The 42,970-nt window shown below is 68.2% G+C and carries 60 protein-coding genes and 2 pseudogenes (1 of these 62 running past the window's edge); 58 read left to right on the top strand and 4 right to left on the bottom strand.

Annotated features, from left to right (window positions below; translation table 11 throughout):
- Window positions 1-703 (top strand): type 1 periplasmic-binding domain-containing protein (locus IPJ61_RS18045; RefSeq protein ID WP_297110938.1); only part of this gene is annotated, 703 nt, incomplete at its 5' end.
- 418 nt (window positions 704-1,121) lie between these two features.
- Window positions 1,122-2,255 (top strand): tyrosine-type recombinase/integrase, encoded by a 1,134-nt coding sequence (locus tag IPJ61_RS18040; protein ID WP_297110934.1) that lies wholly within the window; start codon window positions 1,122-1,124, stop codon window positions 2,253-2,255.
- On the opposite strand, the gene IPJ61_RS22365 is transcribed toward IPJ61_RS18040, so the two are convergent.
- Window positions 2,152-3,111, bottom strand: a complete 960-nt coding sequence (locus IPJ61_RS22365) for a helix-turn-helix domain-containing protein (protein ID WP_366505860.1) — start codon at window positions 3,109-3,111, stop codon at window positions 2,152-2,154. The genes IPJ61_RS18040 and IPJ61_RS22365 overlap by 104 nt on opposite strands.
- Window positions 3,112-3,303: 192 nt before the next feature.
- Window positions 3,304-3,558 carry a helix-turn-helix domain-containing protein gene (locus tag IPJ61_RS18035; RefSeq protein WP_297110931.1) on the bottom strand — a complete coding sequence of 85 codons (255 nt, stop codon included), beginning with the start codon at window positions 3,556-3,558 and terminating at the stop codon, window positions 3,304-3,306.
- Window positions 3,559-3,633: 75 nt separating this feature from the next.
- Between IPJ61_RS18035 and IPJ61_RS18030 the strand changes: the two genes are divergently transcribed.
- From IPJ61_RS18030 to IPJ61_RS17840, 39 genes are all read left to right on the top strand, one after another.
- On the top strand, window positions 3,634-3,876 hold the full coding sequence (locus tag IPJ61_RS18030) for a helix-turn-helix domain-containing protein (RefSeq protein ID WP_297110929.1): 243 nt from the start codon (window positions 3,634-3,636) through the stop codon (window positions 3,874-3,876).
- 104 nt (window positions 3,877-3,980) lie between these two features.
- Window positions 3,981-4,244 (top strand): hypothetical protein, encoded by a 264-nt coding sequence (locus IPJ61_RS18025; protein WP_297110925.1) that lies wholly within the window; start codon window positions 3,981-3,983, stop codon window positions 4,242-4,244.
- Window positions 4,241-5,326, top strand: a complete 1,086-nt coding sequence (locus tag IPJ61_RS18020) for a ParB N-terminal domain-containing protein (protein ID WP_297110921.1) — start codon at window positions 4,241-4,243, stop codon at window positions 5,324-5,326. Before IPJ61_RS18025 ends, IPJ61_RS18020 begins: the two co-directional genes overlap by 4 nt.
- Entirely contained in the window at window positions 5,323-5,514 is a 192-nt protein-coding gene (locus tag IPJ61_RS18015; RefSeq protein ID WP_297110918.1) for a helix-turn-helix domain-containing protein, read from the top strand. The genes IPJ61_RS18020 and IPJ61_RS18015 overlap by 4 nt, the downstream gene beginning before the upstream one ends.
- The gene (locus IPJ61_RS18010) at window positions 5,511-5,642 is read left to right on the top strand and encodes a hypothetical protein (RefSeq protein ID WP_297110915.1); all 132 of its coding nucleotides are present in this window, start codon (window positions 5,511-5,513) and stop codon (window positions 5,640-5,642) included. Before IPJ61_RS18015 ends, IPJ61_RS18010 begins: the two co-directional genes overlap by 4 nt.
- A 2-nt stretch (window positions 5,643-5,644) precedes the next feature.
- Complete coding sequence (locus IPJ61_RS18005; RefSeq protein ID WP_297110913.1) at window positions 5,645-6,775, top strand: DUF7666 domain-containing protein; 1,131 nt, start codon at window positions 5,645-5,647, stop codon at window positions 6,773-6,775.
- On the top strand, window positions 6,772-7,056 hold the full coding sequence (locus tag IPJ61_RS18000; protein WP_297110910.1) for a hypothetical protein: 285 nt from the start codon (window positions 6,772-6,774) through the stop codon (window positions 7,054-7,056). Before IPJ61_RS18005 ends, IPJ61_RS18000 begins: the two co-directional genes overlap by 4 nt.
- A 91-nt stretch (window positions 7,057-7,147) precedes the next feature.
- Window positions 7,148-7,822 (top strand): lambda exonuclease family protein, encoded by a 675-nt coding sequence (locus IPJ61_RS17995; protein WP_297110907.1) that lies wholly within the window; start codon window positions 7,148-7,150, stop codon window positions 7,820-7,822.
- On the top strand, window positions 7,819-8,340 hold the full coding sequence (locus IPJ61_RS17990; RefSeq protein ID WP_297110904.1) for a hypothetical protein: 522 nt from the start codon (window positions 7,819-7,821) through the stop codon (window positions 8,338-8,340). Before IPJ61_RS17995 ends, IPJ61_RS17990 begins: the two co-directional genes overlap by 4 nt.
- Window positions 8,337-9,032, top strand: a complete 696-nt coding sequence (locus IPJ61_RS17985; protein WP_297110901.1) for an exonuclease domain-containing protein — start codon at window positions 8,337-8,339, stop codon at window positions 9,030-9,032. The genes IPJ61_RS17990 and IPJ61_RS17985 overlap by 4 nt, the downstream gene beginning before the upstream one ends.
- Window positions 9,029-9,268, top strand: coding sequence for a hypothetical protein (locus IPJ61_RS17980; protein ID WP_297110898.1), 240 nt, complete (start codon window positions 9,029-9,031; stop codon window positions 9,266-9,268). The genes IPJ61_RS17985 and IPJ61_RS17980 overlap by 4 nt, the downstream gene beginning before the upstream one ends.
- Window positions 9,268-9,441 carry a hypothetical protein gene (locus IPJ61_RS17975; RefSeq protein ID WP_297110895.1) on the top strand — a complete coding sequence of 58 codons (174 nt, stop codon included), beginning with the start codon at window positions 9,268-9,270 and terminating at the stop codon, window positions 9,439-9,441. The genes IPJ61_RS17980 and IPJ61_RS17975 overlap by 1 nt, the downstream gene beginning before the upstream one ends.
- A gap of 235 nt (window positions 9,442-9,676) precedes the next feature.
- The gene (locus IPJ61_RS17970) at window positions 9,677-10,057 is read left to right on the top strand and encodes a hypothetical protein (protein ID WP_297110894.1); all 381 of its coding nucleotides are present in this window, start codon (window positions 9,677-9,679) and stop codon (window positions 10,055-10,057) included.
- Window positions 10,051-10,356, top strand: a complete 306-nt coding sequence (locus tag IPJ61_RS17965) for a DUF4406 domain-containing protein (RefSeq protein ID WP_297110893.1) — start codon at window positions 10,051-10,053, stop codon at window positions 10,354-10,356. Before IPJ61_RS17970 ends, IPJ61_RS17965 begins: the two co-directional genes overlap by 7 nt.
- A complete protein-coding gene (locus IPJ61_RS17960; protein WP_297110890.1) occupies window positions 10,353-10,811 on the top strand; it encodes a hypothetical protein in 459 nt (152 codons plus the stop codon). Before IPJ61_RS17965 ends, IPJ61_RS17960 begins: the two co-directional genes overlap by 4 nt.
- The gene (locus tag IPJ61_RS17955; RefSeq protein WP_297110888.1) at window positions 10,808-11,509 is read left to right on the top strand and encodes an HNH endonuclease; all 702 of its coding nucleotides are present in this window, start codon (window positions 10,808-10,810) and stop codon (window positions 11,507-11,509) included. The genes IPJ61_RS17960 and IPJ61_RS17955 overlap by 4 nt, the downstream gene beginning before the upstream one ends.
- Complete coding sequence (locus IPJ61_RS17950) at window positions 11,491-12,135, top strand: hypothetical protein (protein WP_297110885.1); 645 nt, start codon at window positions 11,491-11,493, stop codon at window positions 12,133-12,135. Before IPJ61_RS17955 ends, IPJ61_RS17950 begins: the two co-directional genes overlap by 19 nt.
- 7 nt (window positions 12,136-12,142) lie before the next feature.
- Entirely contained in the window at window positions 12,143-12,529 is a 387-nt protein-coding gene (locus IPJ61_RS17945; protein WP_297110883.1) for a hypothetical protein, read from the top strand.
- Entirely contained in the window at window positions 12,526-13,272 is a 747-nt protein-coding gene (locus tag IPJ61_RS17940) for a DNA-methyltransferase (protein WP_297110881.1), read from the top strand. The genes IPJ61_RS17945 and IPJ61_RS17940 overlap by 4 nt, the downstream gene beginning before the upstream one ends.
- Complete coding sequence (locus IPJ61_RS17935; protein WP_297110879.1) at window positions 13,269-13,601, top strand: hypothetical protein; 333 nt, start codon at window positions 13,269-13,271, stop codon at window positions 13,599-13,601. Before IPJ61_RS17940 ends, IPJ61_RS17935 begins: the two co-directional genes overlap by 4 nt.
- Before the next feature lie 398 nt (window positions 13,602-13,999).
- Complete coding sequence (locus tag IPJ61_RS17930; RefSeq protein ID WP_297110876.1) at window positions 14,000-14,278, top strand: DUF7694 domain-containing protein; 279 nt, start codon at window positions 14,000-14,002, stop codon at window positions 14,276-14,278.
- Window positions 14,279-14,360: 82 nt separating this feature from the next.
- Window positions 14,361-14,501 (top strand): hypothetical protein, encoded by a 141-nt coding sequence (locus IPJ61_RS17925; protein WP_297110873.1) that lies wholly within the window; start codon window positions 14,361-14,363, stop codon window positions 14,499-14,501.
- Window positions 14,498-14,803, top strand: coding sequence for a hypothetical protein (locus IPJ61_RS17920; protein WP_297110871.1), 306 nt, complete (start codon window positions 14,498-14,500; stop codon window positions 14,801-14,803). The genes IPJ61_RS17925 and IPJ61_RS17920 overlap by 4 nt, the downstream gene beginning before the upstream one ends.
- Window positions 14,796-15,359: a hypothetical protein gene (locus IPJ61_RS17915; protein ID WP_297110868.1), complete on the top strand. Its 564-nt coding sequence runs from the start codon at window positions 14,796-14,798 to the stop codon at window positions 15,357-15,359. Before IPJ61_RS17920 ends, IPJ61_RS17915 begins: the two co-directional genes overlap by 8 nt.
- Window positions 15,352-15,801 carry a hypothetical protein gene (locus IPJ61_RS17910; protein ID WP_297110865.1) on the top strand — a complete coding sequence of 150 codons (450 nt, stop codon included), beginning with the start codon at window positions 15,352-15,354 and terminating at the stop codon, window positions 15,799-15,801. Before IPJ61_RS17915 ends, IPJ61_RS17910 begins: the two co-directional genes overlap by 8 nt.
- A gap of 226 nt (window positions 15,802-16,027) precedes the next feature.
- Window positions 16,028-16,381: a hypothetical protein gene (locus IPJ61_RS17905; RefSeq protein WP_297110862.1), complete on the top strand. Its 354-nt coding sequence runs from the start codon at window positions 16,028-16,030 to the stop codon at window positions 16,379-16,381.
- Window positions 16,378-16,692: a hypothetical protein gene (locus tag IPJ61_RS17900; protein ID WP_297110859.1), complete on the top strand. Its 315-nt coding sequence runs from the start codon at window positions 16,378-16,380 to the stop codon at window positions 16,690-16,692. The genes IPJ61_RS17905 and IPJ61_RS17900 overlap by 4 nt, the downstream gene beginning before the upstream one ends.
- An 833-nt stretch (window positions 16,693-17,525) precedes the next feature.
- Window positions 17,526-18,368: a hypothetical protein gene (locus IPJ61_RS17895; RefSeq protein WP_297110857.1), complete on the top strand. Its 843-nt coding sequence runs from the start codon at window positions 17,526-17,528 to the stop codon at window positions 18,366-18,368.
- A gap of 449 nt (window positions 18,369-18,817) precedes the next feature.
- Window positions 18,818-19,072, top strand: a complete 255-nt coding sequence (locus IPJ61_RS17890; protein WP_297110854.1) for an HNH endonuclease — start codon at window positions 18,818-18,820, stop codon at window positions 19,070-19,072.
- Window positions 19,073-19,173: 101 nt separating this feature from the next.
- Window positions 19,174-19,413: a hypothetical protein gene (locus tag IPJ61_RS17885; protein WP_297110850.1), complete on the top strand. Its 240-nt coding sequence runs from the start codon at window positions 19,174-19,176 to the stop codon at window positions 19,411-19,413.
- Window positions 19,367-20,842: a hypothetical protein gene (locus tag IPJ61_RS17880; RefSeq protein WP_297110847.1), complete on the top strand. Its 1,476-nt coding sequence runs from the start codon at window positions 19,367-19,369 to the stop codon at window positions 20,840-20,842. The genes IPJ61_RS17885 and IPJ61_RS17880 overlap by 47 nt, the downstream gene beginning before the upstream one ends.
- Window positions 20,791-22,206 (top strand): phage portal protein, encoded by a 1,416-nt coding sequence (locus tag IPJ61_RS17875; RefSeq protein ID WP_297110843.1) that lies wholly within the window; start codon window positions 20,791-20,793, stop codon window positions 22,204-22,206. Before IPJ61_RS17880 ends, IPJ61_RS17875 begins: the two co-directional genes overlap by 52 nt.
- Entirely contained in the window at window positions 22,203-22,361 is a 159-nt protein-coding gene (locus IPJ61_RS17870; protein WP_297110840.1) for a hypothetical protein, read from the top strand. The genes IPJ61_RS17875 and IPJ61_RS17870 overlap by 4 nt, the downstream gene beginning before the upstream one ends.
- A gap of 3 nt (window positions 22,362-22,364) precedes the next feature.
- Window positions 22,365-23,684, top strand: a complete 1,320-nt coding sequence (locus IPJ61_RS17865) for a VG15 protein (RefSeq protein ID WP_297110837.1) — start codon at window positions 22,365-22,367, stop codon at window positions 23,682-23,684.
- Window positions 23,681-23,914 carry a hypothetical protein gene (locus IPJ61_RS17860; RefSeq protein WP_297110834.1) on the top strand — a complete coding sequence of 78 codons (234 nt, stop codon included), beginning with the start codon at window positions 23,681-23,683 and terminating at the stop codon, window positions 23,912-23,914. The genes IPJ61_RS17865 and IPJ61_RS17860 overlap by 4 nt, the downstream gene beginning before the upstream one ends.
- Window positions 23,915-24,056: 142 nt before the next feature.
- Window positions 24,057-24,683, top strand: a complete 627-nt coding sequence (locus IPJ61_RS17855; protein WP_297110831.1) for a hypothetical protein — start codon at window positions 24,057-24,059, stop codon at window positions 24,681-24,683.
- Between the two features lie 15 nt (window positions 24,684-24,698).
- Window positions 24,699-25,589 (top strand): phage major capsid protein, encoded by an 891-nt coding sequence (locus tag IPJ61_RS17850; RefSeq protein ID WP_297110829.1) that lies wholly within the window; start codon window positions 24,699-24,701, stop codon window positions 25,587-25,589.
- The gene (locus IPJ61_RS17845; RefSeq protein WP_297110826.1) at window positions 25,586-25,756 is read left to right on the top strand and encodes a hypothetical protein; all 171 of its coding nucleotides are present in this window, start codon (window positions 25,586-25,588) and stop codon (window positions 25,754-25,756) included. Before IPJ61_RS17850 ends, IPJ61_RS17845 begins: the two co-directional genes overlap by 4 nt.
- 15 nt (window positions 25,757-25,771) lie before the next feature.
- A complete protein-coding gene (locus IPJ61_RS17840) occupies window positions 25,772-26,227 on the top strand; it encodes a hypothetical protein (protein ID WP_297110823.1) in 456 nt (151 codons plus the stop codon).
- Here IPJ61_RS17840 and IPJ61_RS17835 read toward each other — a convergent pair.
- Window positions 26,224-26,577 carry a hypothetical protein gene (locus IPJ61_RS17835; RefSeq protein WP_297110820.1) on the bottom strand — a complete coding sequence of 118 codons (354 nt, stop codon included), beginning with the start codon at window positions 26,575-26,577 and terminating at the stop codon, window positions 26,224-26,226. The genes IPJ61_RS17840 and IPJ61_RS17835 overlap by 4 nt on opposite strands.
- A 556-nt stretch (window positions 26,578-27,133) precedes the next feature.
- Between IPJ61_RS17835 and IPJ61_RS17830 the strand changes: the two genes are divergently transcribed.
- The 10 genes and pseudogenes from IPJ61_RS17830 to IPJ61_RS17785 all read left to right on the top strand — a co-directional run bounded on the left by IPJ61_RS17830 (window position 27,134) and on the right by IPJ61_RS17785 (window position 38,338).
- Window positions 27,134-27,385 carry a hypothetical protein gene (locus IPJ61_RS17830; RefSeq protein ID WP_297110817.1) on the top strand — a complete coding sequence of 84 codons (252 nt, stop codon included), beginning with the start codon at window positions 27,134-27,136 and terminating at the stop codon, window positions 27,383-27,385.
- Window positions 27,385-27,786 carry a hypothetical protein gene (locus tag IPJ61_RS17825; protein ID WP_297110814.1) on the top strand — a complete coding sequence of 134 codons (402 nt, stop codon included), beginning with the start codon at window positions 27,385-27,387 and terminating at the stop codon, window positions 27,784-27,786. The genes IPJ61_RS17830 and IPJ61_RS17825 overlap by 1 nt, the downstream gene beginning before the upstream one ends.
- Before the next feature lie 2 nt (window positions 27,787-27,788).
- Window positions 27,789-27,968 (top strand): hypothetical protein, encoded by a 180-nt coding sequence (locus IPJ61_RS17820; protein ID WP_297110811.1) that lies wholly within the window; start codon window positions 27,789-27,791, stop codon window positions 27,966-27,968.
- A gap of 3 nt (window positions 27,969-27,971) precedes the next feature.
- Window positions 27,972-28,556, top strand: a complete 585-nt coding sequence (locus tag IPJ61_RS17815; RefSeq protein WP_297110808.1) for a phage tail tube protein — start codon at window positions 27,972-27,974, stop codon at window positions 28,554-28,556.
- 88 nt (window positions 28,557-28,644) lie between these two features.
- The gene (locus IPJ61_RS17810) at window positions 28,645-28,971 is read left to right on the top strand and encodes a hypothetical protein (protein WP_297110805.1); all 327 of its coding nucleotides are present in this window, start codon (window positions 28,645-28,647) and stop codon (window positions 28,969-28,971) included.
- Between the two features lie 119 nt (window positions 28,972-29,090).
- Entirely contained in the window at window positions 29,091-29,363 is a 273-nt protein-coding gene (locus IPJ61_RS17805) for a hypothetical protein (RefSeq protein ID WP_297110802.1), read from the top strand.
- A gap of 154 nt (window positions 29,364-29,517) precedes the next feature.
- A pseudogene (locus IPJ61_RS22360) lies at window positions 29,518-30,159 on the top strand (tape measure protein); the annotation flags it as partial.
- A 574-nt stretch (window positions 30,160-30,733) separates the two neighbouring features.
- The gene (locus IPJ61_RS17795) at window positions 30,734-33,256 is read left to right on the top strand and encodes a phage tail protein (RefSeq protein WP_297110797.1); all 2,523 of its coding nucleotides are present in this window, start codon (window positions 30,734-30,736) and stop codon (window positions 33,254-33,256) included.
- A 313-nt stretch (window positions 33,257-33,569) separates the two neighbouring features.
- Window positions 33,570-37,655: a fibronectin type III domain-containing protein gene (locus IPJ61_RS17790; protein ID WP_297110794.1), complete on the top strand. Its 4,086-nt coding sequence runs from the start codon at window positions 33,570-33,572 to the stop codon at window positions 37,653-37,655.
- On the top strand, window positions 37,655-38,338 hold the full coding sequence (locus IPJ61_RS17785; RefSeq protein WP_297110791.1) for a hypothetical protein: 684 nt from the start codon (window positions 37,655-37,657) through the stop codon (window positions 38,336-38,338). Before IPJ61_RS17790 ends, IPJ61_RS17785 begins: the two co-directional genes overlap by 1 nt.
- Window positions 38,339-38,360: 22 nt before the next feature.
- Here the strand turns inward: IPJ61_RS17785 and IPJ61_RS17780 are convergent.
- Window positions 38,361-39,532, bottom strand: a pseudogene (locus tag IPJ61_RS17780) (IS3 family transposase).
- A gap of 38 nt (window positions 39,533-39,570) precedes the next feature.
- Between IPJ61_RS17780 and IPJ61_RS17775 the strand changes: the two are divergent.
- From IPJ61_RS17775 to IPJ61_RS17745, 7 genes are all read left to right on the top strand, one after another.
- Complete coding sequence (locus tag IPJ61_RS17775; protein WP_297110786.1) at window positions 39,571-40,050, top strand: hypothetical protein; 480 nt, start codon at window positions 39,571-39,573, stop codon at window positions 40,048-40,050.
- Window positions 40,043-40,801, top strand: coding sequence for a hypothetical protein (locus IPJ61_RS17770; protein ID WP_297110783.1), 759 nt, complete (start codon window positions 40,043-40,045; stop codon window positions 40,799-40,801). The genes IPJ61_RS17775 and IPJ61_RS17770 overlap by 8 nt, the downstream gene beginning before the upstream one ends.
- Before the next feature lie 15 nt (window positions 40,802-40,816).
- Complete coding sequence (locus IPJ61_RS17765; protein WP_297110780.1) at window positions 40,817-41,236, top strand: hypothetical protein; 420 nt, start codon at window positions 40,817-40,819, stop codon at window positions 41,234-41,236.
- Window positions 41,237-41,306: 70 nt separating this feature from the next.
- Window positions 41,307-42,047, top strand: coding sequence for an SH3 domain-containing protein (locus IPJ61_RS17760; protein ID WP_297110778.1), 741 nt, complete (start codon window positions 41,307-41,309; stop codon window positions 42,045-42,047).
- On the top strand, window positions 42,047-42,508 hold the full coding sequence (locus tag IPJ61_RS17755) for a hypothetical protein (RefSeq protein WP_297110775.1): 462 nt from the start codon (window positions 42,047-42,049) through the stop codon (window positions 42,506-42,508). The genes IPJ61_RS17760 and IPJ61_RS17755 overlap by 1 nt, the downstream gene beginning before the upstream one ends.
- 2 nt (window positions 42,509-42,510) lie before the next feature.
- A complete protein-coding gene (locus IPJ61_RS17750) occupies window positions 42,511-42,789 on the top strand; it encodes a hypothetical protein (protein WP_297110772.1) in 279 nt (92 codons plus the stop codon).
- On the top strand, window positions 42,789-42,970 hold the 5' end (the start) of the coding sequence (locus IPJ61_RS17745) for a hypothetical protein (protein ID WP_297110770.1). The gene runs 985 nt beyond the window's last position; 182 of the gene's 1,167 nt are visible here — the first part of the coding sequence; the start codon lies at window positions 42,789-42,791; the stop codon falls past the right edge of the window. Before IPJ61_RS17750 ends, IPJ61_RS17745 begins: the two co-directional genes overlap by 1 nt.

The following is a 42,970-nucleotide window of genomic DNA, read 5'->3' as shown; positions in this document are numbered from 1 at the left end:
CCGTCAGTATGATCCTCGTAACGAGCGTCCCGGCTCGCGGCTGTCCTCCGAGGCGACGACGCGGTGCGCGCGCCGCGGGACGCCCCTTCGGCTCGCCCGAACCCCGCAGCGCAGAGCTCCGCTAGGGCAAGACCTGCGACGATCGGCTTCCATCTCCGACAGCGTCACCATCACCCGGCTCGCGACGGGGATGATCCAGCGGCGCGCTTTGACGACCCGCGCGCACCTACGGACACACCGGGTGCTCAGGCGGAGACCGAGGGTAACCCCGCGCAACTCGTCGACGGCGTCGTCTTCCATGCTGCACCAGCGTGTCGACGGCATCGTCGTCGTGCTGATGCAGGGCGCGGTTGATCGCCCTCCCCACATCCCGGCCGACGTGGTGGTGGTGATAGCGAACGGCACGACCGGCGACCACCTGAACGTGCTGCCTGCCGAGTACGCGGGCCGGACGGGGCATGGCCGACACCTGTCCGCGCCGGGCACACGAGGACGGCGTCGTCGGCGGGCTGGTGGAACGCAGATGACCCGCTGCGTTTCGGGACCATCCCCAGCGCTTCGAAGGGATTCACGACACGCGCTGGCGACGCCGGCATCTTCCGGAGCGGACGACGCTGCCTGCCTGGAACCCGGGAAGACGGCGCGCCGCCGCCCTGCGGATGCCGACCACCCCCCGATCCACCGCAATCATCTCCTGCACTGACGGCGTCGCCATCGGGCGTACCTGGTCGCGTACGAACTGGGTCTGGAGATCCCCCGCGATCTCTCCGTGGTGTCGCTCGGACGACGAGGAACTCGCCACCTTCCTGCGTCCTGGCCCCACAACGGCGCGCGGCTGCCGTATATCGACATGGCGCGTGGCCACCGAGATCATCTCGGCCTCCGCGACCTGACCAGAGGCGCTCTCTGTTGATCACCCGCGACCTGTGCGGGAGAACCTTTAGGGCGTTGCGCCTTCAGCTCGAACCCGCGACCCATGGATTAAAAGTCCTAAGATTGGGGTATTCTGGGGAGCACGGAAAACGGCTTATTCCCTAGTCAACTGCATATTGGCCCTATGGCTGCTTGGGCTGCGGTAGGCTACCTATGGCTACACTGATGGCTACACGGAGGAAAAATCCATGGGCGGCACGAGAGGCAAGGGCGAGGGGTCGGTCTACCAGCTCGCGAACGGGCGTTGGAGGGCGTCAATCGAGACCGGCTGGACCTCGAAGGGCAGGCAGCGACGCACCGTGTCCGCCGCGTCGAAGCGCGAATGCCTGGCGAAGCTCGCGAAGCTGCGCGAGGAGGTCGGCGTCGGCATCATCGGCGACAACCCGACGGTCGCGGACTGGCTCGATTACTGGCTCGCCTACATCTGTCCCGAGCGCGGGCTCAAGCCGTCCACGATCCGCGGCTACAGCTCCTACGTCGAGGGCTGGCTCAAGCCCCACCTCGGGCGGCGCCGCGTCCGCGAGCTCACCCCGGACCACGTCCGGCGTCTCCACCGCGCCATGCGCGAGAAGGGCGCGGCAGCGGCGACGATCCGGCAGGCCCACGCCATCCTCGCCCGGGCGCTGAAGGTCGCGGCCCGCGACGGGCTGACAGCCCGAAACGTCGCCTCGCTTGTCGATGTCCCGTCAGCCGGTGATAGCCACCACGCCGCGCTGACGGTAGACGAGGCCAAGCGCGTGCTGCGGGCCGCTGCCGCACACGGTGACCCGCGCACTCTCGCCCGGCTTGCGTGCGCCCTCGTCCTCGGGATGCGACAAGGCGAGGCGCTCGGGCTCCAGTGGTCCGCGATCGACCTGGACGCGCAGACGATCGACGTCGCGTGGGCGCTGACCCGCGGCACCGACGGCCAGCCGGCCCTTGTGCCGCCCAAGTCCGCGTCGTCTCGGCGCATCATCCCCCTCCCGGACGCGCTGGTCCCGATCCTCCGCGTCTACGCCGCTCGACCCGAGGACCCGGTCTGGGTCTTCCCCGGCTCGCAGGGCGGGCCGGAGCGAAACGCAAAGCGGGACTGGCAGGCATGGCGGGCGGCGCTCGCCGACGCGGGCGTGTGCGCGGTTCCGCTGCATGGCGCCCGGGCGTCGGCGGCATCGCTGCTGCGGGACATGGGCTGCTCCGAGCGGATGATCGCCGACATCCTCGGCCATCGTGAAGTCAGGATCACGCAGCAGGCCTACCTGCGCACCACCGACGACCAGCGACGAGCCGCGCTACAGGCAGCAGCGCTCGAGCTGCTCGCACCTGGCGTAGACTCGACTGCCTAGCGCCAGCTAGACCGGCTCTGAGCCAGCCCCCTCGCCTCGTGCGAGGGGGCCTTTTTCGTGTCCACAGGAGCCCGTGGGCGCGGAGTGTGCCGAGGTACTGGTTGAGCCAGATTGCGGCTTGGAGCCTGTCGACGGCCCTCTTTGGTGGTATCCATCCGTCGTGCTCGCGGAGGTCGTTGAGTTGGTCGGCGTCGGCGTGGAGCGTGTGGGCGAGGAGGTCGTCTAGGCCGTAGAGTGCGCCGACGACCCCGTCGGTGTTGCCATCGGCGTGGCGAGCTGCGGCTTGCTGGACGAGCTCGATGGCGTGAGCGCGTTCGTGCGATCGGTACCAGGCCGGGCTGATCGGGTCGGCCTGCTCGGCTCGCTCACTCCCAACGCCCGGCGTTGGGGGAGAATCAGGAAGAGGATCATTCACGCGCATCGGCGTAGCCGGTGCGGGAGTATCAGAGGTGGTTGTAGTTAGGTGGTTATAGTTCTCTGCGCAGTCCGCTGCACTAGGTAGTGCATCTGACTGCACTACCCCCGGCGGCGTGAGCATGACCCTGTAGACGCTCGTGTAGTTCTCGCGCGACCCTGGCTTGCGGCGCCGTTTGATGGATAGCGCCCCTATGTCCCTCAGTTCCCGCAGATATCCGTCGATGCTCCGCACCGAGCGCACGCCCACATCCTTGGCTAGCGTGGCTCTGCTGGGGAAGGCTTGGCCCGTGTCCGCATCCCTGTACTTGGCCAGCACTGCATAGGTTCGCACCGCGTTGCTGCTGGTCGGGGAGAAAAGGATCCAGTGGGGGAGGATCGAGAACGTGCCTTGCTCCCATTCCAGCACCCGCTGGCCGCTGTGTGTATGATCCTCTGTCATCGGGACTCCTGGCTAGGTCTGGTTCCGGTCATGGCCCCGGCTGGTGGTACAGCGCGGGGCCGCTCTCATTCTACCGTCTACGACGTTTTGTCGTACCCGCCTGTCAGGGTTGGGGCATGACGTCGAGACAGGTGGGGGCGGGGGTGGAGGTTATGGGCTAGGGCGGCCCCCGGATGACCGGGGGCCGACTTGTTAACGGCGGGCCTCGCGCGCCCGACGCATCAGCTCTTCCGGCGCCAGGTCGAGCATGGAGGCGATGGCGTCCAGCTCGTCGAGCGTCCACGCCTTGCGGCCGTTGAGTCGAAGCGACGCGTAGGACTGTGCTCGGCCGAGACGCCGCCCCACCTCGCTGCCCGAGATGCCGGCGGCGTCGATCGCCTCCTTGACCACTTGGGCAAAGAGGCTGGCAAACCCGCCTAGCGGGGGCAAATCACTGTTCCGAACCATGGCCCCATGCTATCTCATATGAGCAATACGGCGTCAAGGGTTGCGGAGCTATCTCATATGAGTTAGGATCATGGCATGAAGCAATCAACACAGGCACTCGTGGCGCAGGCCGTCAGGGTGCAGCGAGTCCGGGCGGGCATCAGCTCCGATGCCGAGCTCGCCCGTCGCGCGGACATGGACCCGTCCGCGCTGAATCGGCGGCTCAACGGCACGCTCCGCATGGACCTCGATGATATCGAGACCATCGCGCAGGCCCTCGGGGTCGACCCGTTCGACCTGCTGAGCATGGCGCAGGCCGAGCGCGCCGCTGCCGCCTGACCAAAGACGGCCCGCCGCTTTCGCGACAGGCCGCCCCACACATCCGAAAGCCCCGGCTCTCCCGCCAAGAAGTCGCCGAGGCTCTACAGACAGGAACCATCGTAGTGTCCGACATCCCCGAGTACCAGCGACCCACCACCCGCATTCACGCTCAGGTCACCGGCATGGTCCGCGGCGTGCGCGTCTACCGCGGCGTGACCCTCGACATCGACCCGACCCGCACGGATCACTCCTTCGGCGCACACGCCGAAGTCCCTCAGTCCCGCGTGTTCCACCGGGTCTACAACCGGGCCACCCGTCGCGACGAATACCACGTGGCGCTTGTCGTCACCTCGTCCATCCGCGTCATGGAGGCGAGCACGCGATGACCGCCGTCCTGTTCCAGAGCATGCCCCCACTGTCACCCGAGGAGTACGCCGCGCTTGAGGCGTCGATCCGGCAGCACGGCATCCTCGTCCCGATCACCGTCGACGAGAACGGCGTGGTGATCGACGGTCACCACCGCAAGGCCATCGCCGAGTCGCTGGGCATCCACTGCCCCAGGAAGCACGTCTGCGACCTGACGGAGACCGCGAAGCGGACCATGGCATTGACGCTCAACCTTGACCGTCGGAACCTGACCCGCGAGCAGCGCCGCGCCATCGTGGAGGCGTCCGTGAAGGCCGATCCGCAGCTCTCAAACCGGGAGCACGCGAGGCGCACCGGCGCCGACGACAAGACTGTTGGGTCGGTTCGGCGCGGGCTAGAGAGACGTGCGGAAATTCCGCACGTCTCTGAACGCACCGATTCGTTGGGGCGGATTCAACCCGCGACCAAGCCCCCCACCATCGCGACCCCCGACGTCGTGTTTGTCGCTGAGCGCATCGACCCGGCCACGGGCGAAGTCCTCGACTACCAGCCGTTGACCGATGCCGTGCTCGTCGGACAGTCCCTCGCCATCACCGGACCCAACAGCCTGTCCAGCCCCGGCGCGCAGGTCACCGGCCTCGACGGGAAGACCTACACCCGGCCCGAGCCGAAGCCCACGTCGGACAAGCAGCGCCGTCGTCCGCTCACCGATGCGGCGCGTGACGCCGCCGCCAACCCCGACGACACTTTCTCGCTCGCCTACCGCCACCACATCCGGCCGCGCAACGCCGTGTCCTGGCTCGGTCACACGTTCACCGCCCACATCGAGGTATGGGACGCGATCATGTACCCCGGCTCCCACTTCGCCGTCACCCGCAACCTCCACGGCGACGGCACCAACGACCTCGCCGCCACCGAATGGCAGGCCGACACCGACAAGTGGGCCGACGCGCTCGACGCCGCCACCGCATCCGACACACCCCCGCCGCCGTGGCTCGTGCAGGCGTGGCGGGCCATGCTCGGCGACGACAACGGCGCCGAGCCCGACACCTACTTCCTCCGCGAGCAGGCGTGGCGGCAGATGCTCGGAGGTGACCAGTGACCACCATTGCCATGGGACTCAAGGACGCCGAACGCGCGACCGGAATCTCCGCCGACCAGCTGCGCGACGCATGCAAGCGCGGGGACCTGCCCAGCCGCAAGAACGGCACCCGCTACGTGATCCGGACGGCGGACCTGGAGGCGTGGATCGACTCCCTGCCCGACGGTCGACAGGCGCCCGACGCATGACCCCCGCCAGTTTCCGCCGCCAACTCGCTGCCTGCATCGTCGTCGTCTTGCTGACGTTCGGCATGGTCTGGGCGGGCGATCTCTACGGCCAGACCATCCACACCACCACCACGACACAGGAGCCGTGACCATGACCAACCCCACCGTAATCAGCGCCTACAAGGGCTTCAACCGCGACCTGACCTGCCGCGACTACCAGTACAAGGAGGGCGAGACTCATGAGCATGTGGGCGACTTGTCGATGTGCAACTCTGGCTTCCACGCCTGCGAGCTGCCCCTCGATGTGCTCACCTACTATCCGGTGGCGCACGGCAACCAGTACCGCCACGTGACCCTCGCGGATGCCGCGCCGAAGACCGCGGATGACTCGAAGCGGGTCGCGCGAAAGGTCACGCTCGGCGCGTCCATCAACCTCGTCGGCCTGATCAAGGCCCACGTGGAGGCGATCTGGGACACGGTCAAGCCGGGCAAGGGTGAGGGCGTGTCGGCGACCACGGGCGACTCCGCGAACGCTGCGACCACGGGCGACTCCGCGCACGCTGCGACCACGGGCTTCTACGCGCACGCTGCGACCACGGGCCGCTCCGCGAACGCTGTGACCACGGGCTTCTACGCGCACGCTGCGACCACGGGCGACTCCGCGAACGCTGCGACCACGGGCCGCTACGCGCACGCTGCGACCACGGGCTACTCCGCGCACGCTGCGACCACGGGCTACTCCGCGCACGCTGCGACCACGGGCTTCTACGCGCACGCTGCGACCACGGGCGACTCCGCGAACGCTGCGACCACGGGCGACTCCGCGAACGCTGCGACCACGGGCCGCTACGCGCACGCTGCGACCACGGGCCGCTACGCGCACGCTGCGACCACGGGCGACTACGCGCACGCTGCGACCACGGGCCGCTCCGCGAACGCTGTGACCACGGGCTACTCCGCGAACGTCCGGTCCTCTGTCGAGGACCGTGGCGCAATCGCGGCCCATCCTTGGCGAGGGTGCGGCGAGGGGTGGACTCGGGTCCTGGTTGGTGCTGACCGAACGCGCCGACGACCTGTCGATCATCGAGGTCCGCGCGGTGCAGGTCGACGGGGAGACCGTGCGGGCCGGGCAGTATTACCGACTGGCCGGCGGTGTCCTGGTCGAGGTCGAGTCGTGACCGCCCCCGACCGTGAGCGCACGGTGTTTTGGACGCTCGGCGTGATCCTGCTCGGCTGGCTGGCCGCGATCATCGGCGTCGGCGTGCTGCTGGTGATCCTATGAGTCGCCCGCCACGCTGCTGCGGCTGTGGGCTGCTGATCGACACACCGCAGGACTGGCGCGAGCTGACCGAAACCGACGAGCTGTGCCCGCCGTGCCGGACCCGTCGCGTCCGGGAGCACCTGGCGCTCCTCGACACGGAGGCCGCGGACCTGCTGCGGTCGATGCTGCCGATCACGTCGGCCGGGCTGCTCGACGAACCCTCGCTGACCGACCGAGCGCTCGCCTATGGGCGGGTCGCGGATTCGGGTCTGGTCCGACACGTCGAGGGGGCCCTGCGATGAGCCTCATCCTTTGCGACGGCTCCGGCGAGCTGAAGTACGGCTGGCCCTGCCCCGGCTGCCCCAACTGCGGCCTGAACGACGGGGACGACCGATGACTCTCCGCATCCTCGACGTCGTACAGGGCAGCCCGGAATGGCTGGAGGCTCGGCGCGGCATGATCACGGCATCGGTCGTCGGCAGGCTCGTCACGCCGCGCACGATCCAGCCCGCCAGCAACATGGCCGAGCGTGCCCTGGTCGCCGAGCTTGCGGCCGAGCGAATCGCGGGCTGGATCGACGACAGCTACCAGTCCGGGGACATGATCCGCGGCCACCTCGACGAGCCCTATGCCCGGGAGGCATACACCGCGCACACCGGGATCGGCATCGACGACGTCGGGCTCATGGTCCGCGACTACGACGGATTCTCGCTCGGCTACTCGCCTGACGGGATCGCCGGGGACGGGCTTGTGGAGATCAAGTCCCGTGTCGCGAGGCACCATGTCGCGACCGTCCTCGCCGACGCCGTGCCTGACGAGCACCTCGCGCAGTGTCACGCCGCCCTTGTTGTTAGTGGCCGTCCCTGGCTCGACTACGTGAGCTTCTGTGGCGGGCTCGCGCTGTGGGTCAAGCGCGTCTACCCCAATCCCCGGTGGGCCGCCGCGATCGTCGCCGCCACCCGAGCAGCCGACGCCGCCATCACGGCCACCGTCGCCACCTACACCGAACGAACCGCCGGTCTACCCGTGACCGAGCGCCCGAACCACGAATTGGAGCTATCGCTATGAGGATCACCGCCGAACCTCGCTCGGATCAGATCAACGCCGACGACCTCGTCGGCGGACCGCGCATCGTGACCGTCGCCGGCGTGCGCGTCGGCACGGCCGAGCAGAAGTACGACATCCTCCTCGTTGGCGAGGAGCGCGTGTGGCGCCCGCCGCTGACCGTGCTGCGGCTGCTGATCGCGGCCTGGGGCGACGACGCGACGGCATGGGTCGGCCGCCGTGCCGAGCTGTACCGCGACCCGGCCGTGAGGTTCGGCTCCGACGCCGTCGGCGGGATCCGTGTCTCGCGCCTGTCGCACATCGGCAAGCGGCTGAGCGTCGCGCTGACGGCCACCCGAGGCAAGCGCACCATGCATATGGTCGACCCGTTGCCCGACGAGCCCGCGACCCCCGCCCTGACCGACGCCGAGATCGACGCCGCGACCACGACCGACGGACTGCGGGCGCTGTGGTCGTCGGCGTCGCCCGAGCAGCAGGAGCGCATCAAGGCCCGCGTGGCCGAGCTGGGCGGTGCGGCATGAGCTGGCTTGCTGATCACGTCGCGGCCCTTGACACCGAGACTACCGGGGTGGACGTCGAGTCTGACCGTGTCGTGACGGCATGCCTGGGCTACTCCGGCGGCGTCGGGGCATGGGCGCCGGTCGAGATCCACATCAACCCGGGCGTGCCGATCCCCGCCGAAGCATCCGCCGTCCACGGGATCACCGATTCCGACGTGGCCGACTGGGCGGTCCCCGCTGTCGGCCTGAGCCACCTCTACGGACATCTCCGCCGGTGCGCCGAGGAGGGCACGCCGGTCGTCGGCTTCAACCTCGCCTACGACCTGACCCTGCTGGACCGCGAGTTCCGCCGCCACCTCGGCAAGGAGCTTCCCTATGGGCTGCTCGTCCTGGACGTGCTGGTGCTGTGGCGTCGGCTGGAGCGCGAGACCGGCAGCCGGCGCCTATCCCTGCTGGCTGAACGGCACGGCATCGTCTTCCCCGCGCACGACGCGACGGCCGACGCGCTGGCGTCGCTGCGTCTGCTGCACATCCTCGCCGACCGTCACGACTTCCTGCCGCACATCTCCCTGCCGTCGCTGTACCGGCTCCAGGAAGGCTGGTACGCGCACCAGGTCGACGCGGCCTATCAGGCCCGGCTCGGTCGCGGCGACGTGGCCGAGCCGCCATCGACCGAGTGGCCGATGCGCGCATTCGCGGGCGGTGACACGTGACCCGCGTCACCGCTGCCACGGGTGACCTGGCCGAGACCCGTCGACTGAGGGCCGCCCTCGCTCAGACCTCCCACCTCCAGCGGCGGCTCGCCGTCGTGGTCGACGGGCTGGCCCTGTCCCGGCTCCCCGACCCTGTGGCCGCGATGATCCGCGACCACAACCGCCACTCCCATCTGCTGGCCGCTGCTCTCGACGAGGGCGCCGACCATCTCACTGACTCACTGAGGAGCACCTGATGACCACGATTGATGACGACTTGCTTTCTCGTTGCGCCGCTGCCCTGGCCGCGTGTGACGGGCTGGATCTGGCCACCGCCGGGCCTGTGACGCGGTCCGAGTACGAACTGCGTGCCCGTGCCGTGCTGACCGAGGCGCTCCGGTCGCCGCTCACGACAGGCGACGACCAGTGAAGCGCGAGGGGCTGCTCAAGGTCCGCTCGGAGCGGTCATGGGCGGACGAAATCCTCCTGTGGTGCGCTCAGTGCGAGGCGTGCGCGTGGTGCAGCTGTCGGCACCACGACCTGAGTGACACCGGGGACGTGGCGCGGTGGCACGCCCGCGAGGCCCACGCCTGCCCGTCGTGGCGCGCGTCGGGTGAGCGCTGCACGGATGCCTGTACGGACTGCGGCGGCAGGGGGTGGGTGTGATGACCACTGCCGACTGGATCGCTGAGCGTCGCCGCATCCGCGACCGGGCCGTGCTGGCCGATGAGGCCATGGACGTGTTCGCGCTCACCCCGGACCGCGTCCGCCACATGCACCGCGCCCGGATCGACACCTACCACCAGATGCCGGGAGTGCTGGACGCGATCGAGGCCGTGCTCAACGTCGCCGACAACCTGGCCCGCAACGGCCAGGCCGACATCGACTCCGCGCGCGCACTGCTGGCCGACGGCGACGCGACAGACGAGGGACACGCTGAGCGGCTCCGCATCTACGGCGAGGCCAGCATCGAGGCCGCCCGGCTGATCCGCGTCACCGTCACCGACGCGCTCGGCATCGACCCCGGACCGGTGGCGCCATGCTGAGGGTGTATTTGGCGGGGCCAGTCTCGGGGCCGCTCGCCGAGGGACTCGACTACAAGGCGCCCTTCGCCGCTGCCGTCGACACGCTCCGGGGCCGCGGCGTCGAGCCCGTCAACCCCACCGACCTGGACCTCGGCCCGGATGTGTCGTGGGACGACTACATGCGGGCGACGCAGGATTTGCAGCTGACGTGCTCGGCCATCTATCTGCTGCCCGGCTGGCGCGACTCCCGGGGCGCGACCGTCGAGTACTGGGTCGCGCGGGCGCTCGGTCACCGCATCTACGGATCGGAGCTGCCGTGACCGACCCCAAACTGATCGTGATCGAGGTTCGTGTCCCCGCGGTCGAGGTGCTGTCCGCGAACCGTAAGCGGCACTGGGCCGACACGGCGCGCCGCACGAAGGCGCTCCGGGAACGCGGCGCGTGGGCATGGCGCAAGGCCACCGCTGGGCGCCGTATCCGCTGGGAACGTGCCCGGTGCACCGCCTGGCTCACCTTCTCGACGAAATCCGGCCACCCCCGCCGCGATGGAAATAACTACTCCAGCCTCACCAAGCCGCTAATCGACGGCATCATCACCGGCCCCGCGCGGGCCGAGATGCGCCAGCAGCACGGCGCCAAGCCATGGCCCGGTCTGCTGCCCGACGACTCGTCGGCGTATCTCGACGGGCCTGACCACCGCATCACCGCACTCGCGGACCCGACCCTGCCCCGCGGCTGGGTCCGCGTCCGCCTCGAATTTGAGGAAATCTCATGACCGTCACCATCACCAAGGCCTGCCTCGCCCCAAAATGCGAGCGTGCCGCCAGGTCCCGCGGGCTATGCGGCAAGCACTACCAGCGACTCGTAAAGCGCGGGAGCATCGACGACCCGCCGAAGCCCTTTGAGGTGTGCACCGTGGAGGGTTGCCTTGTCCGGCATCATTCACGCGGCCTGTGCACCACGCATATCTCACGCCTCAAAGCAACGGGCAGCCTGGCCAAGCCGGTGAGGTCGCTGGGGGAACGGTTCTGGCCGAAGGTGAACCGCCGAGCCCCGGATGATTGCTGGCCATGGACTGGCCGCCGCAACGCCTACGGGTACGGGATCATCTCTGCCCCGCCACGCTCTGGGCGCAGGTACTACATCGCTTCCCGAGTGTCGCTGGAGCTCACGGGAGTCGAGATCCCGGACGGCATGGTCGTCCGACATAAGTGCGATAACCCACCCTGCGTGAACCCTGCCCACCTGGAAGTCGGAACCGTAGCCGACAACGCTCGCGACATGGCGGACCGCAGGCGCTCGACCATCGGTGGCAGGAACCCGCAGGCGAAGCTGACAGAGGACGACCTACGCGGCATCCGCGGTCGCCTGGCGCTCGGCGAGTCCCAAGTCTCGGTCGCCTTGGTCTATGGCGTCTCCAAGACAACGATCAACGACATCGCGAGGGGGCGGACATGGGCGCGCGTCGCGTGACCGCCGACATCTGCGCATTCCCCAACTGTGGGCGCCCCCGCCGCGCCAACGGTTGGTGCGGCGCTCACAACAACCAGGCTTCCCGGGGCGGCACACCCCGACCCCTCGGTCAGCGCGCACGGGCTGTCGGTGAGTGCAGCTTCGACGGCTGCGACCGACCCGCCCGCCCCAACGGCCTGTGTCGAACCCACGGCGACCAGCTGCGCCGCGGCGCCGCGTTGTCCCCGATCAGCACGTGTCGCACCTCGGAGCCGTGTGCCGGCCCCGGCTGTGACCGGCCCGGGAACAACAAGGGTCTGTGCTCAGCGCACCGCAAGCAGCAACTCAAGGGGCAGGAGCTGCGGCCGGTCGGCACCCGCGGCGGTGCCCGGATCAGGACCGGGGCCGCGCCGAAACCCAAGCCGAAGCCCAAGCCGAAACGGCCCCCGACTCCCGCCAAACCGGCACCCATCGGCCCGGTCCAGCGCCGCCACGAGCAAACCCCCGCACCCGACGCCGCCTCACACCTCGACGTCTACGCCTCACCCATCATCCCCGTCCCTGCTCGCACACAGGCCGCATACCGCCGCCTCCTCGAAGCGCGCGGAGACCACGACATCGCCGACATCCTCGGCCTCACCGCATAGGAGCAACATGCCACCACTGACACCCGCTGAGCACGCCCGCCGACGCGAGGCGCTCACCAACGCGCGCCGCCCCGGCCTCCCCTTGGCCGAGGCCGCCAGGCACCTCGGCCTCACGCCCACCGCCCTCAAATCGTGGATGCTGACCTACGCCCGTGATCTCATGGGCGTCAACACCCGCGCGGCCGGACCCAGGACCGACTGCCGTGTCGTCGTCTGGCCTGAGCAGGTCACCCGGTCTGGTCTCAGCCTCGGCGGGCTCACGGGCCGGTATCAGCGCCGCACCGTGGCCGTCTGGTCCGTCGACTGCGTCACGTGCCGCCAGGCCTGGGTCGCCGACGACGCCGCCGACGCCGAGCGCATCAAGGCCGCACACCTGGCAGGGGTGGCGTCATGAGCCAGCTCATCCGTGACCACTTCCAGAACCGGAAGCGCTACAACCTCCCCAAGGCGCAGCTCATCATCGCCGACATCCCCTATAACACGGGTACGAACGCCTACGGCTCAAACCCTCAGTGGTACATCGACGGCAAGATCAGCAACGGCCAATCCGAGCACGCCGGAAAACAGTTCTTCGACACCGACAAGGACTTCCGCATCCCCGAGTTCATGCACTTCGCCTCCAAGATGCTCAAGCCCGAGCCGAAGGAGCGAGGCGAGGCCGGGTGCATGGTCGTGTTCTGCGCCTTCGACCAGCAGGTGCCGCTCATCGAGGAGGCGCGCCGCCACGGCTTCGCGCACTACATCAACTTCGTGTTCCGCAAGGACTACAGCCCCCAGGTTCTCAAGGCGAACATGCGCCCCGTCGGCAACGCCGAGTACGCGGTACTGCTCTACCGGGACAAGCTGCCGAAGTTCCGTAACGGCGGCCGGATGGTGTTCACCGTGCAGGACTGGCCGCGAGATGACATGACGCCGAAGGTTCACCCGACGCAGAAGCCAGTGCCCCTGCTCATGCGCCTCATCGAGACGTTCACCGACCCCGGCGACGTTGTGGCCGATCCATGCGCGGGAAGCGGCTCCACCCTGGCCGCGGCCGAATCGGTAGGTCGCCCGTCATGGGGATTCGAGATCAAGCAGGAGTTCGTCGACGCCTACATGTCTCGGGTTCGGCCGAGCGTCCAAGCGGTGCTGATATGAGCACCCTCACCCGCCTGGCCCGCCTGCTCACCGCCTGCACCGTCCTGCGCATCGACCCGCTCGCCGTCCACATCGAGGCCGGAGAGTCGGGCCGCCACGAGGTCCGCCTCGCTTCCTGCACGGACTGGTACGAGCTCGCCAACCACTGGCGCGTGCCGATCCGCAAGCGCGACATCCGCCACCACCGCGTCCGCAACTTCGCCGCCCAGCGTCACCTGTGGGCCGAAGACAGCGACTGGCTCATCCATCACATGTGCATGCCACACATGCCGTGTTGGGAGTCTGATCCAGCGACGCAGCCCGAGCTGATCGGGGGTCAGGCATGCTGACCACCGGCTCTCTGTTCACCGGCTACGGCGGCCTCACGCGCGCGGTCGAGGCCGTTTTCGGTGCCCGGCTCGCGTGGGTGTCCGACATCGAGGCCCGCGACAAGACGGGCGCGCTCGTCGGCAACCCGCCCCCGCGACGCGACCCCTCGCCCGGCCCAAGTGGTCGCCGCGCAGCTTCAACTCAGGCGAGGAGGAGGGCAGCATCTACTGCCCGGCCTGCAACTGGACCACCAGCGGCCACGAGAACCCCTGCGACAACGCGTGGTTTGAGCACGCCGCCGAGGAACACCCCGAGAGGCCGATCCGATGAGCCAGTACCTCCGCACCGGAAAGGTCCACACCCGCTACATGCAGCCGCTCGACCTCCCCGACGAGCGTCCCGACTGCGCTGTCCAGGCGTGGCAGTCCCGCGACTACCTCGCCGTCCTCTACGACACCGACGCCGGGGGCGCCGCCTCAGCATCAACCGCACCGACTACAGCGTCCGGCGCGGGGACTGGCGCGACGGCATCGGCTGGGACGACCTCCAACGCATCAAGACCCAGTGTCTCGGTGAGGACGTGTGGGCCGTCGAAATCTACCCACCGCCCAGCGAGCTGGTCGATGTCGCGAACATGCGACACCTGTGGGTCCTGGACGAGGCGCCCACCTACGGCTGGCAAGGAGAACGCCGATGAGCACGACAAGGGCCGCTGTGACGGTCATTTGCGACTCGTGCGGCAGGTTGGCGCGTCCCAGGACCCGGAGAAGGCCGACCCCATGACTAACCACGGGCAACTCGACTACCCCAAGCCCGGCGACTGGATCATCAAGCGCCGCTACGGCCCGGCCAGCGAGCCCGAGCTGGTCAACCGCGCCCACCACCCAGACCTGCTCCCGAGAAAGCGAATCTGCCCATGACCAACATCGTCCCCGCGTCCGACATCGAGCGGATCGTCGGCACCCGCCGACGCCGCGTCGACCACATCGCCCGCGCCGTCAGCGACGAGCAAACCGTGTACATCCTCCACTCACGCCAGTGCAAGGACAGACGCGACGACCTCCGCGACTGCCCGTTCTCCCGAGCCCTCGACAACGGCATCAACCTCGACGAATGGGCCGAATCCATGGACCGGCCCGTCTCTGTCGGCATCCGCGAACCCGTGATCGGACGCCCGCGGCTAGTGCCCGCAAACAAGACGTTCGGGGGCGACCATGCATGATCTGCCCGACTTCACCCCCGGCTACGAGGTCGACGACTACGGCGACATCACGGGCGAGTTGCTCGCGATCAACATTCACGGCCACGGGATCGACCTCGACCTCATCGAGCAACTCCTCGACTACGAACGCGACGACCTGTACGACCCTGACGACGCCGGGGCCTGGTCGGTTCGTGAGGACTGGCTCCGTGTCGTGCCCATGCGCGACGGCATGCGGCACGTCTACGGCCCGCCAGGACGCGGCGCCCGGCCCGTCACCGTCGTCGAGAGCTGGCACCAGTGGCCGTACTGGTGCCTCAATCACCCCTACGAACCCGCCAAGATCGGCATCCCGGCCGGACAGATCGTCGACGGAGAGGCCATCGTCGCGGCCCGGCTTGCCGAGCTTGCCGAGCAGGACGACCCGCGCCCCGATGTCGAGGACAGCCGCATGGGTGGCTACATCTACATGTGCCGAGACTGCGCTGACGACGTCCATGAGCGGCTACGGACGGCCCGACGAGAGGCGGTCGCCAAGCGCCAAGACGGGCAGGAGGGGGCGATGCACGATGGCTGAAAACGTGCCAAATTTCGACAACAGGCCGGGGATTTTCTTGGCGCACGAGATGCCAGAAAACCTCAAGATTGCGCCCCTGTCTGACGCCGCTTTCCGGACGCTCGTCAAGGCATGGTGCTACTGCTCCCGGGTCCGCTCCGACGGACGCATCCCCTCCTCGGCCTGGGCCACGCTCGGCCCCGCGAAGGCACGCAAGGAACTCCTCGCACCGCCCATCATGGACCCGTCGAAAGCGCCTCTCTTCACAGCGGTGGACGGTGGCGTAATGGCACATGACTACCTACAACACAACCGCAGCGCCGACGAGGTCAAGGCGGTCGTTGCGGCCCGCGCGGACGCCGGATCGTACGGCAGTCATGTCCGCTGGCACGTCGCTCGACGCCAACCCAAGGCCGACTGTGAGCACTGCCAAGAGGAAGGCCTGACCCCACATGCCGCATAGCAAACGCTATAGCAAGTGCTATAGCAAGTGCTATAGCAAGTGTCATAACAAACGGATTGACAAAAACATGGCGATGCCCTGGCAAATCGATGCCACTAGCACTAGCACTAGCACTAGCACTAGTACTTCTACCGTAGCTATACCTGTGGTTGCTCGGTGCATTTCTCGTTGCATGGCATCAGTCTGGAACGTGCGCGGGGCCGATGCCATGCCGGAGGAAGATTCGATGAGAACCCAGCAGCAGCACCGAGCGATCGCCTACCTCGCGCACTCGATCCGCCCCGACTGGGACGAACCCGGCATCCTCCGCGTACTCGACCGCATCGACCCCGCAGTCGACCTCGCCGCCGTCGCCCACGCCGCACTCACCGCAGCCGCCCGACGCCGCGACCAAACCAGCCCCGCGATCATCGCCATGACCGGGGACCACTGGACCCCCTGCATCGCCGACCGCCCCAGCATCGCCCAGCGCACATGGACGCCCGGCCACGTCTCCGACCGCGAACCCCTGACCGCCGCCGAAGTCGCCCACTACGCCGCCCAAGCCCGGGCCGCACGAACCCGAAAGGAACAACCGTGAGCCCGACCCTTCCCGACGCCGAAGCCCAGACCCCTGCATGCGGCTGCTGCTACGGCAGCACCGACTACGACGACGGCGACTTCGTGTGCCAGGACTGCCAGCTCGCCTACGACTCGACGATGACCGCCAGCTACCTCGACCCCGACGCCGAGCCCTGCGGCAAGCCATGCACCAACACCAGCCACACCGACGGTGAGCGCCTGGTCTGGACCTGCCACCCCTGCCAACTGCCCACCACCCACGCCATCGGGGGCCACTGGACCGGCTGCGAGCTGCACATCCAGCCCAGAACGGGGCCTAGCGCGGCCTGACAGCCCGTCCCGCGACTCCGGGTCAGCCCCAACCCTGCTAGGCCCTCAGAGGGCCGGAAACGAGAACGCCATGACCATGTACCGCTGGACCTACGCCGTCGCCCTGATGACGTCTGCAGGCCTCCTGTCGAGACACGAAGCCACCTACGAGATCGACGCCGAGAGCCGCGAGGAAGCCGAACGCGAACTGGTGCGCATCTCCGGATACGACGGACGCCTCATCCGCGTCGAACCCATCGAGACGACCGGGCCGACCATCCTCAGCTACGGCGACGACACCAACATCGCCCGCGCAATCAGCGAGCTCCGACCTCCGGCAAATCCTCCGCGAAGACACCACCGCCGTGGCCATCGGCATCAGCGACGGCCTCGCACCGTGGGACGCCATCGCCATGCTCGCCGCCGCGGGCCGCAGCATCGACGCCATCTACGCCGACGGGGACGACGATGAGTGACCGCGTCCCGGAGGCGGCTCGGGAATACCTCGAGGCCGTGGCCGAGCTGCGGCGCATCGCCGCGCGCGACACGGTGGTCGACGGCAACGTCGTGAGGTTCTACGTCACCAGCGAGCAGTGGCAGGCCCGCATCGCCGAGCAGCGCGCCGAGGCTGCGCTCAAGCAAGCGAAGGCCGACGCCCGGGCCGATGCCGTGCGGAACATCGGGATGCGGGTCGCTGAGCTGGCCGTCGTGCTCAAGCATGCCGAGCACATCCGGGCCGGCATGGGTCAGTGTGAGACTGACCCGCGCGTCCGACACGACACGACGGGCCGGGCGGGTATAGTTCTCCCCGTGCCCGTCGTTGCGCGCGATACTGCCTACCCGACAGGAGCGACGTGCACGACGAGCCAATCTGGTGCCAACGAGGGTGCTACAGCCGAGAAAAGCATCTGCCCTACTGCGAACATCGAGACGACCACACCCCCGGATGCGTCAACGACCAGTGCTACGGCTGCAACCCCGAACGCTGCGACGGCTGCCAACCACGCGAAGCCACAGTCGGCGTCCTCTGCGACAACTGCGGACGGCGCCTCGACGAACTCCTCGGCGATTCGGACGAAGGCGTCGCCGGGGTCTGCACATGGCTCGCAGAGACACTCGTCCACCCGTACCGGTGCAACCTCGGCAAGTCGGGACGCGGCAACGGCGAGAACGACGGATTCGAGCGCCTCCACGACGCCCTCAACGACCTGCAAACCGCGTGGGCCGAACTGGCAGCTGACTTCCTGAGTGCCCGCGATGCTCGGCCCGTCGGCACCAACCCCGACGAGATCGCCCAACGGCTCCGGCCCTTCGCCCGCCAGCTCGCCGAGTGGGAGCCCATCGCCGACACCATCGACCACCTCATCGAGTTGCGCGCCAACGCGCACGCCGTCGCGCCCTGGCGAGGACGCAACCCCGACGAAGCAGACGAAGTCGCCGCCGTGCTCTACCTCGCACCCGCCGAGACCACCCCGGATATCTGCGCAAAGTTCGGCATCCCCGAAAAGCAACTCCACAACGCCCGACACCGCGGCCTCATCCAGCCCGAACGCGACCACGAACGCCCCCTCTCGTGGCGGCCCTGGAGCATCTACGCGTGGCTCCACCCAGACGCCGCGCAACGCTACGAACAGCGCGTCGGAGAACTCGCCCGCCAACACGCCGGCATCGTCCACACCACAGGAGCAGCATCATGAGCAACGAGCCCACCATCGAGCGCACCACCGTCAGGCTTGCGCCGAGCGTGAACGACCGCTATGTTCTCATTTGGGAGTAGAAGTGTCTCTACACCCAGAACCCAAGCCCTGAGCCACGCTCGGGGCTTTCGTGCGTTCTAGACCCCGAAGCTGTAGTCCACCGGCTCGCCCTCCTCACGTGCTACCGCCGGAGCCCCAGATTCGCCAGGAAGACCACGGTGCCATCGTCAGAACCCAAGTAGCCATTCGCTGCACCTCTCTCATGAATACCGGACTCGCGGCCCGGATGCGAAGCACCGTACGCGATCGCGCCGACGCTTGGAGACCGTTGTGAGCAACCCGCGCCGCACCAACGGCAGCCGTCGAGACCGCATCCGCCGCCGAGTCCTCGCCGAAGAGGACAACTGCCACATCTGCGGCCGACCAGTCGACAAAACACTCACCATGCAATGGGGCGAACACGGACCCGCTGCATCGACGACGCCTGCCCCGGCTGCAGCCCGCACATGATGCGCGCCGAAGTCGACGAGATCACCCCCGTAGCCCACGGCGGCAGCCCCTACGACCGCGAAAACTGCGCACTCGCCCACCGCGCCTGCAACCTCGCCAAGAGCGACAACATCACGCTCCCGGACGACGAGCCCACCGCCAGCCCGTACCCACTCAGCGACTGCTGGGACGGGCTGTTCGACAGCCTCGCCTGACCGCCGAAGCAGCAGGGGCAGGGACCCCCGCCGACCTCGGCCAGGCCACCCACCAGCAAAGGGCTGTTCTCTCCCCGCGCTTTTTCCAAGGGGGTCGTCGGATGTTGAGCATCGTGGACGCCGCCGCTGATGGCGACCGGCTCGGTGAACTGCGGGCACTGCGGCTGATCCTCGCCCGGTCGGTGAACTCCGACGAGACTCCCGCCCGTGATCTCGCCTCGCTGTCGCGTCGATTGATGGAGGTCGGGCGCGAGGTCGAGGAGCTTGAGGCGATCTCGAGTCAGGAGGGCGGCGATGGCGGCGTCGTCCCCGACCAGGAGTTCGACCCCTCGGCTCTCTGAGCGTGCGACGCTTGTCTACCCGGAGGGCATTGTCTCGACCGCCTACCCGGAGGTGCAGCGGCGTCTGAGGATGCTGTCGATCACCTTCGACTGGTGGCAAGAGGCCATCGGGAAGCTGGCGCTGGCGAAGCGCGCGGATGGGCTGTATGCGGCTGGTGTTGGCGGGATCGTGATGTCGATCCCTCGACAGGTCGGCAAGACGTTCCTCCTTGGCGGGCTGATCTTCGCGCTGTGCCTGATCAATCCGGGCATGACGGCGTTGTGGACATCGCACCAGCTGCGGACCACGAAGGAAACGCTGCGTGCGATGCAGGGTTTCGCCCGGCGGAAGGCGATCGCGCCGTTCGTGAAGGCGGTGCGGGTCGCCAACGGCGAGGGCGAGATCGTCTTCGCGAACGACTCAAGGATCTTGTTCGGGGCTCGCGAACAGGGTTTCGGGCTCGGCTTCGCGGGCGTCGACCTACTCGTGTTCGACGAGGGCCAGCGCCTCACCGAGAAGGCACTCGACGACATGCTCCCGACGCAGAACCGGGCGCCAAATCCGCTGTTCTTCATCATCGGAACCCCGCCGCGCCCAACGGACTCCGGAGAAGTGTTCCGCCGGCGCCGCGCCGAGGCGCTCAGCGGCACCGCCGAGGACATGTTGTTCGTGGAGTTCTCCGCAGGGCGCGACGCTCCGCGAGACCGGATCGATTGGATGCAGGTCGCCCGAGCGAATCCGTCTTTCCCGACGCATACGACCCGCGCCGCGATCCTTCGGATGTGGAAGAACCTGGGCGCCGCGTCGTTTCGTCGTGAGGGCTACGGGATCTGGGATGAGAATACCGGCCCGGCCCTGGCGATCGACAGCACCGTGTGGGCGTCACGTGTGACACGAACACTTGTCGGCGCTGACGGCCCTGTGGCCCTCGGGGTCAAGTTCTCGCTCGACGGGAAGCGCGTCGCTGCGGCGGCGTGCCGTCGGGACATCAACGACGACCTGCATGTCGAGGCGCTTGGCTGCTGGCCAACTGTTGTCGGCAACGCACTGCTGGTGGACCTGATCGCCGCGCAGTGGCGCAGCTTGGGCGCGGCTGTGATCGACGGCAAGTCGGGCGTCGGGGCCATGGCCGAGGCGCTCACGAAGGCCTGCGTCCCGTCCCGCCGCCTCACGATGCCGACAGTGTCGGACGTGCAGACGGCGCACAGCATGATCGAGGACGCCATCAACGACGGCACCCTCACCCACTCGAACCAGGCGGGCCTGAATGCCGCGGTCGCGGTCGCAACGAAACGAAAGATCGGCACGGCCGGCGGCTGGGGCTGGCAGGCCATAGGCGACGGCGATGTGACCTCCCTGGATGCTGCGACGCTCGCGCTGTGGGCGGCGGCTACGAAGTGCAGGACCAGCAAGAAGTCCGGAAGCGGCTGGAGGGCGGTGACCGGATGATTGTCGGCCTCACCGACACCGAGCAGGCGACCGTCGGCCTGCTCACGAAGACATTGGCGGCACGCAGGCTTAGCAACGAGACCCGCAAGGGTCACATGGACTGCAAGAAGCTGCCGAAGTTGCCGCCGACGGTGCCGCCGTACCTTCGAGAGGTGCGGCTGGTGCTGGGCTGGCCCGCGAAGGCCGTTGAGGCACTCGCGCAGCGGGTTCGGCTCACTGGCTTCGCGATCCCCGGGGGAAAGCTCGAGGCCGTCGGCCTTGACGCGATCCTGGACGACACGGAGTACGTCGCGCAGTCCCGCATTGCGCAACTGTCGGCGCTGGAACTGGGCGTGGCGTGGCTCATCGCACACCGCGGCGGCGCGGGCGAGCCTGACGTGCTGATCACCCGCCAGAACGCGCTGCACGGGACCGGTGATTGGAACACGCGGGCGCGCCGCTTGAACAACTTCCTGTCGGTGTCCGCCTACGACACGTCCGGCGCACCGAAGGACTTCAACCTGTACGTGCCTGGCGAGGCCGTCGTCGTCATCGACAAGCGCGTCGAGGACCGCACGCCGACGATTGACGGCACGGTGCCCGTCGAGCCGCTGGTCTACCGCGAGCGCGATGGGCGCCCGTTCGGGTCGTCGAGGATCTCGCGGCCCATCATGCGGCTCACGCAGTCGGCTATCCGGTCGATGCTTCGCTCCGAAGGCACCGCCGACTTCTACGGCGCGCCACTGCTGGCCCTGTTCGGGCCGGACCAGTCTCTGTTCGACCAGAACCCGGCCATGAAGCTCCTGCTTTCGTCGATGTTCGCGGTCCCCGACAACGACGAAGCCGCCGACAACGCGCGTGCAACGCTGAAGCAGATTGACCAGGGCTCGCAGCAGCCGCACACCTCGCAGCTTGAGGTGTGGGCGCAGCTTTTCGCGGGCGAGGCGAAGATCCCCGTGTCGTCGCTCGGTGTGGGCTCGGTGCAAGCTAACCCGACGTCGGCGGATTCGTACCTGGCGTCCCGCGAGGAGCTGATCTCCGAGGCCGAGGACACGCAAGACGGGTTTGCCCGGGCGCATATCCGTATCCAGCAGCACGCGTGGCGGATCGCGACCGGCGAGACCGAACTCCCCGCGGAGATGCGGCGGCTGGTCCCGGTGTGGCGTGACGCGCGGCATACCTCGAAGGCGCAAGCCGCGGACTGGCTCGCGAAGACCGTCTCCGCGCTGCCGTGGATCGCTGAAACCGATGTCGCGGTCGAGATGCTCGGACTCGACGACGCTCTCGTCGAGCGGCTCCGCGCGGAACGCCCTGCGCCCACCGAGAGCCCAATCGACCGAATGGCCAGGGAACTCAGCCGCCAGGCAGGGGGGGCGACGACGTGAAGGCGAAGGCCGACGCGATGGGCGTCCTGATCCGCTCCGGCGTCGCCCCCGCCTCTGCTGCTGAGAGGGTCGGTCTCGACGGCGTCGAGTTCACCGGCGCCGTGCCCGTGTCCCTACGGCTACCCGAGGCGGACGCAACCAAGCTCGAGGGCTGACCCGTGACCCTCGCCCCGGCAAAGCTCCGGGAACTCCTGGACCGCTACCGCCGCGCGGAACTGTCCGTCGGCGCATCAACCGCCGCCCTCGTCCTCGAACTGGGCCAGGAACTAGCAGCCGGGAACCTCGCGGTCGACGAGTTCGAGCTGGCGCTCATCGCCGCCGAGAAGCTCGGCTTCGACGCATCCAGCGGAGTGGCCGCCCGCCACTTGGCCGAGATCCGGTCCGCGCAGAACGCCGCCGGGATCACCGAACCTGCTCCCTTTCCGCTCGACGCGGCCACCGTCCGAGCTCATGCCACCGCTGAGGCTCTACGTCGCACCGACGACCCCGGGCACCGGCAGGCGATCGTCGAGAAGGCCGCGGTGTGGGCGGATCGTGGCGCGAAGATGGGCGGACGACGCACCGTCGACCGCTCCGCCGCGGCGTCCGGTCGACAGTGGCGCAGAGTCCCCGACGGTGATCCGTGCACGTTCTGCGCGATGCTCGCCACGAGGGGCTTCCTCGATGACGGCTATACCAGCCGGGACTCGGCGCTGTGGACAAAGGCGGGGCGGAAGTACCACGACTTTTGCGGCTGTGTCGCGACGGAGATCGTGGACGGCTGGGAGCCGACGCCGCAGGAGCAGCGCTGGATCGACGCGTACGAGACCGCTGGGGCCGCCGTGAGCGCCCAAGGGCTACCGCTAACGCCGGAGACGGTGTTGCCCCGGATGCGAGAGGCGATGGCCGCTACGGCGCCGCTTGAGTCGCTCACCAGGCAGCAGCTTGAGGACCGGATGCAGGCCGCGATGGACCGCGAGGACTGGCAGGAAGCCGAGCGCGCCGGAGAGCTGCTCGACAGCAGCTTCTACAACGCCGCCGGCCGCCGCCTCGACATGGCAGACCCGTACCGCGACGAGATCTTCGACTGGTACACGACGGCCGATCCCGGCACGCAGGACCGGTTCCTCGACCAGCTCGGCGACGAGCGCTCGTCGGGCTGGCTGGAGGCCCAGTACGCCGCAACCACAGGCAAAGCCACAAAGCAGGTTCCGACAGGCCGCGAGCAGCGCGAGCAGTACGAGGCGCACATCGAAACCGAGTATCTGGCCGCGGAGAACGCCACGAACGGGCACATGCTCACCGCGCAGGCCAGGGCAGCAGGCCGCACCTCCCGCGACCTGTGGAGCGTCAACGAATCGACCGCGAGATCCTGGGCTTCACCCGAGATGCTGGAATACTGGGACCAGCACGGACGCATGACCTGGACCGACTGGCAGGCCATGCACCGCGGCGACACCGATGGTATCCAGAAGCGGAGCGGAACATGGCTGCAATGAGCGAGCGCACTCGCGCCGCCTACGCGACCTTCGCCCCACCCCATGTCATGGCCAAGGCCCGGCAGGCCGGCTACGACGACGCGATGGCCAACCGTGGCCGCGCCCCCGAGCACGACTCCTACCTCGGCAAGGACGCCTACCGGCGCACCGAGTCGATGGCCTACAACCGCGGCTACATCACCGGCATGCAGCAAGCGCTGCAAGACCGCTACGGCAACCCGCCCGACTAGCCGCGCCTATCTGACCTAACCCGCAAGGACTCCTTGCGGGTTTTTTCATGCCCTGAATCGGGCGTCTCACCGCACCTCGGACGGCGACGAGGTGACCCACGGGACACGCCGGCCCACTCCCAACTCACTGGAGGCACCCCTCATGCACGCGCCCTTCTACCGGCCCGCAACCGACCTGGTCGACATGACCGCCCCGGACGCCGTCGCGCAGATCCTCAACATCCACCGTGGCCTCTTCGGAGGCTACCGGATGGAGGGCGAGGACGGCGGAACCGACGGCGACGAGGACGGGAGTGACGCGCCGAAGGACGGTGGCCGGACCTTCACGCAGGCGGAGCTGAACGCGCACATCGCTGAGGCCCGCCGGAAGACGGCCGCGAAGTTCGCCGACTACGACGCCCTCAAGGCCAAGGCCGGCGAGTACGACCAGGCGCAGGAGGCAGCAAAGACCGACCTGCAGAAGGCGCTCGACCGCGCGCTGGCTGCGGAGAAGGAACGCGACGACCTGAAGGCCGCAGAGCAGACCCGCAAGGACCGTGAGGCGCTCGCCGAGCAGGTCAAGGGCTGGGTTGACGCGGCGGCCACGAGGACCGGCGTCCCGGCCGACGCGATCAAGGGCTCCACGGAGGCTGAGATCGACGCCCATGCCGAAACGCTCAAGTCGCTGCTGCCCCGCAAGGGCTACGTGCGCACCGAGGGAACACCCCCCGCCGGAGACGGCAACTCCGAGCTGCGCGCGTTCGCGCACCAGCTCTTCAACAAGGACTAAACGAAGGAGGGCCTCATGCCCACGTTGACCACCGGATCTCTCACGATCCCCAAGCAAATCTTCGACCCGTGGCTAGGCAAGGTCAAGGGCGGCTCGACGATCGCCCAGTTGTCGGGCGCGATCCCGATGAAGTTCGGTCCCGGCGAGTCGATGACGTTCGACATCGGCGAGGCCGAGTACGTCGGTGAGGGCGCCAACAAGGGCGGCTCCACCGTCACCCCGACCATCAAGACGGTCAAGCCGTTCAAGTTCCACAAGACGGTGCGCTGGACCGACGAGGTCATGCACGCCGACGAGGACCACCAGCTCGGCGTCGTCGAGGACATCCTCGCGCTGATCCAGCCCGCGCTGTCCCGCGCCCTGGACTTCGGCGTCTTCCACGCCATCAACCCGACCGGCGGCGCGCCGGTCGCTGCGATGACCGAGGCGCTCACCCAGACCACGAACGTGGTCACGCTCGGCGCGAACAAGGCCTACACCTACCTCGACGCCGCCGACGCGCTCGTGCTGGCCGACTCGTTCGTCCCGAAGGACGTCGCGCTCGATCCGACGTGGGCGTCCGCGTTCTCCTCGGTTCGCGGCACCAACTCCGAGCAGAAGCTCTACCCGAACTTCAAGCTCGACACGGAGGTGTCCGATCTCGACGGCCACCGCGCGTCGGTGTCGAACACCGTCGGCGCCGTGGGTGTCGCCGCAACGGCCACCAAGATCAAGGGCTTCGTCGGCGACTTCGGCGGCATCCGCTGGGGCATCCAGAAGCAGATCGGCCTCAAGGTCATCGAGTATGGCGACCCCGACGGCGGCGGTGACCTCCAGCGTAACAACCAGGTCGCGTTCCGTGCCGAGGTCATCTACGGCTGGGGCATCGCCAGCCTGGATGCCTTCGCCAAGGTCGTGATCGAGTGACCAGGCTCCGCCACCCTGAGTCCGGGGCCATCGTCGAGGTTACCGACGAGAAGGCCGAGCGGCTCGGCTGGCCCCTCGCCGACGAGGCCGAGCCGGGCAACGACGACATCGAGGACGCCGACGAGGCCGAGCCGGTGCGTCCCGCGCGGGCGCGCACCAAGAAGTAAGTGGAGGGGGCGGCGATGGCTGATGTGCCGATGCTGATCATGGCATCCGACCTGACGCCGTTCGCGACCATTGAGTCGGCGAAAGCTGAGGCGATGATCGAAGCGGCCACGGCCCAAGCCGTGCTCGCCGCCCCCTGCCTCGATGGCGAACTCGACGACGTTCAGCGCTCCGCAGCGAAGGCGATCCTGGTCTCCGCGATCGTCCGCTGGGCCGAGGCCGGCACCGGCGCGAAGGTCACCGTCGCCGAGACGGCAGGAGCGTTTAGCCGGTCCGAGACCCTCGACAACTCGGGCTCCCGTCGCGGCCTGTTCTGGCCGTCCGAAATCAAGGCGCTACAGAAGATCTGCAAGCGTCGCCCGGCTCCGTTCACGATCGACATGGGCGGTGGCCGGACGGGGCACCGTGAGACGTGCGCCCGCACGTTCGGCGCGCTCTACTGCGACTGCGGCGCCGAACTTGGCATGCCCTAGGCCGAGGCCTTCTTGGCGGCCTGGGTGACTTTGGCGGCGAAGTCGACGGCGGCCTTGCGGTTCTCGCGGGCGACCTCGATCGACCAGTAGAACCCTGGTCCTTCGATCACGAGGTAGGACTCGCCGCCGGTGGTCTTGCGGGCCTTGTCGGAGAACGCGCCGTGCTTGAGAACGCCGCCGAGCGTCAGATGTGACTCTGCGGCGCTGCCTGACTCGACGCGCGCAGTTGCCCCGGCGAGGGGCTCCTTGCCCTGTGTTGATTCGATGCGGTCGTTGTAGAGCAGCACCTTGTCCATGAGGCCGCCGTAGGTGGCGGCGGGGCCGCTCAGAAGCCAGTCCTTGAATCCCATGCGTCAACGGTACGCGCCGCCGCTGCGTGGCGTGTCCAATCCCTTGATCTTTCGCGGCCCGGGTCAACGCGCGAAACGGCCTGTACCGACATTGGACCGCGCGAAGGAGCACTGGGGGTGCCGTGGCGGGTAACGCCGCGCTGGCCTGCGCACCTTACCGCCCCTGCAGCGGGCTACCTGCCCGGGCCGCGAATCCCAACCAGCGAAAGCGAGGTGGCTCCATGGACCTCCTGTACAAGCTTGAGGTAGAGCCGTACGAGCCGACGACCGACTCCCACAACCGCGCCGTGGACGCGTGGGGAGAGCCCGTCGAGGTCGACGTGTACGGCTGGGGACCCGCGGCGTCCAGCCAGGACGCTGCCGGGAACCGCGAGCCGCTCACCACCCTGGTCGACATCTACGCCCCCGCCTCGACGGCGACCTCGACGAAGGACCGCTGGACCCTCCCCCGATGGAACCTACCTGCAGGACGGGAAGCCGCTCGACTACTCCCACGGCCCGTTCGGCGGCGGTGTCGGGCAGGCAGTGATCCGGCTGAAGCAGATCACGGGCTGACATGGCCCGCATTCCGATCAAGTGGAAGTCCGGACGGTACGGCCTGGACCGCTACGTCGGCGGACAGCTACCCGTGCTTGCTGCCGCAGCGGAGCGTGTCGCCGCCGGCTGCGGCGACGGGTACGAGGTCCGTGGCCTTGGCCAGGGACGCTCGGGCCAGGGTCGTGTCGCGGTCGTCACGGTGACAGCGAAGGCCCAAGCCGCTGAGGCGAAGTACCACAACCTCGCGAGGTACGCGGGCGGTGGTCGCTGATGGGCGGCTGGGCTGACCCGGAGGCGATGGTCATCGCCTACCTGACCGAGCACCTCCCTGAGCGGCTGACCCCCGACCCGTTCGGGCCGCCTATGCAGGTGGCGTTCGCGACCGCCGTGCCCGACCCGAGGCCCGACCGGCTCGTCCGCGTCATGCTGTCCGGCTCCGAACGCCGCACCGTCGTGCACCGACGCTCCAAGATCACCATCGAGGCCTGGTCCGATCACGGCGAGGCCGACGCGTCCGCGCTGATGGAAGCCGTCTACAACACCCTCGACGCATGGCAGCTGGTGCCGCCGTTCGACGGCTGGCCGTCCGGCCCGTACCAGCAGACCGATCCCAAAACCAGCACGTCGCGCTACATCGCTACGTGCATCGTCCAGCACCGAGCACAGGAGTAGCCGTGCACACCCTAACCCATCCCCACACCGGCCGCACCGTGCAGGTTCCCGAGCAGGACGCGCCCCGCTGGCTGGCTGTCGGCTGGCTCGACACCGCCGCCGATGCGGCACCCGACCTCGAAGACGAGACCCCCACCCCTGATCCCGCCGCCGATGCGGCGCCCATCGATCCGAAGGACTGAACCATGGACAAGCAAAACGTGATGGCGGGCATGCCGAACAACGTCGGCGCGATCTTCCGCGCCCCGCTCGGCACCCCGCTCCCGACCGACGCCACCACCGCCCTCGATTCCGCCTACAAGGAACTCGGCTACGCCTCCAGCGATGGCTGGGCACGTCAGGTCAACAAGTCGTACAACGCGCTGAACGCGTGGGGTGGTGACGAGGTCGGCAAGGCTCGCTCCGAGCACTCCGTCGGCTTCAATGTCACCCTCATCGAGGATCTGAACGGCGACGTGCAGACCGCGAAGTGGGGCACCGCGGCGGTGACGGTCACGCCAGCGAACGAGGCCCACGGGAACCTCGTCACCGTCACCTACGAGGGCGAGGAGACCGACCCGGCGGTGTGGGTGTTCGACATGTACGACGAAGGCAGGCTTCACCGCACCGTGTTCCCCAACGCGAAGGATGTCACCGAGTCCTTCGAGCAGACGTTCAGCGACGCCGAGGCTGTCGGGCTGCCGTTCGAGATGACCGCCTACCGCGGCCCGGACGGCGCCTACTTCGTCGACTACCTCGACGACGGCCAGAAGGTCGTCGCCGGGCCGTAAACCCCCCAGTACCCGGCCCGGGTGAGCAGATGGTGCCCTCACCCGGTCCGGCCCCCATCTACGGCACCAAGCACCGAAAGGCACCATCGTGACCGACAAGACCATCCCCTCTGCCGCCCCGAAGTTGCAGGACCACAAGCCCAAGAGCCCCAAGAAGAAGGGCAAGAAGAAGGGCGCGGAACAGTACCGCCGCACCGTCGAGATCGACGGCATCAGCGTCGTCCTGGACCTCGAAGTCACCCTCGACTTCCGGCTGCAGCGCCGCCTCCACAAGGAGGACGGCGAAGCGCTCCACGAGTGGATGGAGCGCCTGTTCCCGGACCTCGACACCGTCGAGACCCAGTTCGGCCTGCGCACCATCGACGACTACGCCGCGTTCGCGCAGCGCGCGCTGGAGGCAGTCCCAAACTCCTGATCCTTGTAGCGCTCAACGAGGAGCACCGCGACCGGCTCGTCGCGGACTTCTGGCGCTACTACGGCATCGGCCTCGACCAGGCCCTCGCCGACGGCGTGCACGTCGTGGACGTGGCGGCGATGGCTGCGCATCTCCCCCGCGACTCGACCGCCTTCCTGGCGGTGCAGCCGATGACCGAGATCGAGCAGTGGGACCCGCAGGCGTGGCTACTCGCGCAGGCGGTCGACCAGCTCGCGGGCGGCAACTGGCAACGTGGCGGCGGTAAGGGCGCACGGCCTAAGCCGACACCGCGGCCGAAGCCGCCGAAGAGCCCCAAGCCTGAACTGGATCACCGCGAGGTGATCCGGCGGTTCAAGGCCTGGTACGCCGCCCAGCCGGGCGGCCGTGGATAACTGAATCGCACAATCGAAACGCACAAACGAACAGCGCGTGAGGCCCGCACCCTGATGGAGGGTGCGGGCCTCGTCGGCATATCTAGGTGGTGACAGTCCTGTGGCCAACGACATCGGCACCGCCTATCTGACGATCCTCGCCTCAACACAAGGCATGGCGAAGGACATCCGCCGCAGCCTCGGGGAGGCCGTGCCCGAGGGCAAGGCCGCCGGGGCTAAGACCGGTAAGGGCTGGGCGAAGGGCCTGGTCAGGGTCCTCGCGAAGGGTGCCGCGATCGTCGGCGCCGGCGCACTCGTTGGTAAGACGATCTCGCTGGGCATGACCCGCGCCATCTCGATCGAGGGCGCGCAGAAGAAGCTTGAGGGTCTCGGGCACTCGTCGAAGTCGATCACGTCGATCATGGGCTCGGCGCTGAAGTCGGTACGCGGCACTGCCTATGGCCTCGGTGACGCCGCCTCTGTCGCGGCGATGATGGCCGCCGCCGGGGTGAAGAACGGCAAGGAGATGACGTCGACGCTGTCGACGGTCGCCGACGTTGCTGCGATCTCTGGCCGGTCCCTCACCGACATCGGCACGATCTTCGGGTCGGTCGCCGCCCGCGGCAAGCTCCAGGGCGACGACATGCTCCAGCTGATGAGCTCCGGCGTGCCGGTACTCCAAATGCTCGGAAAGCAGCTCGGGAAGACCAGCGCCGAAGTGTCGAAGATGGTCTCGAAGGGCGAGATCGATTTCGCAACGTTCGCGAAGGCCATGGATTCCGGGATGGGTGGCGCGGCGAAGCGCACCGGCGAGACGTTCCCGGGCGCGGTGGCGAACGCGAACGCCGCCCTCGGCAGGCTCGGCGCCGCGTTCATGGCGCCCGCGCTGGAGGCCGCGAAGCCTGTCCTGGCGGGCGTGACGTCCGTCATTGACTCGCTCACATCCAAGGTTGGCCCTCTGGCTGACGGGTGGGGTAAAAGGCTTGTCCCGGCAGCGGAGAAGTTCGGGGCGGCGCTCACGTCCCTCGCGGGCGGGAAGTCGCTGGCAGAACTGCTGCCGAAGGCTGGGCCGGTCGCGCAGCTGGTGGCGGCGTTCTCGCCGCTCGGGTTCGCGCTGACCCTGCTGAAGCCGCTGCTGCCGCAGATCGTGGACGCCCTGGGCCAGGTGCTCGACGCCATGGCCCCGGCGATCCCCGTGGTTGCAGGGCTCGCGGGCGAGGTGGGCGTTGCGCTTGCGGGGGCCGTCGCGAAGGTGCTCCCTGTGCTGCTGCCGCTTGTCGTGCAGCTCGCAGAGTTGGCGGGGTCGCTGTTGTCGAACCGGGCGCTGGTGGGCACGCTCGCCGCCGCGTTCGTCGGCTTCAAGGCCATGTCCGTCGTCGTGACGATCGTCGGTGGCCTCCAGGGGCGCTCTCACGGGGGCGAAGGTCGCGATGGCCGCGCTCAACCTCGTGATGAAGGCGAATCCCGTCGGGCTCGTCATCTCGGCCATCGCCGGTCTGGTCGCGGGCCTGACGTGGTTCTTCACGCAGACCGAGGTGGGTCGGCAGGCGTGGGCGTCGTTCGTGTCGTGGCTCGGTTCGGCGTGGACGTGGCTATCTGGCGCGGCTTCGTCGGCGTGGTCGGCGATCACGTCGGGCGTGTCGGCGGCGGCGTCGTGGGTGTCTGGGGCGTGGTCGGGGACAGTGTCCGCCGTCACCGGCGCGTGGAACGGCGTGGTCGGATTCTTTACGGGGCTGTGGTCGTCGATTTCGGGTGGCGCACAGGCCGGTTGGTCGGCGCTGCGGAACGTCGTGTCGACTGGCCTGAACGCGATCCTGCCGGTCATCACCGCGCCACTGAAAATCTGGGGGACGCTGTTCAAGGCGGCGTGGGACACGATCAAGACGGTTGTGGCGGCCGGGTTCCTCATTCTGCACGCGGTCTTCACCGGCAATTTCGGCGCGATCCGCGGGATCGTCGATGCGGCGTGGTCGAAGATCAGAAGCATCTTCAGTGGGGCGCTGTCGTCGATTCGGTCGACGGTGACGGGCGCGTGGAACGCGATCAAGACGATCTTCTCGGGTGCGTGGGCTGGGCTGAAGACGATCGTCTCCGGCGGCATCACGGCCATCGTCGGCTTCGTTGCGGCACTGCCGGGGAAGGTTGCCTCTGCGGCGTCGTCGCTTGCGGCGAAGCTGCGGGAGAAGATCACGGCTGCGTGGACCGCCGCGAAGGAGGCAGTCCGTACCGGCATCGCCGCCGTGGTCGATCTGGTGCGGACCCTGCCGGACAAGGCGAAGGCCGCGCTCGGAAGTATCGGCTCGAAGCTGCTGTCGGCCGGTCAGGACCTGGTCCGTGGCTTCGTCAACGGCATCAAGGCCGGGCTCTCGTGGGTCACCAACGCGGCCCGCGACCTCGCCAACTCCGCCGTAAACGCGGCCAAGAGTGCCCTGGGGATCGCCTCGCCGTCGAAGGTCTTCCGCAAGAAGATCGGCCAGCAGATCGGGAAGGGTCTCGCGCTCGGCATCGGCGACGGCCTACCCGAGGTCCGCGACGCGATCGCGAAGCTCTCCAAGGAGACGATCAAGCTGTCCGACAAGGCCATCGCGGCCGAGTCGAAGCGAATCCGTGAGGCCCGGAAGAAGGAAAACGACCAGATCCGGGCCTGGAACAAGAACCGCGGGAAGGGCGTCAAGGCCCGCTCGCTGCTGCCGTCGATCTCCGCGACCGAGGCCACGAAGCTCGCGAAGAAGAACCTGTCCGGCGCCTCCGCTGACCTGAAGCGCGCCAACGAGATCGTCAAGGCGCAGAGCAAGCTCACCAAGACGCTGTGGGACGACGGCAAGTACAAGGGTGCGGTCGAGCGTTGGGTCGGGCTGAACAAGGGCACGGTCGCCCTGCTGCAAGGTTTGACGGCGTCGGGGAAGGTCCGGAAGGACGCGACGAAGGCCGTTAAGGGCGCGACGTTGGCGGACATTGCGAAGGCGCAGGGTCAGATCACGGCGGCGATCGACGCGGCCAAGGCAACCCTCAAGGACATGAAGGCGGCGTCGGCGCAGTTGGCGGCGTCGGTGTCCCAATCCCTGTCGGGCGAGCTCGATTTGAGGTCGCTGGTCGGTGACGATCTACCGGCGCCGACGTTCGAGACAGTACAGGCCACGGTCGCGGGGTTGGCGGCGAAGGTCAAGCGGTTCGCCGGGCTGCTGAAGGATCTGGCCGGGAAGGGTATCCCGCCGGGCCTGATCCAAGAGGTTGCGGCGCTGGGCACGGCGGCCGGTATCCCGGTCGCGCAGGCGCTGGCGTCGGGGTCGGCGTCTCAGGTGAAGTCGCTGGCCGGTGACTGGGCGGCGCTCGGGTCGTGGTCGGATAAGGCCGGGAAGACGGTCGCCGACTCGATGTTCTTGGTCGGGATTCAGGCGCAGCAGGGCCTGATCGACGGGCTGAAGAAGGACAGCGCGAAGCTGGAGGCGGCGGCGACGGTCCTCACAGACAAGGTTGTCAAGGCCGCGAAGAAGGCGTTGGGCATCAAGTCCCCATCGCGCGTCATGAAGGCCGTTGGCGGGTTCGCGGTTGAGGGTTTGCGGCTGGCGATCGACGCCGGCCGGGGTGTGGTCGCTGCTGCTGCTGCCCGCCTGGGCGACGCGGCCGTGCCCGAGGTCACGTACGGGGCGGATGTGCTCGCTGACTGGGCCAGCGCGCGGATTCAGGCCGAGACGACGTGGACACCGCCGTCGCTGCCGACCGCTGCGGATATGGCGCTGAATGTGCCGGATCAGGGGCCGACACGGCTCGCCCGTGAGGATCTCGAGTTGCTCGCGAACCTCCTGATAGGTGGCCTGTGGCGCACTGCCCGGGCCGCGGAAACCGTTGAGGACATGGCCGCGAACGGCCCTAACCGTGCTCGGCGTGGATCGGTGAGGGGGGGCCGGGTCTGATGGGTAACGGGACTCTCCCTCTGGATGCTGAGTCAGGCGGTTCGTGCCGCTTTGCGACGCCTGTACACGTCGCGCCGACACTCTCGGCAGAATCGGTCAATTCGCGATACATGATCCGGTGCAGTCCTTCGCGTTTTCCGTGAAGGGTGGCGATTCCGTAGCCCCGACTACGATACCCGCCCTACTCCCAGCATTCGGTGAATCCGGGCCGGATCTGCCGACTGGTCAACCTGTTCCAAATACGCCCGGGAATCCGGTCGTCTCCTAATAGCGCCATGGCGTATTTGTAACTCAGTTAGGTGGTGACCCTCTCGTGGTTTGGGGTTCGTGGGCGACCGCTGGCGGTAACAACATCCGGGTCGGTGTCGACTTGTTGCTTGATGGTGTCGTGATCACGGCGAAGTACTACGTCGAGATGCAGTACAACGCATCCGACAATCAGACGTTGACGCGGACCGGGCAACTCGCCGGGACCACGAACTACACGTACTCGCAGAACGGTGGGGTGCGGCTGATCTACACCGGCACCGTCAACGGCAAGGTCGGCACGTCCTACACGTTCGGGGCGAAAATCACCGGCGTGTACACGGGCGGGTCGCCGTCGGTGTCGACGTCGGTGACCGTGGTGGATGTGCCTGGTAAGCCGAAGGCCCCATCGGCGACGGCGTTCTGGGCGCCTGTCGGTGGTGGCGGGGTCAACGCGGAACTGGCGTCGGCCCCGGCCTCGAATGGTGCCTCAATCACCCGCTACGACTGGGATTTGTCGACGCACGATTTCGTGTCGTCGGACAACACGCCGGGCCGGACGTGGTCGCGGTCCGGGCTGGCGCTCGGGCTCGCGACGAAGGTTCGGGTGCGGGCGGTCAACTCCGCCGGTGCTGGCCCGTGGTCGGATTACTCCGGCACGGTGACTGTGCCGAACGTGCCCGCGAAGCCCGCGAAGCCTGCCTTGGTGGCGGTGTCGTCGTCGGCGCTGCGCGGCACCCTGGCTGATGCGCCCGCGAACAACGGGTCGGCGATCGATGCTTACGGCTGGGAAACGGACCAGGGACAGTCGCAGGTGTTGACGTCCGGCGGACGGACCTGGAACGTGTCGGGTCTCGCCGCGAACACTGCGTACCGGGTGCGGATTCGGGCCCGTAACGGTGTGGCGGGCGGCTGGGGTGCCTGGTCGGATTGGTCGGCGACGGTGTCGACGTATCCCGCAGCCCCTGCGGCGCCGGGGAAGCCGACGGTGACGCGGAACTCGGACACGAGCCACGGCCTGGGTTGGGCGCGGAACGCTACGGCCCCGGCGCCGTATGCGTCGCAGCGGATCGAGCGGGCCGAGATCGGTGCCGCTGGCTGGTCTGGGTGGGCGACCGTCGCCACGGTCGCGGGGACCGCCGAGGGCTACACGGACACGACCACTGTCGCGAACCGGTCGTATCGGTGGCGGGTCGTGGCGATCAACCCGGGCGGATCTGCTGCCTCGGCCGCGTCGAACGATGCCCGCACAACCCCGGCTACGCCGTCCGGGCTGGTAGCGGTCAAGACCGCGGCCACCGACATAGGTGTGACGGGCGCCGCGGGCGGCTTCGGGGCGGTCACGGTCGGCTGGCAGGACAATCCGGGCGGCACTGGCTGGGTCACGGTCGCCGGGACCACGAGCAGCGTCGAGCGCACATTCACCGGCGTCGATGCCGAGGTTACGCACCGGTATCGGGCGAACGCGTCCGTCTCGTCGGGCACGACGAACGCGTCAACTCTCACGTCCGCGTGGTCTGCGCCGTCGAACACGGTGCAGCTGCTGACACCGCCCGGTGCGCCGGTGCTGAAGTCGCCGACGTCAGGCGCGGTGAACCGTGGCGCCGCCATCACCTTCACGTGGACGCACACCTCGATCGACTCCTCGACGCAGACCGCGTACGAGCTGCGGTACCGCGTCAACGGCGGCGCCTGGACCACGCTGACGGGCACGACGGCGCAGACCCGCACCGTGTCCGCGCTGGGCGTGTCGGGGCTGCTGGAATGGCAGGTCCGCACGAAGGGCTTGCATGCCGAGTTCGGCGCCTGGGCTGCTGTGGTGGCTGTGACGTTGGCGGAGAAGCCGACGCTGACGCTGTCGTCGCCTGATCCGGGATCGCCGTGGCCGTCGGGCACCGTGACCGTTGCGTGGATGTACTTCGCGGGCGACGGCGCCGCTCAGGCGTCGTGGGAACTCAGGGTCGAACCCGAAGACGGTGTGGGTGCCCCGCTGACCAGGTCGGGTACCGGGGCGGGCGCATCGACGACGCTCGGCCGTGTCGACAACGGCCGCTCCTACACGGTGCGTGTGCGTGTCCGGGCCGCGTCTGGGTTGTGGTCCGACTGGGCTCTCGTCGATATCGATGTGGCCTACGCGCTGCCCTACGAGGCTGCGCTTGCGGTGCTGTGGGGCCGCGCCGACGGATCGGCCACGCTTGCCGTCGAGCAGGATTTGCGATCGACGGCATGGCTTGGCACTCCAGGGCGGTCCGCGTCGGTCGAGATGGTCGACGGGGCCGAGACCCGCCGGAACCTGGCCACGAATCCGCGACTGACGGACCCGTACGGGACAGTCAGCGTTCCGCCGATTCGCACGAATCGGGCGATCCAGCCGCGCGCACGGACGGGCGGGGACTGGCTGATGTCCTGGGGGGCAAGCGGGGCGGGGACTGTCACGTACGACGACGCGTTCGGCATGGCGACATGCGTCTATTCCGCGGTCCCGACCGCTGGGGCCGTGTCGCGGATGCGCTGCGGGGCCTCGCCGGGAGCCGGGCCGCACGGGGCGGCTGTTACCCCGGGGGAGACGATCACGGCAGCTCTGTCGGTGTCGTCGAATCGCCAGGTCAGGATCACTCTCGACTACTACGCGGGGACCACATGGGTCGCGGCCGCAACGTCGGCTTACTCCACGGTATCGACGGACCCCGCGGCGCGTACTCGGCTGGCGTATACGCACACAGTCCCGGCGGGTGTCGACTCGGTGCTCGTCTGGTGCCAGGTCAACGCATCTGTCGTCGGCGACTGGCTGGTGGTTGGGCAGCTGCTTGTCGGTGACGACGGGCTGGTCTCGTTCTTCGATGGCTCCGGCGGGAACTTCGCGCTCCCGCCCGGGCAGATCCGCGGATGGGTGGGCGCGGTCAATGGCAGCGCGTCCTACATTCGGTGGGCCGCAGCCGCAGACGGCACCGCCCCGCGCCCGAGGGCGCTGGGGGCTGCGTCGGCCGCGATGGCCAACGGCGGCGGCGCAATCAGCTACCTGGACGGCATCTTCATGGCTGCCGATTATAGGCAGGCGACATCCACGGCTAGCGTCTACCCGTGCGGCACCTCCGGGGATACCAGCGGCCTCGCCATGGCCCGAATGGGCTCCGGGTGGAGCCGGTGGGTGGCTGCGGGCGTGCTCTACTCCCAGGATGAGCCGCTGGGTAATCAGGATGCGGCGTCGAGAACCTTGGCGGTGACGCAAACGGCCCCAGGGGGAGCTGCCTCGACCCTGACGCTATCAACCCCGGCACCGAATGTGGCCCAGGAGGATACGCTGCTCACGGTGTCGTGGTACACCGATCCGGCCATGGCAGACTATGCGCTGCGCTTCGTCGGCGCCAACGGCAAGGCCAGCGGTCGCAGTCGCTGGCGCAACCTCATCATCTGCGAGGGGGACACCGAAGCCGAGGCCCTTGCGAAGGTCCAGTCGTACTTCGACGGCGGCACGATCGGCACCCGCATCGGCGTCGGCACTGTCGATATTCAACGCCAGGTCGACGGCGGCGACTGGGTGACATTGGCCGCCGGGCTCGACCCGTTGACGGGCTGGACTGATCGCTGCGCCCCCGTCGCGGGCGATGTGGCATGGCGGGCCGTCACCGCCTCTACCGACGGCGCCACCAACCCCGGCGCCCCCACCGTGATCCACTTCCGCCCGGCAGGGCAGCCCGCGCCGACCCTAGACGATCCGTCGGATCAGGTGATCGTTGTCGCCGAGGGATACCTGAGCGCAGGCCCCGGATACACGGACGTGGCCAGGTTCGTGTACAACCTTGATGTTGGCGAGCCCGAGTTCGGGCTTGCTGACCTCGCACTGCACCGGTTCGCGGGCGACACCTACGCGACCGAATACGCCGGTGTTGGCCGCGTCCACAAGCTGGGCATCGTCGCTGTGGTGCCACCCCGGCATGCCGCGACGACCGCCGACGGCACCCCGCTCGCAACACTGCCAGACCTTCACCGCATCCTGACAACCGCCCGGCCGAAGCTGTGGCGTGACCCCGACGGGCACTGCCTCGTCGTGTCCGTCCAGCCTGGCGCGTCGAAACGTCTCGGCGCGGAGGGGCATCACGAGGTCACGCTGTCGGCTGAGCGGGTCGCGGACTACCGGACGGTGGGGTCCTGATGGATCTGACGCCGGAGATCCGCGCCGCGATGTACGGGCACCGGTCCACGCGGTGGGCGGCGGTGCTCCTCGACGACAACGACATGCTGGTCCGGGACCTCCACGAGTTCACGAGCGGACAGCTGGAGCAGAACAGGTTTCGCGAGATCCGAGGCGGCGGCTCCCTGGATTTGGTGTCGCCGACGGGATTCGCCGGAATCGACTGGGGCCGCGCGAGGATTCGCATCGAGCAGCACCTCGACGGCCTCGACGAGCCGATCCCCTGGGGCGTCTACCTGCCGGAACGGCCGGAGACCGTCTGGGAGGATGAGCAGGGCCTCGCTCTGTGCTCGGTTACGCTCATGGACAAGCTGGCGGTGCCGGCGCAGGACTGCCCAGCCGAGACCTACTCGGTGGCTGAGGGCGCGAACGTCGTCGCGACGGTCGTTTCGATCCTCGCTGCCCTCGGCGAGACGAGGGTCGCGGTCACGGACTCGCCGTTGACGATGCCCGCCGCGAGGTCGTGGCCGATCACCGGCGACGACACATCCTGGCTACAGGTCATCAACGATCTCCTGTCGGTCGTCGGATACATGGCGCTGTGGTGCGACCAGGACGGCATCTACAGGGTGTCGCCGCATCGCCCGGCCGGGCCTGGCGACGATCCGGCATGGGTCTTCGAGTTCGGCAAGCGGGTCCGCTGAAGGTTTGGTTGACCTCCGGGGTTTATGCCGCCAGTCTAGCGGTTGGTTTCATGATGAGTTCGAACTCGACCGGGGTGAGTTTCCCGAGCCTGCGTTGACGGCGTTTCCGGTGGTACTTCCCCTCGATCCAGGACACGATCGCTAGCCGCAGTTCCTCTCGTGTACTCCAGGACCGTCGGTCGAGGACGTTCTTCTGCAGGAGCGCGAAGAACGACTCCATCGCGGCGTTGTCACCGCATGCCCCCACGCGGCCCATGGAGCCGGTCAGGCCGTGGCGTTTGAGGGCCTTCAGGAAGCGTCTGGAGCGGAATTGGGACCCGCGGTCGGAATGCACGATCACCCCGGCGGGCCGGCCTCGGTGGGCCACTGCCATCTGGAGCGCGTTGACGGCGATACGGGCCTTCATCCGCGAATCGATCGAGTAGCCCACGATCCGGTTGGAGAACACGTCCTTGATCGCACAAAGGTAGACCTTGCCCTCGCGGGTGCGGTGCTCGGTGATGTCGCTCAGCCATAGCTCGTTGGGGCCGTCGGCGCTGAACTGCCTGTTGACCAGGTCATCGTGGACGGGAGCGCCGGCCTTCTTGTACCGGGTCTTGCGCCTGGTGAACACCGACTGGATGCCAGCGACCCGGCACAGCCGCCACACTCTGCGCTCCGACAACTCGTAGCCCAACTCGGCAATGTCATCGGCCAGGACGCGGTAGCCGCCCTCCGGGTCATCATCGTGGAGCTGGTGGAGCACGTCGATCAGCTCACGCTCTTCGGCCTCGCGGGCCGACACCGGCTGCTGAGCCACTTGTAGTAGCCCTGCTGGGAATCCCAACACCCGACACGCGACCGCCACCGGCACCCTCACGGTGGCACCGACCGCAACCATCTCCTTCACGAGCGGGTAGATCATTTTGGGGGCGTGATGTGAGCCTGCGACAGATACGCCGCCGCTCGCCGTAGGACCTCGTTCTCCATCTCCAGCTCGCGGATCCTGCGTAACGCCTGGGCCATGTCCTTGCGCTGCTCAGGATCGGTGGTCGGGGTCATCCCGTGGGACTGGAAGCGAGCGTCGCGGACCCAGGCTTGAAGGGTGGTCTTGGCCATCCCCATGTCCTTGGCGACCTGCTTCTGCGGGATGCCTGAGGCGACCAGCGCGACCGCGTCGCGCTTGAACTCGTCGGTGTAAGCGATCTTCGGCATGGATGCCATCCTTCCAGCACGACCCTCTCGTGAGAGTCATGCGATCTTGGAGTCAACCAAACCTTCAGCAGTCCCAGCCGCCGAGCTCGCTGTACCTGCCGCGCTGGTCGGAGTCCGAGGACTGGTATGCGGTCCCGAACCGGGTCGTGCTCGTGTCCCAGGGCGATGAGGAGACCCCGGCGATGGTTGCGACGGCCACGAACGCCGACCCCGACTCGAAGTATTCGACGGTCCGTCGCGGCCGGGTCATTACCCATCGCGAGACCGGGGTCGATGCCGCAACCCTGGACGCGCTGCAAGGGCTCGCTGATCGGCGCCTTGAGGCGCTCACCACATCCGTGACGAACGTGCAGGTCACGACGGCGCCGGTGCCTGTGTGGCCCAACGACCGGATCGACCTTGTGTCGCCGTCGCGGAACATGGCGCCGCTGCGGGCCACGTCGTCGTCGTGGACGCTCACTCTCGTCGCGGACGGGCTCATGGATCACGAGTGGCGGGAGGTGGGTCTCGGTGGCTAACCCACTCGACTTCCTGCTGCCTGGCCCTGACGCGCCGCGCTCAGAATGGGTGTGGGCCGTCGTCACGTCAGTGACACCGCTGCGGATCCAGATCGACGGCGACACCGCCCCGCTCGTCGGCGCGCCCCGCTCGCTCATCAAGCCCGCGAACCTCCACGTTGGAGGCCGCGTCAGAGTCGAGCTGGCACGCACCTCGTCGGGGACGCAGCCCATCATCCATGGCCCGAGCGACCTGGAATCGTCGGCCGTCACCTACACCACTACAGGCCGGGTAGTCATCTCGCTCGGCGACAGCACCGACAACGAGCCCAGCTATCGACTGAGCCGCAACGGCGGGACACAGATGGGTCGCACCTACCTGACGTCATCAGGTGGGCATGCAGCAGTGGGCATTGAGGCCGGAGACCGGGTGGCAGGCCCGTACTGGCGATGGTACTTCCGCGCCGACGGGTCGGCCCGGTCCTATAGCCCCGACAGCATCACCAGACACATGCCGTTCGCCTCATACGACGAGCGGGTCACCGTGACCGGCCTCGCCCAGAACGTGACCACGCAGCAGGCCGTGACGTTCCCGGTCGGAGTGTTCACGAAGACCCCGACGGTCGTCATGTCTCCGGACACGTCAGCGCCGCACGTCGTCGCGGTCTCCCCGGACAACATCTCCGCCAGCGGCTGCAACATCAACATCCGCCGCACCGACACAACGGCCACGACAACCGTCCACGTCATCGCCTACCAGCTACAGCCCTGACCAAGGAGCGGCCCCATGCCATCAAGCCACGCCATCATCGCCGCAGCGTCCGACAAGGCGCTCACCGAGCGCGTCGTCGCCGTCGCGACCACCCTCGGCTGCGCCACCGCCGAGCACGACGCGCAGCGGCTCCGCCGCGAACTTGTGATCGCCGAGTTGGACGAGTCTGGCGCAACGATCGCCGCCGTCTACGAGTACACATGCCTTGCGCGCGAACAGGCGATGGAGGCGCGCCGGGCAGCCATCGCCGCCGCCGAAGCAGCCCACCCGATCCCGCCCGAGCCCGGGCTGAATCCCGCGGCCGTGACCGACGCACACATCGCCTCCGCGCTGATGCAGCTGATCGGCGCGGAGCAGGTCAACGCGAACCTGGCGGCCGTCACAGATCCGGGCCTGATCGCCTCGCTGACAGCCCGGGGCCTCCTGCCTGCCTAGACCCCACCCCACCATCCTCTGAGCCCCCGGCCACCCCGGGGGCTCTCGCATCCCTGAAGGAGTACCTCCCATGGCCAGCACTCAGCGCGCACGCGCTCTCACCGATCCGTACTGGGCGACCGCTCTGACCCGGATGACCCCGGCAGGTCAGCGTCTCGCGCGCGGTCTGCATGCCCTGATCCGGCGCTCTCCGGCGCTGGCGGCGCTGCTGTGGATCGGCTCAGGCTGGCGGTCCTCGTCGTCGGAGCACGTCACCGGCCGCGGCCTCGACGTCATCGCGACCGCGAGCACCGGCATCCTCGCCCGCCTGTACGACAAGGCGGCCTGGGCGGCGACGAACCGGCTCATCAATGAGGTCTTGGTCCCGAACGCGAAGGCCCTCGGGATCCGGCACATCATCTGGGACCGCCGCATCTACCGCACCCGGTATGCCGCGTGGGGTCCGTTGCCGGGCCGCAACGCCGGATCGTCCGTGTCGGACTGGCACGAGGACCACGCGCACCTGTGGCTCGAGCCGGACGGCGTCGGCTGGCTGGATCGCCTCGACGACGTCGTGCTCGGAGACGCTCCGGCGACCGGACCGGCACCGTCGAAGCCGAAGCCCACCGCGCCCGCGCAGCCGAAGACGACGCGGATGCGGGTTGTCACCTGGGTTTTGCCGCTGAACGGACGCACCGGCCCGGGAACCCGGTACCGGGTCGGGATGCGCGCCCACAAGGGCTACGTGCTCGACATTGTCGAGTTCCGCGACGGCTGGGCAAAGTCGACGGGCGGCTGGTGGTACTCGACGAGGTACCTCAAGCGGGTCTGATGCCTCCCCTCGACCCGAACGCGCCCTGGTGGGCGAACCTGGCGGTGATGATGGCCGCCGTCGCCGCCCCGGTGATCATCTCTCACCTGTCAACTCGCCGGAAGTTTGATGGGCAGTCGAGGCAGATCCAGCGGCTGTCCGCGCAGCAGGCCGCCATCAAGGGCGACACGGCGGCGAGCCGGGAGCAGCTCGAGAACTCTCATCCCACGAATCTGCGCGATGACCTGGACCGGGTCGAGGGGAAGCTCGATGCGCTCGGTGACGGTGTGGACCGAGTTGAGCAGGGGCAGCGTCGCCACGATGCGGAGATCGCGGGGATTCGCGCGACGCTCAGCCAGCAGGGCCAGGTCGACCAGCAGCTCGCGCAGGCCGACCACGAGGACCGCACGAATGCCCGCGATGAACACAACCGGATTTGGCAGGCCATCAAGGGCTTGCGCTCAACGCAGAAGGAGAACTGATCATGAATCACGTACGTGAGCTTGTCCCCGCCCGTGCCCGACTGTGGCTGTACGGCGCGTTCGTGCTGGCTGGTCTGGTCGTCGGGTCGGTGACCGTCGCGACCGGCGGCACGGAGTGGACGGCTGCGGCTGAGCGGGTGCTGGCGTATCTGGGCATGCCTCTGGCGGTGCTGGCCGGGGTGAATGTGCCGGCCGCGACCGATGCCCGCCGTGCCGCCGACGACGACTATTTCGCGCGTGAGCAGGCCCAGCGCGAGCTGGGCGAGGGTGGTGAGGGCTGATGTCGACACCGGTCATCAATCCGAGTGAGGGCTGGGACGAGATCCCGGTCCATGCCTCCTACCAGGTGTGGCGAGACAAGCCGGACCACGGCAAGATCCGCTTCTCCGCGCTGCAGCGTGTGACGTACGCGCCCACCGGTCAGCCGCCGCGTACGATCTACGCGGGCGGCCCGGTCAGCGA

The sequence above is a fragment of the Tessaracoccus sp. genome (assembly GCF_016714275.1).
GTDB lineage: Bacteria > Actinomycetota > Actinomycetes > Propionibacteriales > Propionibacteriaceae > Arachnia.
The sequence above is the reverse complement of the archived record's forward strand: the minus strand, read 5'-3'. Positions and strand labels throughout refer to the sequence as shown.

What these genes read in the sequence shown, in the direction of transcription:
- IPJ61_RS17815 (WP_297110808.1), top strand. Translation starts at nt 27,972, where the DNA reads ATGGACAAGCAAAACGTGATGGCGGGCATGCCGAACAACGTCGGCGCG.
- IPJ61_RS17965 (WP_297110893.1), top strand. Translation starts at nt 10,051, where the DNA reads ATGCTGAGGGTGTATTTGGCGGGGCCAGTCTCGGGGCCGCTCGCCGAG.
- IPJ61_RS18035 (WP_297110931.1), bottom strand. Translation starts at nt 3,558, where the DNA reads ATGGTTCGGAACAGTGATTTGCCCCCGCTAGGCGGGTTTGCCAGCCTC.
- IPJ61_RS17910 (WP_297110865.1), top strand. Translation starts at nt 15,352, where the DNA reads ATGGCTGAAAACGTGCCAAATTTCGACAACAGGCCGGGGATTTTCTTG.
- IPJ61_RS17915 (WP_297110868.1), top strand. Translation starts at nt 14,796, where the DNA reads ATGCATGATCTGCCCGACTTCACCCCCGGCTACGAGGTCGACGACTAC.
- IPJ61_RS17925 (WP_297110873.1), top strand. Translation starts at nt 14,361, where the DNA reads ATGACTAACCACGGGCAACTCGACTACCCCAAGCCCGGCGACTGGATC.
- IPJ61_RS17760 (WP_297110778.1), top strand. Translation starts at nt 41,307, where the DNA reads ATGGCCAGCACTCAGCGCGCACGCGCTCTCACCGATCCGTACTGGGCG.
- IPJ61_RS18030 (WP_297110929.1), top strand. Translation starts at nt 3,634, where the DNA reads ATGAAGCAATCAACACAGGCACTCGTGGCGCAGGCCGTCAGGGTGCAG.
- IPJ61_RS17850 (WP_297110829.1), top strand. Translation starts at nt 24,699, where the DNA reads ATGCCCACGTTGACCACCGGATCTCTCACGATCCCCAAGCAAATCTTC.
- IPJ61_RS17975 (WP_297110895.1), top strand. Translation starts at nt 9,268, where the DNA reads ATGACCACGATTGATGACGACTTGCTTTCTCGTTGCGCCGCTGCCCTG.
- IPJ61_RS17945 (WP_297110883.1), top strand. Translation starts at nt 12,143, where the DNA reads ATGCCACCACTGACACCCGCTGAGCACGCCCGCCGACGCGAGGCGCTC.
- IPJ61_RS18005 (WP_297110913.1), top strand. Translation starts at nt 5,645, where the DNA reads ATGACCAACCCCACCGTAATCAGCGCCTACAAGGGCTTCAACCGCGAC.
- IPJ61_RS17750 (WP_297110772.1), top strand. Translation starts at nt 42,511, where the DNA reads ATGAATCACGTACGTGAGCTTGTCCCCGCCCGTGCCCGACTGTGGCTG.
- IPJ61_RS17855 (WP_297110831.1), top strand. Translation starts at nt 24,057, where the DNA reads ATGCACGCGCCCTTCTACCGGCCCGCAACCGACCTGGTCGACATGACC.
- IPJ61_RS17955 (WP_297110888.1), top strand. Translation starts at nt 10,808, where the DNA reads ATGACCGTCACCATCACCAAGGCCTGCCTCGCCCCAAAATGCGAGCGT.
- IPJ61_RS17970 (WP_297110894.1), top strand. Translation starts at nt 9,677, where the DNA reads ATGACCACTGCCGACTGGATCGCTGAGCGTCGCCGCATCCGCGACCGG.
- IPJ61_RS18040 (WP_297110934.1), top strand. Translation starts at nt 1,122, where the DNA reads ATGGGCGGCACGAGAGGCAAGGGCGAGGGGTCGGTCTACCAGCTCGCG.
- IPJ61_RS17830 (WP_297110817.1), top strand. Translation starts at nt 27,134, where the DNA reads ATGGCCCGCATTCCGATCAAGTGGAAGTCCGGACGGTACGGCCTGGAC.
- IPJ61_RS17985 (WP_297110901.1), top strand. Translation starts at nt 8,337, where the DNA reads ATGAGCTGGCTTGCTGATCACGTCGCGGCCCTTGACACCGAGACTACC.
- IPJ61_RS17755 (WP_297110775.1), top strand. Translation starts at nt 42,047, where the DNA reads ATGCCTCCCCTCGACCCGAACGCGCCCTGGTGGGCGAACCTGGCGGTG.
- IPJ61_RS18010 (WP_297110915.1), top strand. Translation starts at nt 5,511, where the DNA reads ATGACCCCCGCCAGTTTCCGCCGCCAACTCGCTGCCTGCATCGTCGTC.
- IPJ61_RS17920 (WP_297110871.1), top strand. Translation starts at nt 14,498, where the DNA reads ATGACCAACATCGTCCCCGCGTCCGACATCGAGCGGATCGTCGGCACC.
- IPJ61_RS17950 (WP_297110885.1), top strand. Translation starts at nt 11,491, where the DNA reads ATGGGCGCGCGTCGCGTGACCGCCGACATCTGCGCATTCCCCAACTGT.
- IPJ61_RS17880 (WP_297110847.1), top strand. Translation starts at nt 19,367, where the DNA reads ATGGCGGCGTCGTCCCCGACCAGGAGTTCGACCCCTCGGCTCTCTGAG.
- IPJ61_RS17765 (WP_297110780.1), top strand. Translation starts at nt 40,817, where the DNA reads ATGCCATCAAGCCACGCCATCATCGCCGCAGCGTCCGACAAGGCGCTC.
- IPJ61_RS17805 (WP_297110802.1), top strand. Translation starts at nt 29,091, where the DNA reads ATGGCTGCGCATCTCCCCCGCGACTCGACCGCCTTCCTGGCGGTGCAG.
- IPJ61_RS17860 (WP_297110834.1), top strand. Translation starts at nt 23,681, where the DNA reads ATGAGCGAGCGCACTCGCGCCGCCTACGCGACCTTCGCCCCACCCCAT.
- IPJ61_RS17995 (WP_297110907.1), top strand. Translation starts at nt 7,148, where the DNA reads ATGACTCTCCGCATCCTCGACGTCGTACAGGGCAGCCCGGAATGGCTG.
- IPJ61_RS17885 (WP_297110850.1), top strand. Translation starts at nt 19,174, where the DNA reads ATGTTGAGCATCGTGGACGCCGCCGCTGATGGCGACCGGCTCGGTGAA.
- IPJ61_RS17785 (WP_297110791.1), top strand. Translation starts at nt 37,655, where the DNA reads ATGGATCTGACGCCGGAGATCCGCGCCGCGATGTACGGGCACCGGTCC.
- IPJ61_RS18000 (WP_297110910.1), top strand. Translation starts at nt 6,772, where the DNA reads ATGAGTCGCCCGCCACGCTGCTGCGGCTGTGGGCTGCTGATCGACACA.
- IPJ61_RS17935 (WP_297110879.1), top strand. Translation starts at nt 13,269, where the DNA reads ATGAGCACCCTCACCCGCCTGGCCCGCCTGCTCACCGCCTGCACCGTC.
- IPJ61_RS17825 (WP_297110814.1), top strand. Translation starts at nt 27,385, where the DNA reads ATGGGCGGCTGGGCTGACCCGGAGGCGATGGTCATCGCCTACCTGACC.
- IPJ61_RS17905 (WP_297110862.1), top strand. Translation starts at nt 16,028, where the DNA reads ATGAGAACCCAGCAGCAGCACCGAGCGATCGCCTACCTCGCGCACTCG.
- IPJ61_RS17775 (WP_297110786.1), top strand. Translation starts at nt 39,571, where the DNA reads ATGCGATCTTGGAGTCAACCAAACCTTCAGCAGTCCCAGCCGCCGAGC.
- IPJ61_RS17840 (WP_297110823.1), top strand. Translation starts at nt 25,772, where the DNA reads ATGGCTGATGTGCCGATGCTGATCATGGCATCCGACCTGACGCCGTTC.
- IPJ61_RS22365 (WP_366505860.1), bottom strand. Translation starts at nt 3,111, where the DNA reads ATGACAGAGGATCATACACACAGCGGCCAGCGGGTGCTGGAATGGGAG.
- IPJ61_RS17890 (WP_297110854.1), top strand. Translation starts at nt 18,818, where the DNA reads ATGGGGCGAACACGGACCCGCTGCATCGACGACGCCTGCCCCGGCTGC.
- IPJ61_RS18020 (WP_297110921.1), top strand. Translation starts at nt 4,241, where the DNA reads ATGACCGCCGTCCTGTTCCAGAGCATGCCCCCACTGTCACCCGAGGAG.
- IPJ61_RS17990 (WP_297110904.1), top strand. Translation starts at nt 7,819, where the DNA reads ATGAGGATCACCGCCGAACCTCGCTCGGATCAGATCAACGCCGACGAC.
- IPJ61_RS17835 (WP_297110820.1), bottom strand. Translation starts at nt 26,577, where the DNA reads ATGGGATTCAAGGACTGGCTTCTGAGCGGCCCCGCCGCCACCTACGGC.
- IPJ61_RS17940 (WP_297110881.1), top strand. Translation starts at nt 12,526, where the DNA reads ATGAGCCAGCTCATCCGTGACCACTTCCAGAACCGGAAGCGCTACAAC.